This window comes from Bacillus sp. 196mf (assembly GCF_003217275.1).
Lineage (GTDB): Bacteria > Bacillota > Bacilli > Bacillales > Bacillaceae_G > Bacillus_A > Bacillus_A thuringiensis_S.
In genome coordinates this window covers 1-57671 of record NZ_QJTG01000013.1, presented here as the reverse complement: position 1 = coordinate 57671, position 57671 = coordinate 1, and the positions used below count along the sequence as shown (strand labels likewise).

Sequence of the window (57671 nt, the reverse complement as noted above, 5' to 3'; positions counted from 1 at the left end):
CGTAAACTCATTAAGAGTCCAAATTTAGTTGTTAAGTATTTTACACTCGGTGAAGAAATGCACACGAAAGTGGCAATTACTTATATGCAAAATATAGCGAATGACGATTTAGTTATAGAAGTGAAAAGAAGATTAGAAACCATTAAAACGGATGCACTTATGCCACCAGGATACATACAAGAATTTATAGAGGATACGTCTTTCTCCCCATTCCCGCAGCAATTAAATACAGAGCGTCCAGATAGAACTGTTGCTAATTTAATGGAAGGGCGTGTTGCTATTTTATCTGACGGAGATCCAACAGCACTCATCGTACCGGTTACGTTATTCGCTTTTTATCAATCACCAGATGATTATAATAACCGTTGGATTGTCGGTTCTTTCGTCCGAATGATTCGCTTAGTAAGTTTTTTAATTGCCTTTCTCTTACCAGCTTTATATATTGCAACTGTCGCTTTTCATCCTGATGTGTTACCGCTCGAACTTGTGTATACGATTAAAGCTTCATTAGAGAAAGTACCGCTTCCTCCTATTTTTGAAGCTCTCTTAATGGAGTTAATTTTCGAGTTATTACGAGAAGCTGGTATTCGCTTGCCGAGCCGCGTTGGACAAACAATCGGTATTGTAGGTGGTTTAGTAATTGGGGATGCAATTGTAAAAGCTGGACTCGTTTCTTACACAATGATCATCGTTGTAGCTTTAACTGCAATCTCATCTTTTCTCGTTCCATCAAACGATATGAGTTCAGCAGTTCGGATTCTTCGTTTTCCATTAATGCTCCTTGCTGCCATATTCGGATATGTAGGAATATCATTCGGTCTCATTATAACTTTCGTTCACTTATGTCAGCTTCATTCATTTCATACACCATATCTTTCTCCTGTTGCCCCGATGCGGATTAAAGATATGAAAGATTCTTTCATAAGACTACCAATTTGGTCATTTTGGGAAAGACCACATGATCCAAAACCGAAAAAAATGCAGCGCCAACCTGTAACGAGAGAGGATGAGGACGGTGACAAACACGCAAAGTAAAATTTCACTTGTTCAATTTACCTTTTTCGTTATTCAATGCCAAATTGGGGTCGGTATACTATCTCTACCTAACCGGCTTCATCCGATAGCAAAAGGTGGTGGTTGGATTTCTGCGCTCATCGCGGGGCTTGCCATTCAACTTATTATTTTACTTATGTGGCTTTTCTTAAAACGATTTCCTGATGCAGATATGTATAAAAGTGTTTGTATGCTATTTGGTAATAAGTTAGGAAAACTATTGGGCTTTTCTTATGTTTTTTATTTTACCCTTATCGGTATGACGGTTATGTTGAATGCTTGTAACGTCATTAAAGTATGGGTTTTACACGCAACTCCGTGGTCTGCAATTCTCATATTATGTACAGTAGCTTGTTGTTATGTAGCTTATAACACATTTAAAGTCATCGTACGATTTTATGTCATGGCCTCTATTCTCATTATTCCAATGGCCCTTTTAATTGCCCTAGGGCTTTCACGAGCTGATTTCTCTTATATTTTTCCTATTACAGAAGCCGGATGGTGGAATATAATTCAAGCATCCAAGGAAACAATTACAGCCATGTATGGTTTTGAAATTATTCTTATCGCTTTCCCAAAAGTAAATGGGAGTTCTATTGCAAAACTGAAGGCCATTTCTATCGCCAATGGATTTGTAACTCTTTTTTATACTTTTACCGTTTGGATTTGCTTTATCGTATTTAGTCCAAAGCAAATTGAGCTTATTCCAGAGCCAGTTGCTTACTTATTACGCTCCTTGCATATTGGAATTATAGATCGAACGGACCTAATCTTCATCCCAATTTGGATGATAACAGTTGTCGCTTCTATTGCTAGTTATTACTGCGCTGCTTCAATCGGAATTGGACATATATTCAACCTTGCTAATCATAAAAAGGCTGTTCCAATCGTTGGTATTATTGCTTTTAGTGTAGCCTTATTTATAGATACACCTGAAGAATTAAAAGTAATTTCAACTTTCACTGATAAGTTCACCTATATTTTCATAGTTGTCCTTCCTCTTTTATTTCTACTTTATTCTGTGATACGAAATAAGAAAGGAGAACAGTATGTTCAAAAAAAGAGTTAAATTACTTTTAATATTATGTGCTAGTTCCCTCCTTTCTGGCTGTTGGGATCAAGAACCATTAAGGGAGGCAAGTTTAGCTTATAGCGTTGGAGCTGATATTACGGAAGAGAATAAACTCCAGCAAACAATCGAGCTCGTAAAAAGTTCAAGCGGAGAGCAATCTTCATTTGAGAATGAAATATATTCAGCAACCGGGCATAACATAATGGATACAGGCGATGCCCTAAAAAAAAATGTGACTGGGAATATTCGCTATTTTAAATATGGTGTTCAATTACTCGGAACCAAAATTCTAAAAAAGGGTATACTCCCCTATTTAGATGTCAGCTTTCGAGATCCAACAAACCCAACTGCTTTAGTAAAACTTATTGCAGTAGATGGTGAAACATCGGAGATACTCGAAAAAAAGAAAATAGGAAATTTACTAATTGGAGATTTTCTAAAGAAAAAAGTGAAAAGCTTAGAAGATATGAGTGTATTTCCAAAAGAAACTTTAGAAACAGCTGCTACAAAAATGTTAGATCCCGGTAAAGACTTTACCCTTCCTTCTATAAAAATAAAAGGAAAAGAAGTAGTTACAAACGGGTTAGCTTTATTTAACAATGATAAATTAACTGGGCATTTACCTTTGAAACAATCTGTTTTATTCGTGTTATTAACCGGAAAAATGGGAACAAGTGCCCGTATAACCCAAAAACTGACTAGTGATGAATCTGAGAAGACATCTGATTATTTAACAATGGAAATTAGTAATCGAAAATTAAAACGCGACTTAAAAATAACAACAGATAAAAAAGGAAATGTTTATGCTCACATTAAGCTCCAATTAAAAGTTATAGCACTTGAATCTCCAAGAGATAATATGTATACAATGGACGATAGAGAAAAACTAAATAAAGAACTTTCTAAACAACTCACGAAAGAAGCGAAAAAAATAACACGAAAACTACAAAAAGCAAATTGCGATGCTTTCGGTATTGGAAGACATCTTATCGCTTATCATCCTAACTTATGGAAGAAAAAAAATTGGAATAAAGATTATGCAAAAGTAAAATTCAAACCTGAAGTAGAAGTAAGCATTTTGTATAGTGGTGTCTTAAAATAAAAAGGTTGTATGCCGCTCGGGCATACAACCTTTTTATTTCGTATATCGATACACAATTGATTCATATGGTCTTAAGTTAAGTTTTGCAATATCCTTGCTGGCATCTTTATAATTCGAAAGTAGTACTTCTTGTTTCATTCCATCTAACTGAACGTGCGCTGGTACTGAATACGTTATTTCTTCTCCATAGAAGTTATTTATAACAAGTAGTACTTCACTTTCTGTAGTACGAGTATATGCCCAAATTTTAGGATCATTTTTATCCAAAATAGCATATTCTCCTTCTGTAAGAACATCATACGTTTTTCTAAGCTCTATTAACTTTTTATAATGATAAAATACGGACTCTTTATCTTCTAATGCTTTCTCTACGTTTATTTCTTTAAAATTTTCAGCCGCTGAAATCCAAGGTGTACTTGTTGTAAAACCACTGTTCATCTCTTCATTCCACTGCATCGGAGTACGAGAGTTGTCACGAGATTTTTGCTTTAAAATCCCTATAATCTCTTCTTTTGATAGCCCTTCTTTTAGCTTTATATCGTATATATTTAACGATTCTACATCACGATATTGCTCGATGGACTCAAATTTAGGATTCGTCATACCGATTTCTTCCCCTTGATAAATATAAGGCGTTCCTTGCAGCATGTGCATGGCTGTCGCTAACATTTTTGCAGATTCGTTTCGGTACTTTCCATCATCACCAAAGCGTGACACGATGCGAGGCTGATCATGATTACACCAAAATAACGCATTCCATCCTCCGCCCTTTTGCATTTCAATTTGCCAGTTAGACATAATCTCTTTTAATTTAATAAAATCAAACTCTGCTTTCGTCCACTTATCACCATTCGGATAATCTACTTTTAAATGATGGAAACTAAACGTCATGCTTAATTCATTACGCTCAGGATTAGAATATTTAATACAATTATCAATTGTCGTAGATGACATTTCTCCAACTGTAATGACATCTTTTCCTGCAAAAACATTTCGGTTCATCTCTTGTAAATATTCATGAACACGCGGACCATCTGTATAATACTTGCGTCCATCACTTGTCGCAGTACTACCTTCATCGTTTAAGAAGCATTGGTCTTTTGAAATTAAGTTAATGACATCTAATCGGAATCCTGTTACCCCTTTATCCAGCCAAAAACGCATCATATCATATACTTCTTCACGAAGTTTTTCATTTTCCCAATTTAAATCAGCTTGTGTTTCATCAAATAAATGTAAATAATATTGCTCCGTCTTCTCCTCATATTTCCAAGCAGATCCACCAAACTTAGACTGCCAATTATTTTTTTCATCACGCCAAATATAGTAATTACGATATGGACTATTTTTATCTTCCTTCGCTTCTTTAAACCACTTATGTTCAGTCGAACTATGATTTACAACAATATCAAGCATAATCTCAATGTTACGTACTTTCGCTTCTGCTAAAAGTTCTTCAAACTCTTCCATCGTTCCGTAAGATGGATCAATGCTGTAGTAATCACTTACATCATATCCATTATCATTTTGTGGTGATTGGTATATCGGTGTTAACCATATATAATCCACTCCGAGTTCTTTTAAATAATCTAGTTTCTCTGTAACCCCTTTTATATCACCGGTTTCTCTATTGTAATAACTATTAAAGCTCTTCGGATAAATTTGATAGACTACACTTTTATGCCAATCCTTCATGTTTAACTTCCTCCTACTTCTGTTTGACTCTTTTTGCAAATAACCATGTTAAAGTAAATGGGATTACAACTGCAATAATCATTCCTACAATAAACATTGGAATCGATTTCGGAATGATAGAAATAAATGCTGGCAATCCGCCAATTCCGATAGCAGGTGCTAATACACCATTTAATGTAATGAATATCGCTGCCACAGCAGACCCTATAATCGCTGCATAGAACGGGAACTTATTTCGTAAATTCACACCAAACATCGCTGGTTCTGTAATACCGAAGTATGCTGAAATGGCTGATGTTGATGCCATACTTTTATCATTTTGATTTTTAGAAATCCAGAACATCGCAAGTGCCGCACTACCTTGCGCAATGTTAGAAAGAGCGATCATCGGCCAAATAAATGTACCGCCATGTTGTGCAATCAATTGTAAATCAATTGCAATAAACATATGATGCATACCTGTAATTACAAGGGGTGCATATAACGCTCCAAATAATACTGCTCCAACTACTGGTACTGTTTCATATACACCTACTAATCCTACTGTTAATAAATCTCCAATATGACGTGTAACCGGACCGATAATTCCTAGTGCCAACACACCTGTCACAACGATTGTTGTAATTGGTACAACTAATAATTGAATTGCATTTGGTACATGTTTCTTTAAGAAAATTTCCACTTTACTTAATACAAATGCTGCTACTAAAACAGGTAAAATTTGTCCTTGATATCCTACCTTCTCAATTTGGAATAGTCCTAAAATATTGAAGTACTCAATCTTTTGACCCTCTAAACCAGTCGCTGCTTTTCCATAGTCCCAAGCGTTTAATAAGGCCGGGTGCACAAGCATTAATCCCATAACAATCCCTAGTATTGGACTACCACCAAAACGCTTCGTTGCTGACCACCCGACAAGTGCTGGTAAGAATACGAATGCTGTATTGGCCATCATATTAATTAAATCCCAAAGCCCACCTAAGTTCGGATAAACATCTAATAAATTTTTCCCATCAAAAAATAAGTCCTTTGCCCCTAATAGATTGTTAATACCCATTAGTAAACCAGCCGTTACGATCGCTGGTAATATAGGCATAAATACATCCGAAAATATTTTTACAAACTTTTGAGCTGGATTTAACTTCTGATTTCCAGAGTCTTTTACGTCAGCTACAGTCGATTCTTTCATACCTGCAAGCGTTATCAATTCAGCGTAAACACGATCTACATCCCCTGGACCAATTACAACTTGAAATATACCAGCGTTATGAAACGCTCCTTTCACTAATGAAACAGACTGTAATTTATCATTATCTATTTTACTTTCATCTTTTAAAGCGATACGGAGCCTCGTCACACAATGTGCAGCTTGTTCAATATTGTCTTTCCCACCAATATACTGCAACACTTCCTCTGCTGTTTTACGATAGTCTTTCCCCATATTCCCGTCCCTCTTTTCTTTTTTTGATACCGTTTACAATTACATATTAACTCGTATATATAAGTTAGTCAACACTCGTATATACGAGTTCGTGTTTTTTTTATAAAAAAAGAGATGAAACAATATTTTGTTCCACCTCTTTACTTCCTGCGTGCCACATCCGAAAAGTGAAAAATATCTAAACGGTGGCGTGATTCTGTATATTCGAACTGACTTCCATCATACAAATGTGTAAAGTTTTTCACAACGACAACATAGTCTGTTCCATTTAAATCTAAATACTTTCTGTCATCCTCTGTACATGGCTGTACTTCTATTACCCTCTGCGAATAACTAATATGTAGCCCAAGCTCTTTCTCGATGTATTTATAAATCGATGCTGTTGCAATTTCTTTCGTTAATCCTGGAATAAATTCAGATACAAAATGATTTATATCTAAAATTACTTTTTCTCCATCAATATTTCGTACACGTTTAATATGGTCAATCTCTGTTTTTTCTTTTACATTTAATAATTTCGCAATTTCTTTTGTGGCTTTTTCTTTGTCCATTTCCACAACTTCCGTAATACAATGACGTCCTAAACGTTCATTTTCTTCTTGGAAACTTACAATACCGCCAAAATTAAATTCAATATTTTTTCGCTTTAAAACAAAAACACCTTTTCCATGAATTTTTTGCACATATCCACGCTCTTGCAGTAAATCTACAGCTTTTCTTACCGTGCCTCGGCTTGCCTCATACTGCTTCATTAATTCTGTTTCTGATGGAATTTTGCATCCCTCTTTTAATTGTTTATTATCAATAGATTTACTGATTTCTGTATAAATTTGTTCATACTTACTCATCATCTACAATAGCCCCTTGTCACCTTCTAATTCTATATGTATTATAACATGCTTCACTCTTCTGCCAATCTCTCACTTATTTTCCAGTACAAGAAAAATATAGGTAAATATTTAATCTTTAAAACGTATTTTTATAAAAATTTTTATATTTTTCTTTTCATTCAAAAAAACATGTAGTATACTAACTTCAAAATCAGAGGAGAAAGGGAGCAAAGAACTATGCTTACTTATACAACAACTGTAGTTACATTTGCACAAAAACATCATCATCATACGTAACCCTTGAAACCTAGCGGAAAAATTACGCGTAGGTACAAGGGTTATTCCCGTTGTACCTACGTTAGGCAAAGAGCCATGTAGGTATTTTTTATCTACATGGCTCTTTTTTTATTGTCAAAAAGCTAGTAAAAAATGATGTTTAAGCAAAACTTACTACAAAGGAGTTAACAAAAATGGAAACGAAAAAATGGGGATTATGGGTTTTAACAGCATTTGTTATCGGGAATATGGTTGGCGGTGGCGTATTTATGCTTCCAGCAAATTTAGCACAAGTATCAGGTCCGATGGGTTCTACACTCGCATGGAGTATTACAGGCCTTGGCGTATTTATGATTGCACTTGTATTTGGAAATTTAGCGATTCGGAAACCAGAATTAAAGGCTGGACCACAAAGCTATGCTCAAGCTATGTTTCCTTCAAAAAAAGCTGGTAAAGTTGCAGGATATAGTATGGCATGGGGATATTGGGCTGCTAACTGGGCTGCAACAGCATCTGTTATTATTTCCTTTGCTGGATATTTATCAACATTCTTTCCAGTTTTACAAAGTAAGCAAATTCTTTTTTCAATAAATGGATTTTCACTGGAACTCGGAAAAGGATTAACTTTCCTCGTATGTAGCCTTATGCTGTGGGGAATTCAATATATTCTTTCTCAAAATATTGATCGAGCTGGAAACATGAATCTACTTGCTACCATTGCAAAAATTATCGGATTTACAATGTTTATTGTAATTACATTATTCATTTTCAATGCCTCTAATTTCGGAGACGGTCAAACCTTTATGAATGAAGCAGGACAATCCATCTCGTTAGGTGGACAAATCAATTCAGCTGCTATTGCAACACTCTGGGCATTTATCGGTATTGAATCAGCAGTTATGCTTTCTAATCGTGCAAAATCACAGCGCGATGTAAAAAAAGCTACGATTTTCGGATTAATTATCGCTCTTCTTATTTACATGTCAATTACTTTACTTACAATGGGAGCTCTTCCGCAAGATGCTTTAAAAGAGTCTCAAAAACCATTAGTAGACGCATTAAATTTAGCAATTGGAAATAAAGGCGCATATATCATGGCTTTACTCGCTCTTATATCTTTATTTGGATCTACAGTTGGCTGGATTGTTGTTAGTTCAGAAGTACCTTACCAGGCAGCAAAGAATGGACTTTTCCCTAAGTTTTTCGGGAAAACAAATAAAAAAGGTAGTCCTTCAAAATCATTATTGATTACAAATGTAATGACGCAAATCTTCTTATTTTCAACGATTTCTGGTACTGTTTCAGAAGCGTATAGTTTCGCTATCGTCGTAGCAACATTAGCCTATTTAATTCCATACCTTGTTTCTACTCTGTACCAATTCAAACTGGTTATTACAGGAGAAACGTATGATATAATGCCTGGTTCTCGAATAAAGGACGGAATCATCACTACATTAGCATTTATATACTCAATTTGGGTTATCAAAACAGGAACTGCTGACTTAAAAACGTTCTTCTTAGGAATTGGATTGTTCGTATTAGGTCTTATTCTTTATCCTGTACTAATGAAAGACTCACAAAAAACGGATTAAATAAAGAGAAGCTGCTGGCTTCTCTTTTTTATTAAAAATCTGTAATTAACTTTTCTTTTAGCTCTCCTACAGATAAAGGTTTCGCATAATAAAATCCCTGTACATAATCACAGCTCATTGATTGTAACAAACTCTCTTGCTCTACTGTTTCTACCCCTTCAGCAACTACTGCTAAATTTAAACTATGAGCAATTTCAATAACGGATTTTACAATCGTTCGTTCTGGTTGTGCATGATCATAATGAAATTCACGAATAAAATTACGATCAATTTTTACAATATCCAGTGGTAGTTGTTTTAAATAATATAAGGAAGAATAGCCAGTTCCGAAATCATCCAAAGCAATTAAAACACCCATATTTCTTAATTCTTGTAATGTAGCAATAATATAATCAAAATGGCGAACTGCAATGCTTTCCGTTATTTCTAATATTAAACGGTTCGGAGGAAAACCAGTTCTCTTTAAAATGCTACGTACAGACAAAATAAAACGTTTCTGCATTAATTGTTGTATAGATAAATTCACAGATAACTTTAGTCCTTCTTGATAATTTGGCAAAGTTTTAAACAATCGGCATGACTTTTCTAATACCCAGTCTCCTAGCTTTATAATAAGTCCAGACTCTTCAGCAACAGGGATAAATTCGCTTGGTGAAATAGGTCCGTCTTCTGTCATACAACGTACTAGAGCTTCTATACCAGAATATCTCTTCGTTTTCAAATCAATAATAGGCTGCAATGCTACATCTAACTCTTCATCACGAATTGCCTTTTGCAAAGCAAACTCAACTTTCATTCTACGATTTATTTTCGCGCGTAGCTCATCTGTAAAGAAACACGCAGCGTTTCTCCCCTGTTCTTTTGCACTATACATAGCTAAGTCAGAGTTTTTCAATAAAGTTTCCACATCTTGTCCGTCTTGTGGATAAGAACAAAGTCCTAGACTAGCTGAAATGTATACTTCATGGCCTTCCAGCATAAATGGTGCCTGAAAACATGACAACACAGATGTCGCTAACTGACTCATATCATCTTGTCTATGATTTTTTGTTAACAGCACAAATTCGTCGCCACCTAGCCTAGCCAGAACATCTTTCTCTCCTAGTACATAATGCAACCGTGAAGCAACTTCGCTTAAAAGTAAATCCCCTATCATATGACCTAACGTATCATTTACTAATTTAAAACGGTCCAAATCAAAGTAAATCATACCAAATTCTTTTTTATCTGCAATCAATTTATTAACGGTCGTTATTAATTGTAAACGGTTAGGCAAACTCGTTAAAGCATCATGATAGGCAAGTTCCCTATAACGACTTTCACTTAGCCGCAATCTATGTTCCGCTTCTTTTCTACTACTAATATCATTTCGAATTGCGATAAACTGGTATGGCTCTCCTTTTTCATTTAAAAATGGAACAATTGTTGTTTTGACCCAATAATATGTACCATCTTTTGCTCGATTCCGAATCTCACCTGTCCATACTTTCCCATTCAAAATACGTTTCCATAAGTCTTGAAAAAAGGTTTTTGGATGATGTCCTGAATTTAAAATACGGTGATCTTTTCCAATTAATTCTTCTCTTTTGTATTTAGAGATTTCACAAAATTTATCATTTACATATGTAATAAGACCTTTTCGATCTGTAATTGCAACAATTGAAGACTCATCTAATGCTAACTTTAAATCTCGCAATGAAGAGTCATATAATGCATGACCTCTCTGTTCTAGCATGCGCATCTCTCCTTGCTTCTATCTGACTAAAACACAACCTGTTTCTCTTCATAGAAATAGAGATATTTCATTTTCTAACACTAGCCCATTACATAAATTATCTTTTTAAATAGACCGATTAAAATAACATAATATTATTTGTAATAAAAAGCAATATTATACCGTTCCAATTATAACTAGTAGCTTCTCATCTCCCTAATTATTTCGCGCCTTATTATACTGCAATCCCTTTAAGTGGCTCTATGCAAGCCTTGTTTCCAACTAATACCACTCACATCTGATCTCTTTGTTTTTAATAACGAAATAGAAATTAGAACATACTACATAACTATTCACGAATAATAATATAAAACTCTACATCAATGTATATGTTTTTGAATTACAATAACAAAATATTAACATATTTTCACCTTAATTTTGGAAGTATTTTATAAATAAATACCGTATTAAACTAAAAAAGAGGATAGCCTCTTTTTTAGTTTAATACGAATATGGTATTTGCTGATAACCTGGGTATGGCATTGGATACGTTACAGGGTATGGTGATGGATAAGCTACTGGATATGGAGCCGGATAATATCCTCCACTTGTTGCACCTGTTAACGCACCCGCTGTCAGTCCGCCTAACACTCCTCCTGCAAAGCTTCCAGGGAAAAATCCGCCTCCCCATGAACTACCACCACCCCAGCCCCATCCGCCTCCGTGATGATGATGGTGATCATAGTGATTGTGTCCTCCATGGTGATGATGTCCGCCGTTATGATTATGCCCACCATGATTGTGTCCTCCATGATGATTCCGATAGTACAATCCATTATTTTCTATATAATTCATGTTTCTCCGCTCCTTTTCGATTTTTTCATTTTCATATGCGTTAAGAGTGAGATAAAAAATGGGATAGTACACTGTATGTAGGACAAATGCGGAAAGTATAGGTGAAATGTCTATATTTTGTAAAAAAAGCAAACCACCTTATAATAAAGATGTCATATTACATCTTCTATTTAAGAAGTCTATATTGAAAAAAGATTAGGGGAATTATATAGAAATGAAGAAGCCTATCGTTCAATTACTATTAATATTTACAATTGTATCTATCGTTCTGTTCCTATTAAATACATCGTATATCTCGTTATATACATTTGTCGGTGCTCTATGGTCCATCACAATCGTAGGAATTTCATTCGTTATTTTTATAGAAAATAGATCTCCACAAAGTACATTAGCATGGTTTTTAGTATTAGCACTTCTTCCTATTATAGGTGTGCTTTTATACGCTATTTTCGGACGCAGCCGCTGGAGAAGAAAAAAACATCTCCATCGTTCAGAAGAACAAAGAAAATTATTCCGTGAAATATTAGAAGGAAGAAGACTAGAGTTATTACTCACAGTCCCACTAAATGAACGTTCCTTACATTTAACAGAAGTCATACAAAAATTTGGAGGCGGTCCTGCCGCAGATAAAACAACTACAAAACTTTTAACAAACGGAGATCAAACATTTTCAGAAATTTTGCGAGCTATAGAGCAGGCAAAACATCATATACATATTCAATACTACATTTATAAATCTGATGAAATTGGTACAAAAGTTCGAGATGCTTTAATACAAAAAGCAAAAGATGGTGTTATTGTACGCTTCCTTTATGATGGCCTTGGAAGTAATACGTTAAGAAGACGATTTTTACAACCTATGAAAGAAGCTGGGATTGAAATTGTAGAATTTGACCCTATTTTTTCAGCTTGGTTACTTGAAACTGTCAATTATCGTAACCATCGAAAAATTGTTATTGTAGATGGAAAAATTGGTTTTACCGGAGGACTCAATGTCGGCGATGAATATCTTGGCCGTTCAAAGAAATTTCCTGTTTGGCGTGATAGTCATTTAAAAATAGAAGGAAAAGCATTATATAAATTACAAGCAATCTTTCTAGAAGACTGGCTCTATGCCTCTAGTGGTTTAAATACTTATTCCTGGGATCAATTCATGAATAGACAATACTTCCCAGGTAAAGAGATTTCAAATGCAGAAGGTGCTGTTCAAATCGTAGCAAGCGGACCAAGCTCCGATGATAAAAGTATTCGTAATACATTATTAGCTGTTATGGGCTCTGCAAAAAAATCCATTTGGATTGCTACACCCTACTTTATTCCAGATCAAGAAACTTTAACATTATTACGCTTAAGTGCAATTGCCGGAATAGATGTACGGATTTTATATCCAGGTAAAAGTGATAGCATCATTAGTGATCAAGCATCTCAATCCTATTTCACTCCGCTTTTAAAAGCTGGTGCTTCTATTTACAGTTATAAAGATGGTTTTATGCATGCAAAAATTGTACTCGTTGATGATACAATTGCAACTATTGGAACAGCAAACATGGATGTACGTAGCTTTGAATTGAATTACGAAATTATTAGCGTACTTTATGAATCAAAAACAGTTCACGATATTAAACATGATTTTGAAGAAGACTTTAAACATTCAACTGAAATTAAATGGAACTCTTTCCAAAAAAGAAGTATAAAAAAACGCATATTGGAGTCTTTCATGAGGCTCATTTCTCCTTTACTGTAAGCAATCAACTTCATCTTGATTGCTTTTTCTTTTCCCTTTATCCTCCTTCCTTTTCTTTGCATACCATATTAAAACAAGTTATCATAAGATGTATTACTTTATGAAAATAATGTTAGGTGGGAAATACATGTTAGAACAATTTCATATACATTCTGATTTAAAACAACAGCTTTCTACGATTCATGAAAAGAATAAACAAGAAGCTGGTGAAAATGCACATTTAATCGGAACGAAAATATATAAAGCGTCTGATAATAGCATTATTGAAGATGCGATTACAGCACTTCTTCTTGGCAAGAACATTCTATTAAAAGGACCGACTGGTAGTGGTAAAACAGTACTTGCGGAAACTCTTTCTTCTTTATTCCAAAAACCAATGCATAGCATTAACTGCTCTGTCGACTTAGATGTAGAAGGTATTTTAGGATACAACACACTACAAACGAAAGATGGTGCATCTGAAGTTTCATTCGTTAACGGTCCTCTTATGAAAGCAATGAAGAACGGCCACTTCCTATATATTGACGAAATCAATATGGCAAAACCTGAAACTTTACCGCTACTTCACGGCGCATTAGATTACCGTAAAATGATTACAAACCCATTTACACAAGAGGTTGTATACGGTGATGACGAATACCGTGTAATTGCTGCGATTAACGAAGGTTACGTTGGAACAAGTGAACTAAATGAAGCATTAAAAAACCGTTTCGTTATTATTGAAGTTCCTTACATTCAAGGTGACACATTAAAAGAACTATTATTAGCAGAATCAAAATTAAATGATGTTGCAACAATTGAAAAGTTTGTTGCATTTGCAAGCGACCTTATGCCTTTAGCTCGCGATGGACGTGTAAGTGAAGAAGCAGCAAGTATTCGTGGTATTATCGACGCATGTGATTTAGGTGTATATATTCCTGTTATGCGCGCTATTGAACGAAGCATAATTGCAAAACTTAATGATGAAACAGAACAAATGACTGTCCGTGAATTAGCAGAAAGTTATTTCTTTGAGGGATAATTTATGAGACAAATTTTTAGTGACAAAAAAATTGATGCGTCGCTGTTTCTACAAATGGAAAATTTAATGTATGCCCTTCTAAAAGAAGACGATGCCTATCTTGAATATGGCTATAAAGCATACTACGACGAAATTGAAAAGAAAGTTGTCATTAGTCACTTTTGGGATGATCGAAAAGAAGAAGATACAGTAATCGGATTAAAAAGCGAAGTGTTCTTAAAAGCACTTGGTAATAAACATTACTCGGACATGACTTTAATTCGTTCGTATGCGATTGAATTGCAAGAATCGCCCCTAAAAAAGTTTTTAACACAATTATTTGTTCTATTAGAAGATTTACGCGTTGAGGAAATCGTAAAGAACTTACGTCCTGGCACAAAGCATGTTTTTAAACGCCGAAAAGAAATGTACCGCAATTACTTCGGCTCCCAAAATGAAATAAACCGTGTTCGTAATTATCACGCTGATCGTCTATTTTGCCTCTGCTATCTTTCATTAACGAGCGATAAATATGAAATGTTTAATAATGAATATTTCGAGCAAATTGAAGCGATTTTACATGAAACATTCCAAGCACGTAATACAGAAGATATTATGTATATCGTTGAGAAAATTCGCTATCGCTTAGAGGCCCTTCTTGAAAGTGATATGCTTAACAACTATTTCGGACATGCTCCACTTTACTTATCTGTTCTTGCAGACGAAAAGAACTGTCGCGTCGAAGATTTAGCAAATGATGATACGCAGCTTATAGATGACGATGAAAATAAAAACAAAATGGATGAAAGTTTCTCCACATGGCATCGTGAAAATAAAAATAACGAAAACGAGAACTTTTTACGCTTTGAATTAGAAAGCGGAACAAAAACAAACATGATGGGCGATACTGCTCGTGAATCAGAAGATGGCGACCAAGCACTTGGTTCTGTACAAGGTACTTCTCAAAAAAGTACACAATCCAACTTTGATGGCGCTGATACAGAAGAAGCAAGGGCTTCACACGCTTCTAGCCAGCACGACGGTGCATATGGGAAGTATAATGTAGGTGCTTCTCATACATTTAAAGAAGCTCGCAAAGTAAATATTGATGAGAAAAAAGATTACCAAGCTATCAAATCAGTCGTCAATAAAGATGTAAAAGAATTAAAGAAAATTATCGAAAAAACGATTGAAAATAAAACGAATGCGAATAGTGATAAATATTACGGAAGACTTCGTAAGAAATTCCTCCGTATTTATACCGAAAAACAACCGCGGATGTTTTATAAAAAAGGACAAGAGTCACAAGAACTCGATGTTGCATTCCAACTGTTAGTTGACTGTTCTGGTTCTATGTATAACAAAATGGAAGAAACGAAGAAGAGTGTTGTACTATTCCATGAAGCTTTAAAATCTTTAAAAATCCCGCACGCTATTAGCGGATTTTGGGAAGATGCCTCTAGCGCTAAACCTGAAGATAAGCCGAACGTTATCCATGAAGTTGTAAATTATAAAAACTCAACGTTACCAAACGTTGGTCCAGAAATTATGCAACTTCGTGAAGAAGAAGATAACCGCGACGGATATATTATTCGTATCGTTTCTGAAAAGCTTGCCAAAAGACCTGAGAAACATAAATTCTTACTAGTCTTCACAGACGGTGAGCCTTCTGCGCTAGACTATCAACAAGACGGAATTTTAGATACGCATGAAGCTGTTAAACTCGCGCGTAAAAGTGGTATGGAAGTAATCGGTATCTTCATCGAAGAAGGCGAAGCGAAAGAAGCAACTTATCAATTGATGAAAAACATTTATAACCATCACTTCTTAGTTGCAAATCACGCTGAAGATTTACGTCTAAAGATTAAACCACTATTGAAAAAGTTATTACTGAAGACGATTGAATAGAAAATAGGAGCCTTGTGGCTCCTGTTTTTTCGTTCAATTACTTTGTTTCTGGTTGAAACTTGTATGGAATGGCTACTTCTAACAAAGATTCAAATCCTCCGTCATAGTATGGGAAGCGCTCATTCGCAATTGTTCGACCCACCCACTCTATTGCAGAAATTTCACCTTCATCTTCCGCAATAAGTTCACCTTTTACTACATTCACTCGGAATGTAAAAAATAGCGCATGATTCCCTGATTCTTCAAAGAATTTTTCATTAATCGCAACAAGTCCAGCTAACGCAGCAGTTAAACCTGTCTCTTCTTTCACTTCTCTTATTAGTGCTTCCTCTAATATTTCACCTTTTTCTACAGCCCCGCCTGGCAATGACCAAACGTTTTGTTCTACATTATGTACCATTAATATTTTATCTGTTTCTTCGTCATGTATTAGTGCATATACGACATCAACTCTCTGCATAAGGCTTCTCTCCCTCCAAAAATGATGAAGAGCCGATTCCTAAGAATCGACTCTTCCTATTAATTCATCACTAACTCAGCTGTGAGCTTTTTTTTTAACTTAGCCAGCATGTCAGTTGTCATTTTATCTAAATCGTATTCTGCTTTGAAGCCCCACTCTTTCATTGCTGCTGTTGCGTCAATAGAGTTTGGCCAGCTATCAGCGATTGTTTGACGAGCTGGATCTACTGCATAATCCATTGTAAACGTCGGAATGTGTTTACGAATTGACGCTGCAATTTGCTCTGGCTCAAAGCTCATTGCTGTAATGTTAAATGCATTTCTATGCACTAGCTTACTTGGATCAGCTTCCATTAATGAAATGATCGCTTGTAAAGCATCAGGCATATACATCATGTCCATGTACGTTCCTTCAGCAATGTATGAGGTGTATGCACCTTTTTTAATCGCCTCATAATAAATTTCAACTGCATAATCAGTTGTTCCGCCTCCTGGAGGAGCTACGTAAGAAATTAAACCTGGGAAACGGACACCGCGCGTATCTACGCCAAATTTTTGATGATAATAATCACACAGTAATTCTCCCGCTACTTTGTTTACCCCATACATCGTAGTAGGACGTTGAATTGTATCTTGCGGTGTATTATCTTTTGGCGTTGATGGACCGAATGCACCGATAGAACTTGGCGTGAAGAACTTACAGTTTAATTCACGAGCTGCTTCTAGAGCATTTACAAGTCCACCCATATTTAGGTTCCATGCAAATAACGGATTTTTTTCTGCTGTTGCTGAAAGTAAAGCTGCTAAATGAATAATTGTATCTACTTCATTACGCTTTGCGATATCATGTAGTTTTTGTCCATCTGTTACATCTAACGTTTCAAATGGACCAGACGTTACTACTTCACTATCTGTTTCACGAATATCTGTTGCAATAACATTTGATGCGCCGTATACATCACGAAGTTTCATTACTAGTTCAGAACCAATTTGCCCTAAAGAACCGGTTACTAGAATTTTTTTCATTTTCCCCACTCCTCATTTGCAAGCTATTCAAAAGATGTCGTTACTTAAATGATACCCATTTCTTTCCCTACTTTTTCATACTTACAAATTGCTTCATCTAACATTTCTTTCGTATGAGCTGCTGTAGGCATATTACGAACACGACCTGTTCCTTTTGCTACAGTTGGGAACACGATAGATTTTGCGTATACGCCTTCTTCATTTAGACGTTTACTAAATTCTTGTGTTAATACTTCGTCCCCAATAATACAAGGTGTAATTGGCGTTTCACTTTCCCCAATGTTAAAGCCAAGTTCTTTTAACCCTTGTTTTAAATAGCGACCGTTTTCCCATAGACGATCATGTAACTCTGTGCTTTCCATTAAGATTTCAATTGATCTCATGCAAGCTGCCGCATCAGCTGGTGTTAATGCTGTAGAGAATAAGAATGGACGTGAACGAACTTTTAACCAGTCAATTAAGTTTTGTTTCCCTGCTACATATCCACCAATTACCCCAATTGCTTTTGATAATGTACCAATTTGGAAATCAACTTTATCAGAAAGACCGAAGTGCTTTACAGTTCCTGCACCTTTTCCAAGTACACCTGAACCGTGTGCATCATCTACGTATGTCATTAAATCTAACTCTTCTGCAATCTCAACAATTTCTGGTAGTTTTGCAACATCTCCATCCATTGAGAAAACACCGTCTGTAATTACCATTAATTTATTGTAAAGACCTGATTCTTTCGCCGCGATTGCTTTTTGGCGTAAATCTTCCATATCAGAATGTTTATAAACAATAATTTTTGCTTTTGATAGACGACTACCGTCAATAATAGATGCATGATTTAATTCGTCTGAAAGAATCGCATCATTTTTATCCATAACAGCTGAAATCGCTGCCATATTACAGTTAAATCCTGATTGATAAGCAATTGCTGCTTCTGTATGTTTAAACTTTGCAATTGTTTCTTCTAACTTAATATGCAAATCTAAAGTACCGTTAATTGTACGAACAGCCCCTGCTCCAACACCGTACTTATGAATAGCACCAATTGCTGCTTCTTGCAAACGGCTATCTGTTGCTAATCCAAGATAGTTGTTTGAAGATAAGTTAATATATTCTTTTCCGCCAATTGTAATGATTGGTCCATTCGAACTCTCAAGCGGATCAATTACGTTATAAAGCCCCTTTGATTTTAAATCCTCTAAATTTTCTTCTAAAAATTTCGCAAGTGTTTTACTAGACATTGTGAAGCCTCCCATCGTTCATGTAAGCGGATTATTGTCTTAATAGTTCTAATAATCCCTCTACTAGCTTAACACGTTTTCAGAATTTATTATAGAAAAATAGTTTAAAGTAACCGCTTACAATTCTAGATTATATATGATTCATTACAATAAATCTATCATTTACTTTTCATATTTGATAGAATTAAAAAAATATTTAGGGAGGCTTCAAACATGGCATTTACAGAATCTGATGTATACAATAACACAGCATTTTTCGAACAATATATGAAACGAAAATACCGAGAAAATAGCCCAAATGAATCCATTGAAAAACCAGTATTCTTTCAGCTCATTGGTCATGTGCAAGGAAAACAAATTCTCGATTTAGGCTGTGGTGATGCTAAGTTTGGTGCGGAATTATTAGAAAAGGGATGCTACTCTTACACCGGCATTGAAGGCTCCGAGCTTATGTATGGAAAAGCTAAAAAACAACTAGAAAATAAAAATGGATCTGTTCATTTTTTAAACCTCAAAGATTATACCTATCCCTCTTCCACTTTTGATTTAGTAACCTCTAGACTCGCCTTACATTATATTGAACATCTTGATATCATTTTTCAAAATGTGTTTCAAACTTTAAAAACAAATGGCACCTTTATCTTTAGCGTTCAACATCCCGTTATTACTTCTTCATTTGAAAGCTTACAAACAAGTGGTAAAAGAACGAGTTGGCTCGTCGATGATTATTTTAAACTAGGCAAACGGGTTGAACCATGGATTGACCAAGAAGTTATTAAATATCATCGTACAACGGAAGAGTATTTCACATTATTACAGCAAGCTGGATTTACCATTACATCATTAAAAGAAGCTACACCAAATCCAACCTATTTTCAAGATGAAGAAGAGTATAAACGTCGCTTACGTATTCCTCTCTTCCTCTTATTTTCTTGTACCAAATAAAAAAAACGATGACTCACTCATCGTTTTTTTATCTCATTGCCTGAGCAACTTCTTTAACTACACGTCTTCCTCTTCCGTGAGGGATACAAAGCGGTGTTCCAAACAACGGATCCGTACTAATTTGACACTCCATTCGGAATACATCACGTACTAGTTTCTCATCTACCACTTCTTCAGGTTTACCTTGTGCATATATTTGTTTATCTTGAATTGCTACAATGTTATCTGCATAGCGGCATGCTAAATTCAGATCATGTAATACCATAACAATTGTTCTTTGTTCTGTTTCATTTAATTCGAATAATAAATCTAGCACTTCAATTTGGTGAGTCATATCTAAGTATGTAGTTGGCTCATCCAGTAAAATGATATCTGTATCTTGTGCAAGTGTCATTGCGATCCAAGCACGTTGACGCTGCCCACCTGAAAGAGCATGCACATCACGCTCAGCAAATTCTGTCATACCTGTTGCTGCAAGTGCCTTCTGTACCATTTCCTCGTCTTTTTCTGACCATTGCTTCAGCCATGTTTGATATGGATAGCGTCCTTGCTTTACAAGTTGTAATACTGTAAGTCCTTCTGGTGCTTGTGGTCCTTGCGGTAAAATCGCCATTTGACGAGCAATTTGCTTCGTTTGCATACTTTGAATTGCTTGATTATCTAACAAAATATCACCATTTGTTGGCTTTAATAATCTGGCTAGTGAACGTAATAAAGTTGATTTCCCGCAACCGTTAGAACCGATAAAAATTGTAATTTCACCTTTTGGAATTTCTAAGTTCAGCTCATCAATAATAATTGTTTCACCATAAGACAACGTCAAGCGTTTCGTCTCCAATGCTTTTTGCATATTCATCTCCCTTTATGAATTCCGACTTTTATAAAGTAAATAAATGAAATAAGGTGCACCAATTGCTGATGTAAATACCCCTGCTGGAATTTCAAGTGGTGTGAAAATTGTACGCCCTATTAAATCTGCAGCAAGTACTAGAATTGCACCGACAATAGCTGCAACTGGGAGTAATGCACCGTATAAAGAACCAACTAATCTTCGTGAAATATGAGGTGCCATTAAACCGACAAATCCAATCCCTCCGGCAAAAGCTACCGCACCACCAATTAAAGCTGTACTAAGTAATAACATAAATACACGCGACTTCGTTAAAGGAACCCCAAGTCCTACCGCTATATCATCCCCTAGCTCTTGTGCATTTAAATGCCTAGCTGCGATAAATGATATTACTGTTAAAATGAGAACCCAAGGCGCAAGTACCATAACATTTTGCCAAGAAGAGCCGTAAACGGTACCCGTAATCCATACATTCGCTTGGCTCGCTTGATAAATTGGTGCTAGCAACATAAATAATGTTGTCGCCGCCTTCGTTAATGCCCAAAATCCAACACCAATTAAAACGAGACTAATTGGTGATAATCCATCATTTTGCCATGCAAATAAGTATACAAAAACCGCTACAATCGTTGCTCCTGCAAAAGCTGCGAGCGGCATATAATGAATACTTACCGTTAGTGCATTATTTTTATCACTAAATAACGCTAAAAATAATACAACTGCGACACTTGCCCCGCCCGTAATCCCGATGATATCAGGAGAAGCAAGCGGATTTCGAACGAGCCCTTGTAAAATACAGCCCGCTACCGCAAGCGCAATTCCTACGAGGATAGCAATTAAAATACGTGGCATACGAAACTTATTTACAACCATATTTGACATTGCATCGCCATTTCCGGTAATTGCTTGCCATACGTCATAAGGAGCAATTTTCATGTCTCCCATACCTGCGCTCGCAAAGAATAATCCTATTAAAACAACTAGTAAACTTAACAAGACGAGACAAGCTCGTTTATACATTAAAAACGAGAGCTCGCCTTTTCCTATACGAAACGGAATATATTTCTTCATTTGCTAAGCCCTCTCTTACGTGCAATATAAATAAAGAACGGTGCTCCAATAAATGCTGTCATAACTCCTACTGGTACTTCTTGTGGCATAATGACATATCTTGCTGCTATATCAGCCAATATTAGTAGTATTGCACCTAACAATCCGCTATAAGGCACTCTCCATCTGTGGTCAACTCCAACAAGAAATCTAGCAAAATGCGGAGTAATAATTCCAATAAATCCAATTGGACCAGCAACCGCAACTGAACCACCAGACAACAGTACAATAATAAGTAACACGAATGATTTCATTAAAATTGTTCGTTGTCCAAGTCCTTTCGCGACGTCTTCTCCCATCATCAATGTATTTACTTTCCCTGCCATCATAAGAGATGCAATCCATCCTATTAATAAATATGGGAATACAGATTGTAAAATTTCTAACTTTCTCCCTTGCACAGATCCAGCAAGCCAAAATAATACCTCTTCAAGTGCTTTTTCATTTAACACAAGTAATCCTTGTGTTAATGATGAAAATAACGCACTAATTGCGACCCCTGCTAACGTTAACTTAAGAGGAGTAGTCCCTTCTTTTCCTAAAGAACTAGAAGCAAATACAAGTACAGCTGCAACCGCAGCTCCTAAAAAGGCAATCCATGTGAAAGCTGATAATGATGTTACTGAAAAGATTACAATTGCTACAACTATGAAGAACGCAGCACCTGAATTTAATCCAATAAAATCTGGAGAAGCAAGTGGATTCTTAGTTAAAGTTTGCATAAGACAGCCCGCGATGGCTAAACTAGCACCAACACTTGCTGCTATAAGTGCCCTTGGAAGGCGCACATTTTGAATAATAATATGTTCATTAGAACCATTAAAATGGAAAAAAGCATCTAGCGCTAATTTCCAGCTCGTATTTGTATATCCGAAAATAATACTTCCCCAAATACAAATAACGACTGCAATGATTCCAACAAATAATCCAATCCATTTTGCTTGATTTGTTTTTAATAACATGCAGCGTTTCCCCTTCAATGTATAATGATACGTTGTAAGTGTATTTCAACTTAATTCTTATTGTCAACGGAAATGAGAATTATTTTCAACCATATGTATTGACAATCAAAAGATAAAGGCTTAATATCATGCTTGCTATTGAAAAATATTCTCAACATGTAGGGGGTACATAATGAATTTCATGCGGAAAAAATCGTTTACAGTATTTGTATTTTTACTAGCATTTTCAATGCTTTTAAGTGCTTGTGGAAAATCAAATAACAAAGAAGAATCTACAAAAGAAGATAATAAAAAAGAAGTGGTTACTGTAGAACATGCAATGGGTAAAACAGAGGTTCCTGCTAATCCAAAACGTGTAGTTATCTTAACAAATGAAGGAACTGAAGCTTTACTTGAATTAGGTGTGAAACCAGTTGGTGCTGTAAAGTCTTGGACGGGTGACCCATGGTATCCACATATTAAGGATAAAATGAAAGATGTAAAAGTTGTTGGTGATGAAGGACAAGTTAACGTTGAAACAATTGCTTCTTTAAAACCAGACTTAATTATCGGTAACAAAATGCGTCACGAAAAAGTGTACGAACAACTAAAAGCAATTGCACCTACTGTGTTCTCAGAAACATTACGTGGGGAATGGAAAGATAACTTCAAATTTTATGCAAAAGCATTAAATAAAGAAAAAGAAGGTCAAAAAGTTGTAGCTGATTACGAATCACGTATGAAAGATTTAAAAGGCAAACTTGGCGATAAAGTAAATCAAGAAATCTCTATGGTTCGTTTCATGCCTGGTGATGTTCGTATTTATCATGGCGATACATTCTCTGGTGTTATTTTAAAAGAACTTGGATTTAAACGTCCTGGAGATCAAAATAAAGACGACTTTGCAGAGCGTAACGTATCTAAAGAACGTATTTCTGCAATGGATGGCGACGTATTATTCTACTTCACATTCGATAAAGGAAATGAGAAAAAAGGCTCTGAATTAGAAAAAGAATATATCAATGATCCGCTATTTAAAAATTTAAATGCAGTGAAAAATGGTAAAGCATACAAAGTTGATGACGTTATTTGGAATACAGCTGGTGGTGTAATGGCTGCTAACCTACTATTAGATGATATCGAAAAACGCTTTGTTAAATAATTTTATTCTAACCAGCTCTCTCTTTGATGGAGCTGGTTTTTTCATTTCACTGAAGTGTCACATTATTTCATTTTGTATTTTTATTCCCAATATGTTATATTATAAAAGTAAATAGAATATATTTTCTTTATATCAAAATAGATTTTTTAATCTAAATTTTCTGATTAATCACTATTTTATTTTCTTTTAGAATTCAATTATTACATTTGAAAACGCTTATCATCTCGTTTTCAGGGCAAAATACAGTAACGGTTGAAGAAAAATAGAACTTTTTTAGAAATTTTCTTTCTATTTCCATATAATTCTATTGACTTCTAAATATTTTGTAAATTAAAATGATTACATAAATATCCGTTATACAGGATTAGGGGGAAACAAAAATGGATGCAGCTTTAAAATTAGACAAAGCTGGAGAGCAACAATCACCAAAAAAACATCCACCAGGGTTGTATTTGTTGTTCTTAACAGAAATGTGGGAAAGATTTAGTTATTATGGAATGCGTGGCCTTTTAGTTCTTTATTTAACAACTGCTGCTGTTAGTGGTGGGTTAGGATTTGATAAGGCAGTCGCAGTGCAATTATATGGTACTTTTACAGCGGCAGTATATTTCATGCCAATTATAGGCGGATGGCTAACGGATCATTATATCACAAGACGTCATGCCATTACTCTCGGCGGAATTATTATGGCAATCGGCAACTTTGTACTATTCTCAATGAATACAAAAACAGGACTATTTCTAGGATTAATACTATTAGTTATTGGTAATGGGTTCTTCAAACCAAATATTTCTACACTGTTAGGTGAATTATATGGTGAAAATGATTCACGTCGTGACAGTGCATTTACTATCTTCTATATGGGTATTAACGTAGGTGCTTTCTTCGCTCCACTTATTTGTGGATTTTTAGCAGAAGATTTCTTTAAAACAAGCGTTGATGGCGTTATGGTTATGGGATATAAATACGGATTCTTAGCAGCTTGTATCGGTATGATTATTGGACAAATTGTTTTCAACTTATTAGCTCCTCGCTACCTTGGTACAGCAGGAACAACAATTGTTGGTAAAAAAACAAAAAATCAACCTGCAATCGAAAAGAAACCTTTAACAAAACAAGAAAAAAATCGCACTTGGGCAATTGTAATTTTAACTTGTTTCGTAGTATTCTTCTGGGCAGGCTTTGAACAAGCTGGTAGTTCTTTAACACTCTATACAGATAAATTTGTTGATCGTACAATTTTTGGATGGGAAGTTCCAACATCTTGGTTCCAATCCGTTAATCCAGCGTTCATCGTACTCCTTGCACCATTCGTATCTATGCTATGGTTAAAACTTTCTAAATCAAAGCGTGGCGATTTAAAAATACCAACAAAAATGGCATTTGGTATGATTTTACTAGGTATAGGTTACCTGGTTTTAACATTAGCGGTTCTAAAAACTGGAAGTAGTGAAGCTGATATAACTGTTAAAGCAAACTTATTATTCATCGTTATCACTTATATGTTCCATACAATTGGAGAACTATTCTTATCACCAATCGGTCTATCAATGGTAAGTGCAATTGCACCTGTTAAATTAGCATCATTACTAATGGGTGTATGGTTAGCTGGTTCAGGTATGGCTAACTGGTTAGCTGGTAAACTTGCTTCCTTTACACAATCATTAGGATACCTTGAAGTATTTGCAAGTATTGGTATTATCGTTATCGTCTTAGGACTTGTACTCCTTCTCTTCTCTAAAAAAGTTGCGAGTATGATGGAATAATACAAAAAAAGACGCTTCTAAAATTAGAAGCGTCTTTTTTATTATTTCTCCTCTAAAGCTGTCACGTCCACATGAACGCTCTCACCAGGATTAGATACATCATACACTTGAGCACTCCCCTTCTGCTCATCACAGCTCTCAATCCATACTGGTACGCCCTCATATGTAACGTCAATTCTACTTGAAGAAGATAAGATTTGTTTCACACGTTTCACATCCATACTAATATCCCTCCTTTTGCTTACTGCACTCCTTTCTATTTTTTCTTTTCCTTTTAGAATATATTCCGTAAAGCAGCATGTTGATTGATAGTCATTTCTTCCTCACATGCTAATATTTACTCTCTCGCTACCTTTCCGACAAATAAAAAAAGACGTATATTCTACACGTCTTTTTCCATAATATTCAAATTTTAAGAAAATAATGTTTTTACTACCGCACTTACTTTATCATTATGGATTTGGTAATACACTTCTAATCCTCGTCTTTCAAAGCGCACTACTTTATTTTGCTTTAACTTCGTTAAATGTTGTGAAACCGTTGATTGCGGAATTTCTAATACTTCCTGTAGTTGTGTTACATTACATGTTCCTCTTTGCATAAGTTCCATTACTAGACGTAGACGAAGTGGGTGAGCTAACGCTCTTAACATTTGTACATCTTCTTCTGAAATACGACATTCGAATTGATTTTGGCTCATAAAGTTCCCCTCATTTTCGTTTTTATTTGCGTTTTTATGTTCTTTTTATTTATTTATATATCTGTTCTTATATTTCCTGTTACGACATAACTTTATCAACCTATAAAGCCGAAAAATTTTTCCATTTTCATCAACAAAAATTCAGGAAAAAATCCTTGTTGATTTTGAATATTATACTATATGATATAACGAAAAAGCAAAATAATGGCCTACGAATACTTTGCTTGCAAACGTTGTTTTATCAGGCTTTTTGTTATATTTTCACCTCATTGAAATGCACAGTAACGGTATTGTAAAATACCGTCTATAATTGATAACCTATCGTAATGTAGCTGAACTATACTTAACCTCTTTGTTACGCTAAAAGGAATTTTCAGTAAAAAGAGATGATGTGGTATTAAAAAATTGTTTCTAATTTTTTATTCGTATTGCAAGCGGTTGGACTGTTGTGCAAAACTTCCTATTAAATCCACTCACCATTCCTCCCTCACTAGATCAAACAGGACAGATCAGTTCATATATCAAACTTTATACTCGATATAAAAGATGGCATCTAATATACGCCTATAAGGAACATGCCATCTGAATAAGCAAAATAATATGTAAATAACTTATACAGCACACTTAAATTCATTTGAGTGTGTTTTTTGTCTACTTTATGAACAAAGCTTTTCTTTTAACACTATTATGGAATAATTATACTTTTTTACGTTGACAATAGTGTTGAAGGAGAATATACTAAGCATGTAAGTTGATTGTGAATAGTTTCACAAATAATGTGAATTTCTTCACATATAATAGATAGGAGTTGTCATTATTATGAGTACTTGGACACAAATTTATGACCCATTAAACAATATTTGGCTATCTGCACTAATCGCAGCACTTCCAATCTTTTGTTTCATCATTTGTTTAATGGGATTCAAAATGAAAAGTTACATGGCTGGTCTTTATAGTGTGATTGTCGCTATTATCCTTGCAATATTTGTTTATAAAATGCCAGCAACAGTAGCTGTAGCATCTGCCGGATTCGGTGTTTTATCTGGATTTTATCCAATTTGTACTATCGTTATCGCCGCAATTTTCCTTTACAAATTAACTGTTAAAACAGAGCAATTCAATATTATTCGCGATAGTATTTCAAGCATTACAAATGATCAACGTTTACAAGTATTATTAATCGCTTATTCTTTCGGTGCTTTCTTAGAAGGCGCAGCTGGTCTAGGGGTTCCAGTTGCTATTACAGCTGCACTACTTGTAGGTATGGGATTTAACCCATTAAAAGCAGCAGGTATTTGTTTAGTAGCTAATATCGCTGGTGGTGCTATGGGTGCTATGGGTATTCCAGTTACAGTACCAGCACAATTAACTGAACTTGACGCATTAACTATCGGTCGTCAAACTGTTCTTATTTTACCTTTCATTAGTATCATCTTACCTTTCTTACTTGTTTCAATGGTCGATGGAATTAAAGGTATTAAAGAAACTTGGCAAGGTATTCTTGTAAGTGGTGTTTCTTTCGCAATTACTCAATTCGCTGTAACTTACTTCTTAGGTGCAGAACTTACTAATATTTTCGCAGCCGTTGTAAGTATGATTGCTCTTGCATTATTCTTACGTGTTTGGCAACCAAAATCTTCTACTAAAGAAGAAAAACAAGAAACTAAAGTATCACATACATTCAATCAAATTTTATATGCTTGGTCTCCATTCGTATTCTTAACTGCATTTGTAACAATCTTTAACTTAAAACCGATTAAAGCTTTATTTGCTCCAGATGGTGCGTTAGCAAACTTAGTATTTAACATTCAGTTCCCTGGTCTTCATAATGCTGTTATGAAAACTACACCAATTACAAAAGCTGATACACCTTTCGCAGCTGTTTTCAAATTCGATGTATTCTCTTCTACAACTACTGCGATTGTACTAGCAATTATCGTTTCACTTATCGTTTACCGCGTAAAAGGTAAAATGGTTAAAGAATTAATGATTGAAACAATGAAAGAATTAAAAGCTCCAGTATATACAATTTGTAGCGTTATCGCTTTAGCTTACGTAGAGAACTACTCTGGTATGTCATCTACACTTGGACTTGCATTCTCTTCTACTGGTAATGCATTCCCAGTTCTTTCTCCAATCTTAGGATGGATTGGCGTATTCATTACAGGTTCAGTAGTTTCAAGTGGTTCTTTATTCGCACCACTTCAAGCAGTAACAGCAGACCAGTTAAACATCGTTCCTTCTACACTCGTTGCCTTAAACGTAGTAGGTGGTACAATGGCAAAAATGGTTTCACCACAATCTGTAGCAGTTGCTTGTGCCGCAGTTGGACTAGTTGGGAAAGAATCTGCTCTATTTAAAACAGCAATGAAATACAGTTTAATCTTCTTAGCTGTTATTAGCTTACTTCAATTAAACGCTGTATTTAATATCTTTTAAAAATAAAACACCGATCCAAATGGATCGGTGTTTTTCACATTACATTTTTTTATTTTTTAATAAAGAAGCTCCAGCAATTTCAGGGTGAGTCATTTCGAATGGATCTAAAATAATATCCAATTCCTCTTCTGTCAGTACACCATGTTCTAAACATAACTCCCTAACAGATTTTCCTGTTTCAATTGCTTCACGTGCAATACGAGATGCTGCTTCATAACCAATATGAGGATTAACTGCTGTAATAATTCCAACACTTTTCTCAACATATTGCTTCAGCAATTCTTCATTTGCTGTAATTCCTTCAATACAATATTCACGGAATACACGGAATCCATTATTCATAATACTTATAGATTGAATTAAATTAAATACAAGCACAGGCTCCATTACGTTTAACTCTAATTGTCCTGCTTCTGATGCTAAGCAAATTGTATGATCGTTTCCGATTACTTGGAATGCGACTTGGTTAATCACTTCTGCCATAACTGGATTTACTTTACCTGGCATAATCGATGAACCCGGCTGACGTGCTGGCAATTGAATTTCAGCTAACCCAACACGTGGACCAGACGCCATAATACGAAGATCGTTTGCAATTTTAGACATGTTCATCATACATACTTTAAGTGCTGCAGATACTTCTGTGTATGCATCTGTATTTTGCGTTGCATCAACTAAATGCTCTGCACCAACAAGTGGGAATCCACTAAACGTTCTTAAATGTTTTACCACTTGTTCAATATACGTAGGATTTGCATTTAATCCTGTACCAACAGCTGTCGCCCCCATATTCACTTCATATAAATGTTGACGAGACTGTTTAATTCTTTTTATATCACGCGCAAGCACTCGGCTATACGCTTCAAATTCTTGTCCAAGGCGAATTGGAACTGCATCTTGTAAATGTGTGCGTCCCATTTTAATAACGTGATCAAACTCTTTTGCTTTTTTACGAAAAGCAGAATGAAGTGCTTCCATTGTAATAAGAAGCTCTTCTAACATCATAAGAGTTGCAATATGAATCCCTGTTGGAAACGCATCGTTCGTTGATTGGGCCATGTTCACATGAGTGTTTGGACTAATTTTTGCATACGCCCCTTTTTCATACCCCATACGTTCTAACGCTCTATTCGCAATTACTTCATTTGTATTCATATTAATAGAAGTTCCGGCTCCGCCTTGAATAGGATCCACGATAAATTGATCATGAAACTTTCCATCAACAATTTCTTGCGCTGCTTCTGCAATTTCATGTCCAATGTCTTTAGCTAAGTAACCAGTATCTATATTCGCAAGTGCCGCCGCTTTTTTCACAATTGCCATTGCTGTAATGAGTGATGGATGAATGCGATATCCTGTAATTGGGAAGTTTTCTACGGCACGTAATGTTTGTACACCATAATAAGCTGCACTTGGTACTTCTTTTTCACCTAAAAAATCTTTTTCTATACGTATATCCTTCGTTGCTATCATTTTTATCACCTATACTTTTTCATTCTAAATCCTTATCCAAAAAATCCGCCCTCTAAAAACACGAGTATCATTCAGAAGAATTTTTCAGTATCCACCTTCACTATATAGCACCTTTTTTGAAAGCGCAAACATTTATTTTTCTGTATATCCTTTTTATTAAAGTTTATAGAAAATCATTCTTCTACTTTCCTTATTTCCACTCGTTTAATTTGATGCATATCCTTTTCAAGGACTTTAAAATAAAAACCGTGTTTCTCAATAACATCTCCTTCAGCAACGATTTGTTTTTGTACCATAATCCAGCCACCAATTGTATCTACATCATCAGCAATTAAATGTATGCCAAGCAAATCATTTACTTCACTAATAAGCACTTTTCCCTCTACGATTTTATACCCTTCACTTACATGCTCTATAGGCGGATTCTCATCTTCATCGTATTCATCTCGAATTTCTCCAACAATTTCTTCTAAAATATCTTCTAGTGTAACAATCCCTGCTGTACCACCATATTCATCATACAATACAGCTAATGGAATGTGTTTTCTTTGCATTTGTAATAGCAAATCATGAATTGGAATATTTTCTAGCACTTCAATAACTGGCCTTGTATATGGCATAATCGAGCACTCCTCGTCCCGATTCCCATCCATATAACGAATAAATAAATCTTTTACATTAACCATCCCAATAATTTCATCTTTATCTTCACCAAATACAGGATATCTCGTGTACTTTTCTTGTGCGATTACTTTAATATGTGTTTCAAATGGTTCGTCCTCATATAAGCCTACAACTTCCGTACGAGGTACCATAATTTCTTTTGCTACTCTATTATCAAATTCAAAAATATTATTTACATATTTAAATTCCCTTTGGTTAATCTCTCCGCTCTCATAGCTCTCAGATAAGATTAACCTTAATTCTTCTTCTGAATGAGCTACTTCATGTTCAGAAGCTGGATGTAATCCGAATAAACCAGTAACAACCCTCGCTGAACCATTCAAAGCCCAAATAAACGGATACATAACTCGGTAAAAATAAATAAGTGGTTTCGATAACAATAAGCTAACTTGTTCTGCTTTTTGTATAGCAAATGTCTTTGGAGCAAGTTCCCCAATGACAACATGTAAAAATGTAATTACTGCAAAGGCAATAATAAATGAAACTGTACTGGAAATTGCAGGTGAGAATTGTAATTTTAAAAACAACGGCTCGAGTAAATGTTTAATAGTTGGTTCCCCTAACCACCCGAGCCCTAAAGCAGTAATTGTAATACCTAGCTGACAGGCCGATAAATATTCATCTAAATTTGAAGTTACCTTTTTAGCTGCCAGTGCACCTCGTCTTTTTTCGCTAACGAGTTGATCAATACGACTGCTACGTACCTTAATAATTGCAAACTCAACAGCCACAAAAAATGCTGTTAACCCAATAAGAATGACTACCATAAATAATTTTAAAATATCCACATATGTCCTTTAGCTTTCTTAGCTAAAGTTACACCTCCTTTTAAAAAGAAGTTTCACTTTAGTTTCTTCAATTATTGGAAAGCAACTCTGTATAAAATCCACCAATTTTCAAACCTCATACAATTCTAAAGGTAAACCATCGGGATCTTGGAAAAAGACGAATTTCTTCTCCGTTATTTCATCGATACGGATCGATTCTGTCTCAACACCACATTGATTTAAATGCTTCGCAGCTTCTTCTATATTTGTAACAGCAAATGCTAAATGTCTAAGACCTGCTGCTTCTGGAAAACTTTTGCGCTCAGGTGGATTTGGAAATGAAAATAATTCGATTTGATACTCTTCTCCTACACATAAATCTAATTTATAAGAATCTCGTTCCTTTCTATATACTTCATTAAGTTCTTTAAATCCTAATATTCTAGTATAAAAATACTTTGACGTCTCATAATTCGAACAAATAATTGCAACGTGATGCACTCTACATATATTCATACTCTCTCTATTCCTTTCTTTACCAAAGATGCATATTCTCTCTTGAAATGAAAAACATATATAGCAGAATATCTCTTTTAGGGGGCTTATCATGAAATTCATTACTTTTTTCGTCGGACTAATTGTTGTTTTCTTGCTCGCTTATATTGCTAGCAATAATAAGAAGCATATTAAATTTAAACCAATTTTTATCATGCTTATTATACAGTTAATTTTAACCTATTTACTACTAAATACAGAAGTCGGCCTCATACTAATTAGAATCATTTCCAGTTTGTTTACCAAGCTACTCGAGTATGCTGCTGATGGAATAAATTTCGTATTTGGTGGTCTTGCAAATAAAGGTGAAATGCCATTTTTCCTTAATGTATTATTACCAATCGTCTTTATTTCTGTTTTAATTGGCATATTACAACATTTCAAAATACTACCATTTTTTATTCATTGGATCGGGTACTTTCTTAGTAAAATAAATGGTCTTGGGAAATTAGAATCTTACAACGCTATTGCCTCTGCCATTGTCGGCCAATCAGAAGTTTTTATTACAGTGAAAAAGCAATTAGCTCAAATTCCAAAACACCGTCTTTATACACTTTGTGCCTCTGCTATGTCAACCGTATCTATGTCTATCGTAGGTGCCTATATGACAATGATTGAACCTAAATATGTAGTAACTGCACTCGTTCTCAATTTATTTAGCGGTTTTATTATCGTACTCATCATTAACCCTTACGACGTTAAAGATGACGAAGATATTTTAGAAATCAAAGGTGAAAAACAGAGCTTTTTTGAAATGCTTGGAGAATACATTCTTGATGGTTTTCGTGTAGCCATTGTTGTCGGCGCTATGCTCATCGGATTCGTCGCATTAATTAGTTGTATTAATGACCTGTTCCTCATTATATTCGGTATTACGTTCCAACAATTAATCGGCTATATATTTGCACCTATCGCATTCCTTATCGGTGTACCAAGTTCTGAAATTGTCGCAGCTGGCAGCATTATGGCAACGAAGCTTGTAACGAATGAATTTGTTGCAATGATGGACCTCAGTAAAATTTCTAATAGCCTTTCTCCCCGTACAGTTGGTATTATTTCTGTTTTCCTTGTGTCTTTTGCCAATTTCTCTTCCATTGGTATTATTTCAGGTGCGGTAAAAGGACTAAACGAGGAACAAGGAAACGTTGTTGCAAGGTTTGGCCTTAAATTACTATATGGAGCTACTCTCGTTAGTATTTTATCTGCAATTATCGTAAGCATTATGTTGTAATTAGGTAAAATTTTATCATTTTCTTATCCCTATCTTTTGTATACAATAACGAATAGGTGTCTTATAAATAATCAAGACATCTATTTTTTATACATGTACAATCGCTTTTATTTAGCGTAAAATATTTTTTATGTGTTTGAATACACTTCTAAATGTATACACTTTGATAGTTTTAAAGGAGAAAAAATGATGAAATCCGACACGAACAACAATACGCGAGCCAAAAAAGGACGCTCAAAGAAAAAACGCCTACTTTGGTTCCTTCTTATTCCATTACTAATTGTAGCACTTGGAGCAGGAGGCTACTCCTTCCATATATACAGTAAAGCAAAGTCCGTCTTAAATAATGCTTATGCTGAACTAGGTCGAGGAGATAAGTCCAGCAAACGTGAAAAAGCTGTTAAACCTATGACCGACAACATTTCCGTACTTATTATGGGTGTTGATGAAAGTGAAATTAGGGAAAAAGGTTATGGAAAAGCGACTCGAACAGATGCGTTATTACTTGCAACAATTAATAAAAACGATAAATCCGTTAAACTTGTAAGCATTCCACGTGACTCACGCGTCTACATTAAATCACGTGATAAATACGATAAAATTACACATGCGCACGTATTCGGTGGTGTAGACAGCACAATTGATACGGTAGAGAACTTTTTAGATGTTCCAGTTGATTACTATGTAAAATTCAACTTTAAATCCTTTATTAAAATTGTTGATTCTCTTGGTGGTATTACTGTAGACGTTCCAGTTGAGTTCACAGAGCAAAATAGTAAAGATGAAGCAGATGCAATTCATCTTAAAAAAGGACGTCAACATTTAAATGGAGAAGAAGCATTGGCGCTAGCTAGAACTCGTCATATCGATAGTGATTATATGCGTGGCCAACGACAACAGCTTGTATTAGAGGCCATTGCTGAAAAGGCACTATCTCTTAATTCCATTAATAAAATCGGTGGCCTACTAGACGCTGTCGATAAGGATTTAAAAACCAATTTAACGTTTGATGATATGATGACAATTACAAAAAATTCAATGGATTCAAATTTAAAGATGGAAAAAATGCAAGTAGAAGGTACAGATAAATATATAGGTGGTATTTATTATTACGTTCCAAATGAAAAAAGCGTCGACACTATTTCAACTACCCTTCAAAAACATCTCGGTGTTACGAATAAAAATGAACATAAAAAATTATAATAAAAAGGCTGCTAGATCTTTCTAGACAGCCTTTTTATTATATTTTTCAACATATTTTTCATACACATTGTGACAAGAAGTGACAATTATTACAACGATGTAACATTTTTTATGAAAACATTACACACACAGTGAAAATAATAGTATACTAGTACGTACATAATGTTATTTTCATCATTTTTATACAAAAAATGTAATACATATATTTATACATAAATTTCTGGGGGGAAATAAATGAAGCTAAGTAAAATACTGATTGGTTCTGCAATTGCTGGGGGCATATTACTTTGTGTAGGCGGTGTTGGGGGATATCAATATGTATCCAAATTAAATAATCAATTAAATACTACTGCATTACCAAATACTACATTTGAAGGTATTTCTCTCGAAGGAAAAAATAGGAAAGATATTCAAGCAATTATTAATCAAAAGGTAACTGAGTTAGATCAAAAATCCCTTACCTACATATTCCAAAACGATAAACAAACTTACACATGGAAAGATTTAGGGATAAATTATAAAGAGAAAGATATTATTGACAAAATCTTCAAAGAACAAGAAGGAAACGTAATGAATCGTTACAAAATGCGTAAGCAAGCTGAAAACGGTGAATTAAAACGTGACTATAAATTAACACCACAATTAAATGCAACAGCTTATGAAACCTTTATAAAAGATAAATATAATGAAACATTAAAAAATCCTGTTAATGCAGAATTGAGTATTGAAGGCTCAACAGTAAATGTTAGTCAAAGCCAAAACGGAGAAAAAATTGATAAAGGGAAACTAAACGATTTAACAAACGAAGCTATTACTACTGGTAAATCAGATGTTACATTGCCAGTTACATTTATAAAACCAGAACGTTCTACAGAAGACATACAGAAAATGGGTATTAAAGAAGTCATCGCTGAATATTCTACTCCAATGGCCGGCCGTAACGGAAATCAATCATTTAACGTAAATAAGTCAGCCAATACTTTAAGTGGGGTTATTGTCGCACCTGATGAAACATTTAGTTTTAATGGCCGCGTTGGCGTAACTGATGCTGCACATGGTTATAAATCTGCAGCAGTATATTCACAAGGTAAAGTAATACAAAGTGCAGGCGGAGGAGTTTGCCAAGTCAGTAGTACTTTATACAGCGCAGCTTTAAGGGCAGATTTAGGCATTGTTTCTCGAAGCAATCATTCTATGCCGGTAAATTATTTACCACTTGGGCAAGATGCAGCAGTAGCAGATTATGGTCCAGATTTAAAATTTAAAAATAATACGGGCAATCATATTTATATTCAAGCATTTTCAAATGGAGGTAGTATTACTACACGCATTTTCGGTACAAATACTGGTAAAAATGTTGAAGTTTCTTCTCAAGTAATTAGTAGGACTAGTGATAAAATCACAGCGGTTACGTATAAAAAAGTAACACAAAACGGGGCAGTAATATCAAATGGACAAATTTCAAAAAGCGTATATAAAAGCGCTCCAAAAGAATAGATAATATCAACCGAATAGCATAAAGAAAAAGGCGTGATTTAATCACGCCTTTTTCTTTTGCAGTAATAGTAAAAAAGTTTCAAGATGGTCTTTCGTTTCTTCTAAAGACCACATACGATTCCCTTCCTTCGCAGCTAATACACACGCCTCTTCCCACACGTTCTTTTTCTTCATATTTATTAATTCATCACGTAATTTCAAAACGATTTCTTCGTCTTCTTGTTCAATAAACTCTTCCATCACGCTTACTATTTCATCCTCATGAATACTTAACGTACAGTACGATTTAAGAAAGTATTGTAATGTCGTATACATAATGTACTCCCCCTTCTTATTTATCAGATGGATAAGAAGTAATAATCTTAAACCCTAATTCTCCTGACTTATCTCTTGCTAAAACAGTAACAGTTTTTACCAACTTGTCTTTTACACTCATATTTTTCTTTATTACCGTTTTTCCAACCGGGAATGAATGTGTTGTATTTAATACGAGACGAGCCTCTTTAGAATTTTTTAACCAGTCTTGAATTTCCTTATCATGCTGCTTCAAACTATCTTTTACAGCTTTCGTTGCTGTTTCCTTGTCATAGTATGTACTTGCTGCTGATACTTTATCTGTCTTCAAGCGATTCTTCAAATCTTCTTCTGATTTGCCTACATGTCTTTCAATCGTATGACCATTTTTAGGTGGCCCTTCCATTTCATCTAAAATATTATCACTAATTTTTTCTACTGATGTCGATTGATTCCCTGTTTGTTTCTCTGTTTTTTGTTCTTTTCCTGCACATCCACTTAAGATCAGCATTAGTGCCAATAAACCACTCAAGAAAAGACTACTTATTCGTTTCATCATATCACCTCTTTCATGATTATTATCGCAACTTCACTAAAAGTCAATTTCACAACGAAAAAATCTATCAGTTTTCATTTTTTTCATCTATTTTTCCATATTTACCCGCGCAATTTCATCAATCCTCTATTTTTCGACTTTTATAATATATACCCCCTATATTTTATGATTATTTCCCATATAAAAACAATGATAACATAACTATAAAACTCTTTCATACAAAGGTTTTTATAGTGTTTTTCAAAATATTTTAAAATACCCCTATTTTCATATACCCAATACCCATATAAGGTATAAAGCCCCCTTCTTATCAACGTTTTTCTACATTATGTAAATTTACCCTTGCCTATACAAACGAAATATGGTGTAATGCAAAAAAAGATAAAGGATTTTAAACAATGGCTGAAACGATTCAAAATTTCTTAACAGAATACTATTCAATCGCAATTCCACTTAGTATCTTAATTAACATCATCATTAGTCTTTTAGGCGTTATTCCTAGCATCTTTTTAACCGCCATTAATATACAGCTCTTCGGTGTAACAAATGGCACAATCATTTCGATCGTAGGTGAGGCCTTAGGGGCTATTATCTCGTTTTATATTTACCGCATAGGCCTTCAAAAGTTCACTCACGATAAAGTAAATAAGCACCCAAAGGTAGAGCGTCTTCTTTATGTACAAGGTAGAGAGGCCTTTCTACTCGTTCTATCGTTTCGATTGATACCTTTCATCCCATCAAGTATCGTGACTTTATTTGCAGCTCTAGGGAAAATGTCATTACTCTCCTTCAGTATTGCCAGTACAATAGGTAAAATACCGGCATTATTGATTGAAGTATATTCGGCATACCAAGTCATGAACGGAACAAATGAAGCGAAGTGGATTGTGACAATCGCAGGTTGTATCGGATTATATTATTTGTGGAAAAAATGGAGAAAAAAATAAAGAAGGAGCCTATGCTCCTTCTTTATTTTTGAGGTATTTTATTAATAGCTATCCTTTAAATCCTTAGTTAATACCAACAGCACTAAACGATTGCTTAACTGCCGCTACTTCCGCAGAAGTCGCACCATATAAATCAGCTGCAGCTTGTACTGCACCAGCACGAGCTTGGCTAAATGTAGTAGATTGCGTGAAATATTGTGTATTTGCACGGTAGTAAATCGCACCTAACTTATCTTTACCAATGCCCGTTACAGTTACACCCGAATGCGTACCACCATTTGCTAATAAATAAGCTTGTTTGTTAATGATACCACTGTTTGTATGAACCCCACCGTTATCACTAGTACCAGTGTAACGCTTAGAATAATGGTCTGGGTCACCATATTTCGCTGGATCACTCATAGAGCGAAGCGCATCTCCCGCTTTACCAGGCGTGTAAATATCTTCACCAATCTCCCAATCTGGGTTACGGTTATCATAGAATTCTACTAAAGTACCAAAGATATCAGAAATCGCTTCATTTAACGCTCCTGATTCATTTTGATAAATTAAGTCCGAGCTATTTTCCGTAACAGCATGCGTTAATTCGTGACCAATTACGTCAATTCCACCAGATAATGAAGTGAATGTTACACCATCTCCATCTCCGTATACCATTTGTGAGCCGTTCCAGAATGCATTATTATACTTACTTCCGTAATGAACTGTTGATTTTAAAGGTGCCCCTGCATCATTAATAGAGTTTCTATTAAATGTAGCTTTATAATAATCATATGTTTTACCTGCATAGTAATGAGCATCTACTGCCGCTGCATCATACGCTGCATTGAAAACATTATCTGCATCTACCCATAAAGTTCCTGGCAATGTAGTACGATTTTTCGCATCATATGTGAAAATCGTTGCTCCGCGCGTATTATCTTGTAAGTAGTAAGATGAGCCAGATAATGTTGTATTGAGTGATTTCGTATCTCCTAATACACCTTTACCAGTTCCTACTTTATTTGTTCCTGTTACAGGTTTTACTACTGCTTTCGCATCCTGTTTAGGAGCCTCTTGCTTAATTGGTGATTTATCTTCATTTGCTACATGATCCAATTTATTATATTTATTTAATACTTTACCGCTGTCTGCTTCAATGAAATAGTAGTAGTTTCCTGGACTTGGATCTAAGAAATTTAGATTTACAACATATGCATATGTTGTTTCTTCACCATTTTGATATACATATAAGTCCGCTTTTGGTTCTACCTCATATTTCGGTGTTACCCCTAAATCTTGCTGCGCGATTTCAATTGCTTTTGCGCCTTCAATCTTATTTTTATTTTTTAACTTTTCCTTTTTGTCTAAATCAGGTGCAACTGTTCCAGACAATACTTTTAAAGAACCGTCTTTACTTACGTGAGCTACTTGAGTAGAACCCCATACAGGTACTCCTTCGTAAACTTGTTGCATACGTACTACTGTTGAATCAGTTACAGCATCTTTCTTCACTTGTTTCACTTTGAAAGAATCTTGCGCACTCTTTTCCCCTAGCTTGTAATCACCTTTTGCTGCGTTTAAGTAATCAAACACAACAGATTCTGCTTTCTTACCAGTCGCTCCAGTTAGATCACCAGAAATAAACTCAGGTGACTGTACTGTCTCATTGTACTTCTTCGTAGAGAGTACATTTTTAGAATCCGCAAATGCAGAGCCTGTCCCTCCAAACGTTGTAACTGCCATTCCTGTCGCTAACACTAACGCTAAACTTTTCTTTTTCATGAACCTTCCCCCTAATAAAAAATTTTTTTGAAAAAGAGTAGTTTCATATTAGCATTATGTTTCCACTATTAATATACTAAAAATTCAAATAATTATTTTCTCAAGTTTTGTAGAATTTTGAGGAACAAATATTGAAAAACCCCTTTCCGATTGGAAAGGGGTTTCTGTTAAGAATTTATTAATTCTACTACTTTTTCTCCTTGACCATAAATATCCGATGTCCAAGCATATTGCGGTTCCAATACCACTAATACAGCTACCAAAGCCAAAGCACCAATAATTATTTTTTTCATATTATTTTCCTCCCTTTTCTTCTAATAAATTAATTGCTAATTTATAGTAGTTATTACTTTCCTTAAATTCTAGTAATTCCTCGTGATATCCTGCTAGTTCTAAATACACCATTTTTAATTCCTTTTTATTTTCTTCGCCTCTAAAAAATGGGATTGCCTCAACTTCTAAAAATCTTTTATAAACATCTTTCGTTTCAAAGTATTTATTCTTAAGCATTGAAAGTATATATAGCATACTTTTATACTTTTCATCCCTCTTGGCAACATCTATTCCTTTATTAATCCAATCTTTCGCTTCTTCAAATTCTTTTAATTCAATACACTGCAAAGCGATCTCATACACTGCATCAATATAATTTAAATCCTCTTCCTTTTTGTACTTTAGGCATTGTAAATAATAATCTTTTGCTTTTGAATAATCTTTTAAGTTATAGTACAAGAAGCCTAAATTATTTAAAGCAATAGCTGTTATACTTTCTTTATCAGCAAAAGAATTTGCTTCCCTCAAAATATTATTATAAATAGATAGTGCTTCATTATATTGTTTTTTTTGTATATAACTCAACGCAATAAGTAACTGGCAATTTATCACATAACGGAATTTATATTCATTCTTAAATCCTTCCATTGCTACATTAGCAAAATGTAAAGTCATATGTTCAACTTCTAATTCATTATAAACAAGAGCCAAATTGAAATATATTCCATTCTCATGATAACCTTGTTCCTTTGCCATTACTTCTGTTCGAGTCAAATACTCCAATGCCTTCTTATATCTATGTTGTAAAAAATAATATAACCCTTTGCTATACGTATATAATAATTTTTGGAATGGTGAATACTTTTTGTACATCTTCTTTAAGCTCTCTAACTCTTTTTCGACAGCAGGAAAATCCCTTTTCATAATTAAATAACGTGTATACAGCAGTTTATAATAATTTATAATTTCAAAATCCAACACATGCTTCATTTCACCTTGCAACTCTTCATATATACGTTCTACTTGTTGCTTGTCTAAATGAACTAGTGCATTTAACCATTCATCCAGCTTCCCCTTCACATCTTCTTCTACATCTCTCAAATCCGTCACGGCAATTTCTAGTCTTGTGCAGAGCAATTGTAGAATTTCTTCTGATGCTTCGATCTTTCCATTTTCAATCTTACTTAAGTATGAGACAGAACAAATGCCCTGACATAATTCTTCTTGTGTCATTTTTTGCTGAAGCCGTTTGTAAAAGACTTGTTTGCCTATTTTTTCTAATGTTTGTTGCATTGTCCTCCTCCATTCTCATTACCCCATTACTCTAATAATACATAAAATCTGGAGAAATATAAATTGAGAAATATAAATTTTCTAAAAAATATGCATAATTTCATTTTTTTCTCTCTTGACTTCACTTCAATATCTCTTCTTTGCTACGAATGGTGAAAAATTGGTATACTATAACCAAATTATGGAGGTGTTCTCGCGATGACTCATTATAAAGACGATAGTTATGCCTTACATACAGACCTATATCAAATCAACATGGCTTATACATATTGGAAAGATGGTATTCATAATCGCCGTTCTGTTTTTGATTTATATTTTCGAAAGCTTCCATTTGAGAACGGCTACGCTGTTTTTGCTGGCCTTGAGAAAATTGTAGAGTACATAGAAAATTTCAGTTTTACTGAAAGCGATATCGCTTATTTAGCAGAATTAAAATTTGAAGAAGAATTCCTTCATTATTTACAAAATATGAAATTCACTGGGACGATTCGCAGTATGCAAGAAGGTGAAGTTGTATTTAATAACGAGCCTTTATTACGTGTTGATGCACCACTGGGTGAAGCACAAATTATTGAAACCGCCCTCTTAAATATTGTGAATTACCAAACATTAATTGCAACAAAAGCTGCTCGTATGAAACATGCTGCAAGTAATGATGAGCTTTTAGAGTTCGGCACAAGACGTGCCCATGAGTTCGATGCCGCCCTTTGGGGGACACGCGCTGCCTTTATTGGTGGTTTCTCCTCTACAAGCAACGTTCGTGCTGGGAAACGCTTCGGGATCCCTGTAGCTGGCACACACGCTCACTCTTTCGTTCAAGCATATCGCGATGAATACGTTGCGTTTAAGAAATACGCTGAAACTCATAAGAAGTGCGTCTTTCTCGTTGATACATATGACACATTGAAATCTGGTGTTCCAAATGCAATTCGTGTTGCAAAAGAATTTGGGGATCGTATTGATTTCTATGGTATACGTCTTGATAGTGGTGATATGGCTTATTTATCGAAAAAGGCACGAAAACTACTAGATGAATCAGGGTTTACAAATACAAAAATTATCGCTTCTAGCGATTTAGATGAATACACAATTATGCACCTTAAATCTCAAGGGGCAAAAATTGACGTATGGGGTGTTGGGACAAAATTAATTACGTCCTTTGAGCAACCTGCATTAGGGGCTGTTTACAAACTAGTTGCAATTGAAGATACTGACGGAAAATTAAATGATACGATTAAAATTTCATCTAATCCTGAAAAAATTACCACTCCAGGACTGAAACGAATTTATCGTATTATCAATCGGATTAACGATCATGCAGAAGGCGATTATATTGCGTTAGATTCTGAAGAACCTGGAAAAGAAGAGCGCTTAAAAATGTTCCATCCAGTTCACACATATATAAGTAAATTCGTAACAAACTTTGAAGCCCGTGAACTCCATAAAGACATTTTCGTTAACGGTGAAAGAACATATGAACTACCAAGTATATTAGATATTCAACAATATAATGAACAGAGTCTCGCTCTATTTTGGGAAGAATACATGCGAACTTTAAATCCCGAAGAGTATCCTGTCGATTTAAGCCAAGAATGTTGGGATCATAAAATGAATTACATTCAAACTGTTCGAGAACAAGTTGAAAAAAACATACAAAAGTAAACAGAGAAGTTTCTCCTTCTCTGTTTTTTTCAATACTATATGGATATTTGTAAAAAATATATTAAAATAATACGACGAATGTTTTTTATTTGTAAATTTTAATATTATATTATTTGAAAGTAAAATAATATTTGATATTATTTTATTAAATCAATTTCAACAAAATAACCAATAAAAAAGAGGACGCAGGTTGCGTCCTCTTTTTTATAAATCTTTCACTCGTAATACACGCATTGCATTTAACACTGCAAGTAGTGTCACACCAACATCTGAGAAAACAGCTTCCCACATTGTTGCAATACCAAAGGCACCAAGTAATAGAACGATCCCTTTTACACCTAAAGCAAAGATGATATTTTGCCACACTATACTTCTTGTGCGTTTTGCAATTTTTACAGCTGTCGCAATTTTTGAAGGCTCATCAGTCATAATAACGATGTCTGCCGCTTCAATTGCTGCATCTGATCCTAAACCACCCATCGCAATACCAACGTCTGCACGGGCTAATACTGGTGTATCGTTAATACCGTCACCAACGAAGGCAATTTTTTCTTTTCCATGCTTCGCTGCATCAATTTTTTCAATCTCTTCTACTTTTTGTTGCGGTAGTAATTCCGCATGAACTTCATCTAAGCCTAATTCTTTACCGACAGCTTCACCAACTGTTTTTGCATCACCAGTTAACATTACTGTCTTTTTAATACCTAGTTCTTTTAACTTTTGAATCGCTTGTTTCGAATCCTCTTTTACCTCATCAGAAATAACAATATAACCTGCATATTTTCCATCTACAGCAACGTGAACTAATGTACCTACTGTTTCTGGTTGTTTAAATTCAATATTTTCTTTTCTCATTAATTTTGCATTACCTGCAAAAATTTCTTTTCCTTGTACTTTTACGACTGTACCGTGACCAGAAATTTCGTTATAATCATCGATTATTTTTTCATCAATTGATTTTCCATATGCCTTTCGAATAGATTGGGCAATTGGATGGTTAGAATACACTTCAGCAAATGCCGCATACTCTAATAACTCTTCGCTTGTAGTACCTTCGCTCGGTTCCATTTTTGTAACTTTGAAAACACCTTTTGTTAATGTTCCTGTTTTGTCAAAAACAATATATTTTACATCATTTAAAGCTTCTAAATAGTTACTACCTTTTACTAACACACCACTTTTAGATGCACCACCGATACCTCCAAAGAATCCAAGAGGAATGGATACAACTAACGCACATGGACAAGAGATTACTAAGAACACTAAAGCTCTATAAATCCACTCAGAGAATGTAGCCCCTTCTAAAATAAGCGGTGGAATAAACGCCATGATCGCCGCTGTAATAACTACAACTGGAGTGTAGTAACGCGCAAACTTCGTAATAAAGTTTTCTGTTGGTGCTTTTTTACTGCTTGCATTTTGAACTAAATCTAAAATTTTCGATACAGTTGATTCACCAAACTCTTTTGTAACTTCAATTGTTAATACACCGTTTTGGTTCACAAAGCCACTTAATACATCATTTCCAACTTCAACTTCACGTGGTACAGATTCACCAGTTAATGCTGAAGTATCTACCATTGATGTTCCTTCAATTACTTTTCCGTCTAATGGTACTTTCTCACCTGGCTTAACGATAATATAATCGCCAATTTGTACATCTTCTGGTGATACTTGTTTCGTTTCATTCCCAATCTTTACATTCGCATAATCAGGACGAATATCCATTAATGAAGTAATTGATTTTCGAGAGCGGTTTACCGCAATGCTTTGGAATAGTTCTCCTACTTGATAAAATAGCATTACTGCTACGGCTTCTGAATATTGCTGAATTGCAAAGGCTCCTACAGTTGCAATTGCCATTAAGAAGTTTTCATCAAATACTTGGCCGCGAGTTATGTTTCTTACCGCTCTCCAAACGATATCTCCACCTATTAATAAATAAGCAAGGACGAATAACGGAATTGTTACCATTTGTGGTAAGCTCGCTAATGCAGCAATTGCTGTCAAAATTCCGCCGACCACTAATCTCCCTACCATCTTTTTCACGTTTGCTTCACCATGATCGTGACTATGTCCGTGGTCATGACCGTTCTTCTCTTCACGAACAACTTTCACATCTGGCTCTAACTTTTGAACGACATTTGTTATATTTGCTACAGTTGCTTCTAGTTCTCTTTTATTCGCAACTTCTACTCGTAGTTTCTTCGATACGAAATCAACAGTTGCTTCTGAGACAGCTGGCATTTCCTTCACTTTATTTTCAATTTTCATTGCACAGTTCGCGCAATCTAAACCTTCTAATATAAATACTTCTTTAGCAATTTTATTTTTTTGCTCTTCTTGCACTTTAATATGCGGTTCTAATTTTGTAACGAGTTGTTTTGCTTCCGTAACAACTTCGTTTTCTTTATTTTGTGCTGTTTCTAAGATCATTGTCTTTGTTGCGAAGTTTACAGAGCAAGAATTTACTCCTTCTATATTCCCAACACCTTTTTCAATTTTCATTGCACAATTCGCACAATCTAAACCTTCTAACATCAGTTTCTTTTTCACTAACGCTTCAGCCATCGTTCTCCCTCCTCGCGTTCTTTTTATTCTTCTTCGTTTACGTGTTCAAACGCTTGCTCGAAGATATGAATTACGTGCTGGTCAGCTAACGAATAATAAACAACCTTTCCTTCTTTACGATTCTTCACAAGTTTCGCTTGCTTTAACACACGAAGCTGATGCGAAATAGATGATTGTGTCATTCCTAATAAATAAGCTAAATCACAAACGCACATTTCAGCTTCAAATAGCGCATGTAATATTCTCGTACGTGTACGGTCACCTAATACTTTAAATAGTTCTGCTACTTTACTTAAACTTTCATCAGTTGGAATTGTTTGTTTTACTTGCTCTACAACTTCTTCATGAATTATCGTTTGAGAACATGTCTCTTGTGGTGTTTCTACTTTATTTCCAGCCATAATAGCTCACCTCTTTAATTGAACATATGAACAATCATTCATATATCTTATACTCTTATTATATGAGCGCCTACTCATATGTGTCAATGAAATCTGAATTTTTTTTATGAACATTCCGTTCACATTTTAGTAAGGCATATACATATTTTCCGCATCCTCTATATTCTCATACAAAAAAGGATGTACAATTCGCACACCCCTTTTTACTTACTTTTCATTTTTCACCGCATCCACAATTAAAGAAACAAATCCTAACTGATTATCCCGATTTCTATGGTCAAAACGTTTCGAACGATAAATAAATCCATCTTTCTCATTCCAATCATTATAGTGAAACTTACCATTCTCATCACAGTATTCTAAGAGCCTCACTTGAAAACCTGCTGATTCAAACATGGACGTGATTGTTTTATAGTTATGAACAATTTTATGGCTTGCTGCAGGATGATCTAATGGACCAGGTCCCCCCACTTGTACCCCTTGCTGATATTCTTCATCTGGAAAAAATGCATCTGGTACTGCACAACGAATATATCCATTCTCCATTAAAAACTCATAACAAATTTTTGCAGCTTCAATTCCTTCTTCATATGATAAATGCTCCCATACATGCTCTGCCAAAATGACTGATAAAGAATTAGATTGAAACTTATCAAGCCAAGTTTCTCTCCGTAATAAATTTAATTCTTCTTCATTCGTATGTAACCAACCAGGGTTATTATTATAATCCTCTGCTCCAACAACAACTTTTATTTCTTCCATTTTTCTCCCACCCTTTTTTCATATTCCGACATAAAAATTCAACAAAGTACTATACGTTCCCTTTATTTCAACAAAAGAAAAAGCCTTGCGCGCTCCCTAGACGCACAAGGCTTACTGTGTTTATATCCCTTTAATTAGCTTGATCTAAATTATCCTGCGAACTTCCATCGTCTTTTAAATGACTATGCTTTTTCGAATAAACAAAGTATACAACTACTCCAATCGCTAACCAAATACCAAAGTATATCCATGTTGTTAACGGTAAATTTACCATTAAGAATAGACAACATGCAATTGAAATAATCGGTAAGATCGGTACAAGTGGTACCATAAATCCACGTTGTAATTTCGGATGCGTTTTACGAAGAATGATAACAGTTACACCAACCATGGCGAATGTTAATAACGCTCCAATATTCGCTAAATTCGACAATTCTTTTAAATCGATAAATCCAGCAATTAAAGCACTACCAATTCCTGTTAACCAAACTGAAAATGTTGGCGCTTCAGTCTTCTTGTTAATTTTCGCAAAAGATTTTGGTAATAAACCGTCACGACTCATTGCGAAGAATACACGTGTTGTCGCATAAATGTAAGCGAAAATTACAGCCATAATACCGATTACAGCTCCAATAGCAATTACACCAGCCACTTTATCTTGTCCTACAACCTCTAACACATATGCCATCGCTTCCGGTACATCTAGCTCTTTATAAGAAACCATACCCGTCATAACGAGACAAACTACAACATAAATGATTGTACAAATAACTAACGAAGCAATAATACCAATTGGTAGATCACGTTGCGGATTTTTTACTTCTTCAGCAGAAGTTGCTAATGCATCAAATCCTAAGAAAGCAAAGAATACTGCTGCTCCCCCTGCGAACACTCCACTTAAACCGTAAGGTGCAAATGGTATCCAGTTTTCTGGTTTCACGTAGAATACACCAACTGCAATGAATAAAACAACAATACCAATTTTAATTAATACCATTATGTTATTCACACGCTTACTTTCTTTCGTACCTCGTGATAATAACCAAGTTATCACTAACGTAACGATAACTGCTGGTAAGTTTACCATACCACCTTGCGCTGGAATTGTTAGCAACGCTTTCGGAATTTCAAGTCCCAGTCCACTCACTAAATTATTGAAATAACCCGTCCATCCGCCAGCTACTGCGGCAGTCGTTACGACATATACGGATAACAATGTCCATCCCATTAAATGAGCAACAAACTCACCAATTGTTGCATACGAATATGTGTACACACTACCTGAAACAGGAAGTGTAGATGCAACTTCTGCATAACATAATGCTGCAAATCCACAAACAATTGCTGCAATCATAAATGAAAAAATAACTGCTGGACCAGCATCTCTTGCTGCTACTAATCCAGTTAATACTAGAACTCCTGTACCAATTATCGCACCAATCCCTAGCATTGTTAGGTCAAATGCCCCTAGCGTTTTCGTCAAAGTTTTACTTTTACTTTCCCCTAACAATTGCGTAACGGATTTCTTTTTAAATAGGTTGGCCACGATGTATGCCCCCTTTTACTAAGAAGAGCTAAGAGGTATTATCTCTTAGCTCTTATCATGTTGTATTATATATTGTTCGATTTTGTTTTGTATAATGCTTCTATTAGCAAGATACTGTTTCTGCTTCTAATAATTCTTTAGCACCTTTGTACTCTACACCGTGAGCTTCTGCAACTGCTTCAAATGTTACATAGCCATCTAATGTGTTAATACCTTTTAGTAATGCAGAGTTGCCTAGGCAAGCTTCTTTGTAGCCTTTGTTAGCAATTTGTACTGCATATGGTACTGTTACGTTTGTTAATGCAAGAGTTGATGTACGTGGAACCGCACCTGGCATGTTTGCAACTGCATAATGAACAACGCCGTGTTTTTCGTAAGTTGGGTTATCATGAGTTGTAATACGGTCAGTTGTTTCGAAAATACCACCTTGGTCAATCGCGATATCTACAACAACAGAACCTGGTTCCATTGATTTAATCATTTCTTCTGTTACAAGTTTTGGCGCTTTTGCACCTGGGATTAATACTGCACCGATTACAAGATCAGACTCTTTTACAGCTTCTGCAATATTGTAAGGATTAGACATTAAAGTTTTTACTTGGTTTCCGAAAATGTCATCTAATTGACGAAGACGTTCTGCACTTAAGTCGATGATTGTTACATCCGCACCTAGTCCAACTGCAATTTTAGCAGCATTTGTACCAGCTTGTCCACCACCGATGATTGTTACTTTACCACGTTTAACTCCTGGAACACCTGCAAGTAAGATACCTTTACCGCCTTTGTTTTTCTCAAGGAATTGCGCACCAATTTGTGCAGCCATACGACCAGCTACTTCACTCATAGGTGCAAGTAATGGTAGAGAACGGTTTTCTAATTGTACTGTTTCGTATGCAATCGCAACAACTTTCTTCTCAATTAACGCTTTTGTTAATTCTGGCTCTGGAGCTAAGTGTAAGTATGTGAATAAGATTAAGCCTTCACTGAAGTGTTTGTATTCGTTTTCAATTGGTTCTTTAACTTTCATAACCATTTCCATGTTCCAAGCTTCTTCAGCTGTATCAACAATTTTTGCTCCCGCTTCAACATACTGAGCGTCTGTGAAACCAGATCCTAAACCTGCACCCTTTTGAATGAATACTTCGTGATTGTTACGAATTAAATGTACAACACCTGCTGGTGTCATTGCCACACGGTTTTCGTTGTTTTTAATTTCTGCTGGTACCCCAATACGCATAATGAAATGCCCCCTTATAATTAACAGAAAAAAGAGATTCTTTTTTCTTTTTGTAATAATTAATAACTTATGTCCTTATTCTAGCATAACTTAAAAGTTATGAAAACGCTAACATATCATTTTTATAAAGTTTATATATTTAGAATAGTGTAAATATATAAAACATTGATTCTATTAGGGGTTTCGTGACATTCCATTATCTTTCACTCAATTTTTATTATACTTCTTCAAAATAAACAGTAATCATTTATTATTTGACAATAATGTAACAATGTAAAAAACTAAGCGATAACGTATACATATACAGTTATTACTTTACTTAATACTTTAGAAATATATTCTTTTCACAAAAAAACAGCTGCTAGCATTTAGCTAGCAGCTGGGTAACTTATAAATAATTTTAAAAACAAATCATCTGTCGTTTCAGTAATTTTATCAAACAGATCACTTTCTTCCGCTTCTTGCTCTTTTAACATCTTAATTGTTTCACGTGCATCTTCAGGGTAATCAGTTATGATACCATCTACGTTTAACTTATAATATGCCTTTAAATTTTCCATATCATTTACTGTCCATACGTAAATTGGTTTGTTTAACTTCCTTGCTTCTTTTACTAATTTCTTATTTAACATATATTCTTCTGCTACGTAAAAGTCAGCCTTCACATTCTTTAAGTTAGCTCTACTTGCATACAATATATACCCTACTTTTATATCTGGATTTGCACGCTTAAACTCTTTAATAAGCGGATAGTGTAACGTTTGAATTACACATTGCTTCTCAAATTCATTATCTTTAATCGTTTTTAAGACTTTGTTTACAAAGTCTTTTTCGCCCCCATGAAGCTTCACTTCTATATTAAGTTTGATTTTGCCATTTGCTAGCTTAATGATTTCATCAAGTGTACTTATTTGTCCTGAAAGTCCATCTTGACTAAGGGTAAGCTGCCTTAACTCAGCCATCGTTAAATCTGACACATGCACATTTGCATTTGCGAGACGTTTCAGCTTCAAATCATGTATAACCGCTAGTTCACCGTCTTTCGTTTGTAATACATCTATTTCAGCGTAGTCTGCTTTTGCATCAATAGCACCTTGCACAGCTTCTTTCGTATTTTCTACGCCTTTTGATATATACCCGCGGTGCGCCATAATAATCGGTTCTTTATACGAATTTGAAATAAACGTTACAATGAAGGCAACGACCATTCCCGCAGTAATAATCCCTACAATGTATACGCCAATGAATTTCCAACGATGTTTTTGGAAGAAACATTTATCTGCTTTCGTTTTCGAATAATCTAATCCTTCTTCTAATAAAACATCTTCAACCGGTACCTTTTGTAAGTATAATCGCGTAATCGCCATAATATAAAATGGCGTCACGATAAAGCTGAATAAATACAATGTGCTCGTTAAAAATACAGAAATCGTTGATTCAGCTAATAATGCAAATGTTCCTTTCGGGTTTGTAAATTCATAAACACCCCATAGGCACAATAAATATATTCCCAAAAATACGACATATACAATTCCAATTGAAATAAAAAATCCTACTAAAAAGAGTAGTACTTTAAAAAAGCTTTCCTTTACTAAATTTGCACTTTTACGTGCTGCCACGCGAAATGATTTTTGCTCTAAAACAACAATAGGTAGAACGAAAATCCATCGAAGATTCAAATACGCGACTACAGCAAAGAACGTGTAATAACCAACTTGCCCCATCGTCGTCTTAAACAGTTCTCCTGTAATAAAGTTAGGAATTTGAATTTGCGGGATTAATGCCGTTTCATATCCCATATTTAAAAGAGGCAACAATACGACAGCATATAAAATAAATCCTGGTAAGCAATATGTGAAAAGAGTAGGTAAATACGTTACCGTTTTATATAAAATCGGACGTAATTTCACCTTCTGTCTTTTATGAGCGAAATACGAAATAATAATAAGCACCGCAAATTCCGTAAAGATAAGAAACAGTGCTAACAATGATAAAATTACGATTGCTAAGATGCCATAAGGCGTCTTTAAAAACGCTAATAATTCATCATTTGTCGCATTTGCATAACCACCAAAATACAATAACTTATTAAAAATAATTCCAAATAGCGGAACAAACACAATCGCTGCTAATAATTTATAAGCAAGTTGAAAAGTTAATACATTCCAAAAAGAAAATTTAACTGTTTGAAAGGAATGTCTCATTACTCCTGGTATAGATAGTTTTTTACGGTGTTGCATATATTCCTCCAAATTCTAAAACGGTATTTGAGATGGATTCCATATTCCCAGTTCTAATCCATCTTTTTAATAATAATATATTCCGCTTAACATGAACACTCTTATACATATAATGAAAAAAGTGATGGCTACTTCCCATCACTTTTTCATTTATTCTATTTTTTCTCTAGCCCTTGTCCAAATGCTTTCAAGAAGCTAAAACCGAATGTAATAGCTCTATTGATATCTGGATCTTTTAATACTTTAAAGAAATCCATCACTTTTGTTTTTTTGCCACTATTTAATTCATCTGTTGCAAATTGCAATCCTGTAACTAAACTTGACGTAATTTGCTTCGTTATTTCTGGGTCAACTGAAGATAACGCTTCTCCTGCCCCCATCATATTATTTAACGCATTTTTAACGGGTTCACGATTTAATTGCTCCACAGCGATTTTTGAAACATCTTCCTTCGCAGCAAGTAAACTAATTGCCGCATCTAATATACCAGCCTTCTGCAACTGTGCTAAAAGCTGCATCGTTTCTTCTACTGCTTCACGATTATTAGATAGCTCATTTAGAAGTTCATCTGCTACTTGCTGTTTCTGTTCTTCCTCTGTTACAAATTTCTTTTTAATTACAGTAATTTCTTTCGCCACAATCTCCGCCCCCTAGTCCACAAGTGATACGTATTGTTTTCTTTGCCATTTTTGCTGGATTTCAACACCGTTTTGCGGATTACGCTTTTTATCTCTCGGGTTTGAAGATGGTAACGGACGATTCCCTTTTTCACGTAGTACACGCATCTTTACCATCGTTTGTTTGTACGCTGGTGTACACGTATAAAGATCTGTCGCCGTTCCAGTTAAAATATTGATTGCCTCTTCATTTACCGTTGCATGCATCGGTAAATATAGCTCTTTCCCCGTTACACGATCTGTAACAAGTGCCTGTACTTTAATTTTCCCAAATGGTGATGCTAATTCTACAAGACCACCATCTTTCACATTGCGCTCTAGGGCAAGTTCAGGCGAGATTTCAACGAACACTTCAGATACTTTAGATAAAATACCAGCCGATTTATTCGTCATATTCCCTTCATGGAAATGTTCTAACATACGACCATTATTTAAAAGTAAATCATACTCATCTGGCGCTACAACTGGTGGTACCCATTCATCTAATGATAGACGAGCTAGTTTATCTGGGAAGTTAAATCCGTCCACATATAATAGTGGTGTATCGCTGCCATCATGGCTACCCCAACATAAACTATTCCATCCTTCTAAACGATCGTATGTTGCCTGAGAATATAAAGGTGCAAGCGATGCAATTTCATCCATGATTTCACTTGGATTTTCATAATTCCAGTCCCCGCCAAGTGCACGAGCTACTTTTTGTAAAATCCACCAGTCTGGCTTTGAATCACCAAGCGGCTTCAATACTTCATATAATCTTTGAATACGGCGCTCTGTATTCGTAAATGTTCCCTCTTTTTCTAAGCTTGGTGCTGCCGGTAAAATAACATCAGCAAAACGAGCTGTTTTCGATAAGAACATATCTTGAACAACAAGGAAATCTAAATTCGCTAAAATATGTTGTACATGGTTGGCATTCGAATCTACTAAAGCCATTTCTTCACCCATAACATACATACCACGCAGTTTTCCTTCATCTGCCGCAAGTAACATTGCAATATTATTTAAGCCTGGTGCTTTCGGAATTGTAGTACCGTATGCTTTTTCAAATTTCGCACGGAGCGCATCATCTGAAACTGCTTGGTAACCTGGAAGCCAGTTTGGTAATGTTGCCATATCACAAGCGCCTTGTACGTTATTATGTCCGCGTAATGGATATGCTCCTGCACCAGGACGACGATAATTACCCGTAACAAGCAATAGATTTGAAATTGCTGCTGAAGTTGTACTTCCTCCAGTATTTTGCGTTACACCCATTCCCCAAAGTACACAAGTACCATCTGCTTCATATACCATACGAGCCATTTCTTTCAAATTTTCTTTCGAAATCCCCGTAATTTCTTCTGTATAATCAAGCGTATACTTTTCTACCATTTTGCTATATTCATCAAAATTCTTCACATTTTCAGCTATGAACTTTTTATCGTGCCAATCTTGATCAATAATATATTTCGTAATACCAGCGAGCCATACGTAATCAGTTCCTTGGCGCGGATGAATGAATAAATCCGCACGCTCTGCCATTTCATGTTTACGAAGGTCCGCCACAATTAATTTTTGGTCATGTAATTTATGAGCACGTTTTACACGCGTTGCAAGTACAGGATGTCCTTCTGTTGGATTTGCTCCAACGATAATGACAAGGCCAGCTTCCGCAATATCTTTCACTGTTCCAGCGTCCCCGCCCATACCGACAGTTTTAAATAAACCGTCTGTTGCTGGAGATTGACAATAACGGGAACAGTTGTCTACATTATTCGTTCCATATATTTGACGGGCTAGTTTTTGCATAAGATAATTTTCTTCATTCGTTACTTTTGAAGAAGAAATAAATCCAAATGCATCACTTCCATATTCTGATTTAATATGCTGCATATTGGATGCAACAACTTCAAGAGCCTCTTCCCATGAAGCTTCAACAAACATATCTCCTTGGCGAATTAATGGCTTTGTAATTCGATCTTCACTGTTTACAAAATCCCATCCAAATTTGCCTTTTACGCATGTGGAAATACCGTTAACCGGCGCATCTGAAACAGGCTGTACTTTCAAAATGTGGCGGTCTTTCGTCCATACTTCAAATGAACAACCTACACCACAAAATGTACAAACTGTTTTTGTTTTATTCACTTTCGTCTTACGCATCGCAGCCTCTACTTCTGAAACTGCTAAAATACTACTATATCCAGGCTCTACATCCTTTACAAAATCAATCATTGGATCTAACACATCCGGTTTCAATCCAGTCATGAATCCGGCTTCACCCAGCATTGTTTTTTCCATTAACGCATTACATGGACATACTGTTACACACTGTCCACAACTTACACAAGATGAGTCATTTATACTTACACCATTGTCCCATATAACACGTGGACGGTCTAAGCTCCAATCAATCGATATAGTTTCATTCACTTGTAAGTTTTGACATACTTCTACACACTGCCCACAAGCAATACATTGATTTGGATCATATCGATAAAATGGATGTGACATATCCACTTCACACGCACTTACTTTCGGCTCATACGGATATTTCTGTTCCTCAATTCCCAGCATATGTACTGTATTATGGACTTTACAGTTACCATTATTGTTATCACAAACGGTACAATACAGTAGATGATTCTCTAATATTCGATCCATTGCCTCAGTCTGTGCCTCTTTTGCACGCTGGGACTGTCTTTCGATATGCATACCGTTCTCTAATTTCGTTGAACAAGCACGCAATAACTTTCCATTTACTTCTACAATACACGTATCACAAGTTTGAATTGGATCTACTTCTGGTACATGACAAATTTGAGGATGTTCCAAATTACTCTCGTTAAATAATTGTAGTATCGTCTTTTCACCTGATGCAGAAAATTCTTTACCATCGACGGTTACACGGACTGTCTGTTCTGCCATAGTTTCCCCTCTCCTTACAACCAACTGTACAACACAATTATGAATCCGTTTTCAAAACCGCATTACTGTACATATTTTTGAAACGCTCTACCCAAATACTTTCTTATGAAGTCGATTCTAGATGTTATAAGGTATAACTACGAAAGCTTGAAAATATCACTATTCTACAGTTCTATTATATCGTACATATACAATAATAACCAAAATAATCTGTGATCTTCTTGTTAATAGGTGTTTTTATTTTTTCCATTGTTTTATGATAAATGTGGGAGAGAAATACATATAAAAGGGGAATTAAATATGGGGCCTACGCAAGAGACTTATACAATTGTACGTTATCAATCTGGTACATTTTCAAAACAACTTGACGAGATTGTTACAGAATCTCCTATTACTATTAAATTGAATGGTGAAGAATATGTAACAGTCGTATGCACACCAAATTATATTGAAGATATGGTAATTGGTTTTTTAATTTCTGAGGGGATTATTTCTTCCTATAACGATGTTGAAGAACTATGGGTTCAAAAAGATAACGGAATTGTCCATGTAAAATCATCAAAAGTGAATCCGCTCTATCAAACTTTATATAATAAACGATACATCACTTCTTGCTGCGGAAAAGGTAGACAAGGTTTTATTTTCATAAACGATGCGGCAAAAGCAAAAGACTTACATGATATACATGTAAAAATTACTCCTGAAGAATGTTTTTACTTAATGAATACTTTACAACAATCTTCCACTACCTTTCGCCAAACTGGTGGTGTTCACAATACCGCGCTATGTGATCGAAATAATATCCTTCTATCAAGAATGGATATCGGAAGACATAATGCATTAGACAAAATATACGGTCATTGTTTACGCAATGATATATCTGTTAAAGGAAAAATTATCGCATTTAGCGGACGTATTTCATCCGAAATTTTACTCAAAGTTTCAAAAATCGGATGTGAAATTGTTCTATCTAAATCTGCCCCAACAAAACTAGCATTACAACTCGCTCACGATTTAGGCATTACAGTCGTAGGATTTATCAGAAATGAATCCTGCAATATTTACACACATCCACATCGAATTGATGGTTATCAATCGAATAACTAAAATAACTCCTCAATTGAGGAGTTATTTTAGTTATGAAAATGTAATATATTAAAGACTTGAATAGTTAATAAAGTTAATATATAATTTCATTACATATTAAAAAACAAAACATTGTAGCATATATCTTTTCATTCTTTTACAAATTAAAAGAGACTGCTAACAAAACACATACACAATCTTATAAAAGTAATGGATTTATTTTATTTGAAATCGACCAAGGAGGTTACAACTATGGAAATTCGCTTATTAACGACAGAGGACGCAGAAATATATTTAAAAGTTTGTATGGAAGGTTTAACGAAGAACCCGGAAGCTTTTAGCTCTTCCTATGAAGATGTTTTGAAACATGAGGATCCTGTAGCTGCTATGGCAAAACGATTAAGCAATCCGGATAAGTATACTCTAGGGGTCTTCAAAGATGATGATTTAATCGGCATTGCTACTTTAGAAACAAAGCCTTTTATTAAACAAGAACATAAAGCAAAAATCGGTTCCGTTTTCGTTTCCCCAAAAGCGCGTGGCCTTGGAGCAGGACGAGCTCTTATTAAAGCAATTATTGAAAATGCCGATAAATTACATGTAGAACAACTTATGCTCGATGTTGTAGTTGGTAACGCCGGTGCCAAAAAATTATATGAATCATTAGGTTTCCAAACTTACGGCGTACAAGAGCGTTCATTAAAACATAACGGTCAATATTGGGACGAGGAACATATGGTTCTGTTCTTAAATGATTAATACTTCAATATATATAAGTTGAATTAAAAGGTTACAGCTACTATTTGTCGAAATATATACGTAACACTTATCGACAAATGGAGCGGAGCCAAATGACAAATGCACATCAAAACGAAAAAGAGAACCTACTTGTAGCAATGAAAACGACTAAAAATAAACGCATGTATGAACGTTATCAAACGATCTATTTCTATGTACAAGGCTATTCTATAAAAGAAATTATGAACATGATCGGTCGTTCTGAAAAAACGATTTATAATTATGTGAATGCTTATAAAGAAAAAGGATTAGATGGCTTAATCATGGGACAATCAACAGGAGCACCACGTAAATTATCCCCTGAACAAGAACAGGAGTTAGTTCAAGTT

General features: G+C 35.1%; 48 protein-coding genes (1 of these 48 running past the window's edge). 19 read left to right on the top strand and 29 right to left on the bottom strand.

Annotation, left to right across the window (positions count from 1 at the left end; translation table 11 throughout):
- The 3 genes in view from gerKA to ATL10_RS18245 are tightly spaced (each overlapping or abutting the next) and all read left to right on the top strand, a layout consistent with a single transcriptional unit that may run on beyond the window.
- Positions 1 to 1035, top strand: the 3' portion of a protein-coding gene (gerKA, locus tag ATL10_RS18255) for a spore germination protein GerKA (protein WP_098390132.1). Its footprint begins 468 nt before the window's first position; 1035 of the gene's 1503 nt are visible here — the last part of the coding sequence; its start codon lies off the left edge, out of view; the stop codon is at positions 1033 to 1035.
- Entirely contained in the window at positions 1016 to 2122 is a 1107-nt protein-coding gene (locus ATL10_RS18250) for a GerAB/ArcD/ProY family transporter (protein ID WP_000185797.1), read from the top strand. Before gerKA ends, ATL10_RS18250 begins: the two co-directional genes overlap by 20 nt.
- The gene (locus ATL10_RS18245; RefSeq protein WP_000474045.1) at positions 2103 to 3227 is read left to right on the top strand and encodes a Ger(x)C family spore germination protein; all 1125 of its coding nucleotides are present in this window, start codon (positions 2103 to 2105) and stop codon (positions 3225 to 3227) included. The genes ATL10_RS18250 and ATL10_RS18245 overlap by 20 nt, the downstream gene beginning before the upstream one ends.
- 33 nt (positions 3228 to 3260) lie before the next feature.
- Here ATL10_RS18245 and treC read toward each other — a convergent pair whose 3' ends face one another.
- From treC to treR, 3 genes are all read right to left on the bottom strand, one after another.
- Positions 3261 to 4922, bottom strand: a complete 1662-nt coding sequence (gene treC / locus ATL10_RS18240; RefSeq protein ID WP_110497295.1) for an alpha,alpha-phosphotrehalase — start codon at positions 4920 to 4922, stop codon at positions 3261 to 3263.
- Between the two features lie 13 nt (positions 4923 to 4935).
- Positions 4936 to 6363, bottom strand: a complete 1428-nt coding sequence (treP, locus tag ATL10_RS18235) for a PTS system trehalose-specific EIIBC component (protein WP_000513942.1) — start codon at positions 6361 to 6363, stop codon at positions 4936 to 4938.
- Positions 6364 to 6503: 140 nt separating this feature from the next.
- A complete protein-coding gene (gene treR / locus ATL10_RS18230) occupies positions 6504 to 7214 on the bottom strand; it encodes a trehalose operon repressor (protein ID WP_000987242.1) in 711 nt (236 codons plus the stop codon).
- 449 nt (positions 7215 to 7663) lie between these two features.
- Here treR and ATL10_RS18225 point away from each other — a divergent pair, with 449 nt between their 5' ends.
- Positions 7664 to 9061 carry an amino acid permease gene (locus tag ATL10_RS18225; RefSeq protein ID WP_000448445.1) on the top strand — a complete coding sequence of 466 codons (1398 nt, stop codon included), beginning with the start codon at positions 7664 to 7666 and terminating at the stop codon, positions 9059 to 9061.
- Positions 9062 to 9092: 31 nt separating this feature from the next.
- On the opposite strand, the gene ATL10_RS18220 is transcribed toward ATL10_RS18225, so the two are convergent.
- Positions 9093 to 10796: a putative bifunctional diguanylate cyclase/phosphodiesterase gene (locus tag ATL10_RS18220; RefSeq protein ID WP_000893346.1), complete on the bottom strand. Its 1704-nt coding sequence runs from the start codon at positions 10794 to 10796 to the stop codon at positions 9093 to 9095.
- Positions 10797 to 11276: 480 nt separating this feature from the next.
- Positions 11277 to 11630, bottom strand: coding sequence for a hypothetical protein (locus tag ATL10_RS18215; protein ID WP_001106379.1), 354 nt, complete (start codon positions 11628 to 11630; stop codon positions 11277 to 11279).
- Between the two features lie 214 nt (positions 11631 to 11844).
- On the opposite strand from ATL10_RS18215, the gene ATL10_RS18210 reads away from it, so the two are divergent.
- From ATL10_RS18210 to ATL10_RS18200, 3 genes are all read left to right on the top strand, one after another.
- Positions 11845 to 13374, top strand: a complete 1530-nt coding sequence (locus ATL10_RS18210) for a cardiolipin synthase (RefSeq protein ID WP_110497293.1) — start codon at positions 11845 to 11847, stop codon at positions 13372 to 13374.
- Positions 13375 to 13501: 127 nt separating this feature from the next.
- Positions 13502 to 14395, top strand: a complete 894-nt coding sequence (locus ATL10_RS18205; RefSeq protein WP_000892988.1) for an ATP-binding protein — start codon at positions 13502 to 13504, stop codon at positions 14393 to 14395.
- Between the two features lie 3 nt (positions 14396 to 14398).
- Entirely contained in the window at positions 14399 to 16282 is a 1884-nt protein-coding gene (locus tag ATL10_RS18200) for a vWA domain-containing protein (protein WP_001248848.1), read from the top strand.
- Positions 16283 to 16319: 37 nt separating this feature from the next.
- Here the strand turns inward: ATL10_RS18200 and ATL10_RS18195 are convergent, their stop codons facing one another.
- From ATL10_RS18195 to ATL10_RS18185, 3 genes are read right to left on the bottom strand one after another with little or no spacing between them, the layout of a single operon-like run.
- Positions 16320 to 16742: an NUDIX hydrolase gene (locus ATL10_RS18195; RefSeq protein WP_090978382.1), complete on the bottom strand. Its 423-nt coding sequence runs from the start codon at positions 16740 to 16742 to the stop codon at positions 16320 to 16322.
- 59 nt (positions 16743 to 16801) lie between these two features.
- Complete coding sequence (locus tag ATL10_RS18190) at positions 16802 to 17767, bottom strand: L-threonine 3-dehydrogenase (RefSeq protein WP_000723125.1); 966 nt, start codon at positions 17765 to 17767, stop codon at positions 16802 to 16804.
- A 44-nt stretch (positions 17768 to 17811) separates the two neighbouring features.
- Positions 17812 to 19002 carry a glycine C-acetyltransferase gene (locus ATL10_RS18185; RefSeq protein ID WP_000095904.1) on the bottom strand — a complete coding sequence of 397 codons (1191 nt, stop codon included), beginning with the start codon at positions 19000 to 19002 and terminating at the stop codon, positions 17812 to 17814.
- A gap of 213 nt (positions 19003 to 19215) precedes the next feature.
- On the opposite strand from ATL10_RS18185, the gene ATL10_RS18180 reads away from it, so the two are divergent.
- Positions 19216 to 19947, top strand: a complete 732-nt coding sequence (locus tag ATL10_RS18180) for a class I SAM-dependent DNA methyltransferase (RefSeq protein ID WP_000885964.1) — start codon at positions 19216 to 19218, stop codon at positions 19945 to 19947.
- Positions 19948 to 19975: 28 nt separating this feature from the next.
- Here ATL10_RS18180 and ATL10_RS18175 read toward each other — a convergent pair whose 3' ends face one another.
- Genes ATL10_RS18175 through ATL10_RS18165 form a run of 3 tightly spaced genes read right to left on the bottom strand, consistent with a single transcriptional unit; the run spans position 19976 to position 22869 of the window.
- Entirely contained in the window at positions 19976 to 20797 is an 822-nt protein-coding gene (locus ATL10_RS18175; RefSeq protein WP_001167953.1) for an ABC transporter ATP-binding protein, read from the bottom strand.
- A gap of 12 nt (positions 20798 to 20809) precedes the next feature.
- Positions 20810 to 21868: a FecCD family ABC transporter permease gene (locus tag ATL10_RS18170; protein WP_000760059.1), complete on the bottom strand. Its 1059-nt coding sequence runs from the start codon at positions 21866 to 21868 to the stop codon at positions 20810 to 20812.
- Positions 21865 to 22869 carry a FecCD family ABC transporter permease gene (locus tag ATL10_RS18165; RefSeq protein ID WP_000925211.1) on the bottom strand — a complete coding sequence of 335 codons (1005 nt, stop codon included), beginning with the start codon at positions 22867 to 22869 and terminating at the stop codon, positions 21865 to 21867. Before ATL10_RS18165 ends, ATL10_RS18170 begins: the two co-directional genes overlap by 4 nt.
- Before the next feature lie 172 nt (positions 22870 to 23041).
- Between ATL10_RS18165 and ATL10_RS18160 the strand changes: the two genes are divergently transcribed.
- Both ATL10_RS18160 and ATL10_RS18155 read left to right on the top strand, forming a co-directional pair.
- A complete protein-coding gene (locus ATL10_RS18160; protein ID WP_001010277.1) occupies positions 23042 to 24010 on the top strand; it encodes an ABC transporter substrate-binding protein in 969 nt (322 codons plus the stop codon).
- A gap of 380 nt (positions 24011 to 24390) precedes the next feature.
- Positions 24391 to 25776, top strand: a complete 1386-nt coding sequence (locus ATL10_RS18155; protein ID WP_069354950.1) for a peptide MFS transporter — start codon at positions 24391 to 24393, stop codon at positions 25774 to 25776.
- Between the two features lie 41 nt (positions 25777 to 25817).
- Here ATL10_RS18155 and ATL10_RS18150 read toward each other — a convergent pair whose 3' ends face one another.
- Positions 25818 to 25997 (bottom strand): acid-soluble spore protein H, encoded by a 180-nt coding sequence (locus tag ATL10_RS18150; protein WP_000382679.1) that lies wholly within the window; start codon positions 25995 to 25997, stop codon positions 25818 to 25820.
- Between the two features lie 191 nt (positions 25998 to 26188).
- Positions 26189 to 26476: an ArsR/SmtB family transcription factor gene (locus tag ATL10_RS18145; protein WP_000081428.1), complete on the bottom strand. Its 288-nt coding sequence runs from the start codon at positions 26474 to 26476 to the stop codon at positions 26189 to 26191.
- 819 nt (positions 26477 to 27295) lie between these two features.
- Between ATL10_RS18145 and ATL10_RS18140 the strand changes: the two genes are divergently transcribed.
- Positions 27296 to 28915 carry an L-lactate permease gene (locus ATL10_RS18140; RefSeq protein WP_000109093.1) on the top strand — a complete coding sequence of 540 codons (1620 nt, stop codon included), beginning with the start codon at positions 27296 to 27298 and terminating at the stop codon, positions 28913 to 28915.
- A 39-nt stretch (positions 28916 to 28954) separates the two neighbouring features.
- On the opposite strand, the gene aspA is transcribed toward ATL10_RS18140, so the two are convergent.
- The 3 genes from aspA to gloA2 form a co-directional block, all read right to left on the bottom strand.
- Positions 28955 to 30388, bottom strand: a complete 1434-nt coding sequence (gene aspA / locus ATL10_RS18135) for an aspartate ammonia-lyase (RefSeq protein WP_110497291.1) — start codon at positions 30386 to 30388, stop codon at positions 28955 to 28957.
- 173 nt (positions 30389 to 30561) lie between these two features.
- The gene (locus tag ATL10_RS18130) at positions 30562 to 31860 is read right to left on the bottom strand and encodes a hemolysin family protein (protein WP_098235151.1); all 1299 of its coding nucleotides are present in this window, start codon (positions 31858 to 31860) and stop codon (positions 30562 to 30564) included.
- Between the two features lie 108 nt (positions 31861 to 31968).
- Positions 31969 to 32355 (bottom strand): SMU1112c/YaeR family gloxylase I-like metalloprotein, encoded by a 387-nt coding sequence (gene gloA2, locus ATL10_RS18125; protein WP_098235152.1) that lies wholly within the window; start codon positions 32353 to 32355, stop codon positions 31969 to 31971.
- 91 nt (positions 32356 to 32446) lie between these two features.
- Between gloA2 and ATL10_RS18120 the strand changes: the two genes are divergently transcribed.
- The 3 genes from ATL10_RS18120 to ATL10_RS18110 all read left to right on the top strand — a co-directional run bounded on the left by ATL10_RS18120 (position 32447) and on the right by ATL10_RS18110 (position 36325).
- A complete protein-coding gene (locus tag ATL10_RS18120; protein ID WP_090978378.1) occupies positions 32447 to 33625 on the top strand; it encodes a NupC/NupG family nucleoside CNT transporter in 1179 nt (392 codons plus the stop codon).
- A gap of 186 nt (positions 33626 to 33811) precedes the next feature.
- Positions 33812 to 34828, top strand: a complete 1017-nt coding sequence (locus ATL10_RS18115; protein WP_002153524.1) for an LCP family protein — start codon at positions 33812 to 33814, stop codon at positions 34826 to 34828.
- Between the two features lie 234 nt (positions 34829 to 35062).
- A complete protein-coding gene (locus tag ATL10_RS18110) occupies positions 35063 to 36325 on the top strand; it encodes a VanW family protein (protein ID WP_000777371.1) in 1263 nt (420 codons plus the stop codon).
- 42 nt (positions 36326 to 36367) lie between these two features.
- On the opposite strand, the gene ATL10_RS18105 is transcribed toward ATL10_RS18110, so the two are convergent.
- Together ATL10_RS18105 and ATL10_RS18100 are read right to left on the bottom strand one after the other, a co-directional pair.
- Positions 36368 to 36640 carry a hypothetical protein gene (locus ATL10_RS18105; protein WP_000288806.1) on the bottom strand — a complete coding sequence of 91 codons (273 nt, stop codon included), beginning with the start codon at positions 36638 to 36640 and terminating at the stop codon, positions 36368 to 36370.
- 16 nt (positions 36641 to 36656) lie between these two features.
- Positions 36657 to 37175, bottom strand: a complete 519-nt coding sequence (locus ATL10_RS18100) for an RNase A-like domain-containing lipoprotein (RefSeq protein ID WP_000822706.1) — start codon at positions 37173 to 37175, stop codon at positions 36657 to 36659.
- A 398-nt stretch (positions 37176 to 37573) separates the two neighbouring features.
- On the opposite strand from ATL10_RS18100, the gene ATL10_RS18095 reads away from it, so the two are divergent.
- The gene (locus tag ATL10_RS18095; protein ID WP_061661012.1) at positions 37574 to 38122 is read left to right on the top strand and encodes a TVP38/TMEM64 family protein; all 549 of its coding nucleotides are present in this window, start codon (positions 37574 to 37576) and stop codon (positions 38120 to 38122) included.
- 63 nt (positions 38123 to 38185) lie between these two features.
- Here the strand turns inward: ATL10_RS18095 and ATL10_RS18090 are convergent, their stop codons facing one another.
- The 3 genes from ATL10_RS18090 to ATL10_RS18085 form a co-directional block, all read right to left on the bottom strand.
- On the bottom strand, positions 38186 to 39886 hold the full coding sequence (locus ATL10_RS18090; protein WP_000730376.1) for a M4 family metallopeptidase: 1701 nt from the start codon (positions 39884 to 39886) through the stop codon (positions 38186 to 38188).
- A gap of 167 nt (positions 39887 to 40053) precedes the next feature.
- On the bottom strand, positions 40054 to 40179 hold the full coding sequence (locus ATL10_RS30970; RefSeq protein WP_000720172.1) for an NprX family peptide pheromone: 126 nt from the start codon (positions 40177 to 40179) through the stop codon (positions 40054 to 40056).
- Position 40180: 1 nt separating this feature from the next.
- Positions 40181 to 41452, bottom strand: a complete 1272-nt coding sequence (locus ATL10_RS18085) for a helix-turn-helix domain-containing protein (RefSeq protein ID WP_053565271.1) — start codon at positions 41450 to 41452, stop codon at positions 40181 to 40183.
- 198 nt (positions 41453 to 41650) lie between these two features.
- Here ATL10_RS18085 and ATL10_RS18080 point away from each other — a divergent pair, with 198 nt between their 5' ends.
- A complete protein-coding gene (locus tag ATL10_RS18080) occupies positions 41651 to 43114 on the top strand; it encodes a nicotinate phosphoribosyltransferase (protein WP_110497289.1) in 1464 nt (487 codons plus the stop codon).
- Between the two features lie 204 nt (positions 43115 to 43318).
- On the opposite strand, the gene ATL10_RS18075 is transcribed toward ATL10_RS18080, so the two are convergent.
- The 8 genes from ATL10_RS18075 to fdhF form a co-directional block, all read right to left on the bottom strand.
- Positions 43319 to 45685, bottom strand: a complete 2367-nt coding sequence (locus ATL10_RS18075; protein ID WP_000796571.1) for a heavy metal translocating P-type ATPase — start codon at positions 45683 to 45685, stop codon at positions 43319 to 43321.
- A gap of 23 nt (positions 45686 to 45708) precedes the next feature.
- Positions 45709 to 46086: an ArsR/SmtB family transcription factor gene (locus ATL10_RS18070; RefSeq protein WP_000918378.1), complete on the bottom strand. Its 378-nt coding sequence runs from the start codon at positions 46084 to 46086 to the stop codon at positions 45709 to 45711.
- 207 nt (positions 46087 to 46293) lie between these two features.
- On the bottom strand, positions 46294 to 46848 hold the full coding sequence (locus tag ATL10_RS18060; protein WP_061661010.1) for a class I SAM-dependent methyltransferase: 555 nt from the start codon (positions 46846 to 46848) through the stop codon (positions 46294 to 46296).
- Positions 46849 to 46978: 130 nt separating this feature from the next.
- Entirely contained in the window at positions 46979 to 48394 is a 1416-nt protein-coding gene (locus ATL10_RS18055) for an amino acid permease (RefSeq protein WP_001284896.1), read from the bottom strand.
- A 103-nt stretch (positions 48395 to 48497) separates the two neighbouring features.
- A complete protein-coding gene (ald, locus tag ATL10_RS18050; RefSeq protein ID WP_110497287.1) occupies positions 48498 to 49631 on the bottom strand; it encodes an alanine dehydrogenase in 1134 nt (377 codons plus the stop codon).
- 368 nt (positions 49632 to 49999) lie between these two features.
- Positions 50000 to 51871 (bottom strand): glycerophosphodiester phosphodiesterase, encoded by a 1872-nt coding sequence (locus ATL10_RS18045; protein ID WP_016513621.1) that lies wholly within the window; start codon positions 51869 to 51871, stop codon positions 50000 to 50002.
- A gap of 155 nt (positions 51872 to 52026) precedes the next feature.
- Positions 52027 to 52509, bottom strand: a complete 483-nt coding sequence (locus tag ATL10_RS18040) for a helical membrane plugin domain-containing protein (protein WP_110497285.1) — start codon at positions 52507 to 52509, stop codon at positions 52027 to 52029.
- Positions 52510 to 52521: 12 nt separating this feature from the next.
- The gene (gene fdhF / locus ATL10_RS18035) at positions 52522 to 55458 is read right to left on the bottom strand and encodes a formate dehydrogenase subunit alpha (RefSeq protein ID WP_090978372.1); all 2937 of its coding nucleotides are present in this window, start codon (positions 55456 to 55458) and stop codon (positions 52522 to 52524) included.
- 300 nt (positions 55459 to 55758) lie between these two features.
- On the opposite strand from fdhF, the gene fdhD reads away from it, so the two are divergent.
- The 3 genes from fdhD to ATL10_RS18020 form a co-directional block, all read left to right on the top strand.
- Positions 55759 to 56565, top strand: a complete 807-nt coding sequence (fdhD, locus tag ATL10_RS18030) for a formate dehydrogenase accessory sulfurtransferase FdhD (RefSeq protein WP_053565276.1) — start codon at positions 55759 to 55761, stop codon at positions 56563 to 56565.
- 231 nt (positions 56566 to 56796) lie between these two features.
- On the top strand, positions 56797 to 57303 hold the full coding sequence (locus ATL10_RS18025; protein ID WP_000405868.1) for a GNAT family N-acetyltransferase: 507 nt from the start codon (positions 56797 to 56799) through the stop codon (positions 57301 to 57303).
- A gap of 92 nt (positions 57304 to 57395) precedes the next feature.
- The coding region (locus ATL10_RS18020; protein ID WP_181419322.1) for a helix-turn-helix domain-containing protein at positions 57396 to 57671 on the top strand (276 nt) is incomplete at its 3' end.

What these genes read in the sequence shown, in the direction of transcription:
- ATL10_RS18245 (WP_000474045.1), top strand. Translation starts at nt 2,103, where the DNA reads ATGTTCAAAAAAAGAGTTAAATTACTTTTAATATTATGTGCTAGTTCC.
- treC (WP_110497295.1), bottom strand. Translation starts at nt 4,922, where the DNA reads ATGAAGGATTGGCATAAAAGTGTAGTCTATCAAATTTATCCGAAGAGC.
- treP (WP_000513942.1), bottom strand. Translation starts at nt 6,363, where the DNA reads ATGGGGAAAGACTATCGTAAAACAGCAGAGGAAGTGTTGCAGTATATT.
- treR (WP_000987242.1), bottom strand. Translation starts at nt 7,214, where the DNA reads ATGATGAGTAAGTATGAACAAATTTATACAGAAATCAGTAAATCTATT.
- ATL10_RS18225 (WP_000448445.1), top strand. Translation starts at nt 7,664, where the DNA reads ATGGAAACGAAAAAATGGGGATTATGGGTTTTAACAGCATTTGTTATC.
- ATL10_RS18220 (WP_000893346.1), bottom strand. Translation starts at nt 10,796, where the DNA reads ATGCTAGAACAGAGAGGTCATGCATTATATGACTCTTCATTGCGAGAT.
- ATL10_RS18215 (WP_001106379.1), bottom strand. Translation starts at nt 11,630, where the DNA reads ATGAATTATATAGAAAATAATGGATTGTACTATCGGAATCATCATGGA.
- ATL10_RS18210 (WP_110497293.1), top strand. Translation starts at nt 11,845, where the DNA reads ATGAAGAAGCCTATCGTTCAATTACTATTAATATTTACAATTGTATCT.
- ATL10_RS18205 (WP_000892988.1), top strand. Translation starts at nt 13,502, where the DNA reads ATGTTAGAACAATTTCATATACATTCTGATTTAAAACAACAGCTTTCT.
- ATL10_RS18200 (WP_001248848.1), top strand. Translation starts at nt 14,399, where the DNA reads ATGAGACAAATTTTTAGTGACAAAAAAATTGATGCGTCGCTGTTTCTA.
- ATL10_RS18195 (WP_090978382.1), bottom strand. Translation starts at nt 16,742, where the DNA reads ATGCAGAGAGTTGATGTCGTATATGCACTAATACATGACGAAGAAACA.
- ATL10_RS18190 (WP_000723125.1), bottom strand. Translation starts at nt 17,767, where the DNA reads ATGAAAAAAATTCTAGTAACCGGTTCTTTAGGGCAAATTGGTTCTGAA.
- ATL10_RS18185 (WP_000095904.1), bottom strand. Translation starts at nt 19,002, where the DNA reads ATGTCTAGTAAAACACTTGCGAAATTTTTAGAAGAAAATTTAGAGGAT.
- ATL10_RS18180 (WP_000885964.1), top strand. Translation starts at nt 19,216, where the DNA reads ATGGCATTTACAGAATCTGATGTATACAATAACACAGCATTTTTCGAA.
- ATL10_RS18175 (WP_001167953.1), bottom strand. Translation starts at nt 20,797, where the DNA reads ATGCAAAAAGCATTGGAGACGAAACGCTTGACGTTGTCTTATGGTGAA.
- ATL10_RS18170 (WP_000760059.1), bottom strand. Translation starts at nt 21,868, where the DNA reads ATGAAGAAATATATTCCGTTTCGTATAGGAAAAGGCGAGCTCTCGTTT.
- ATL10_RS18165 (WP_000925211.1), bottom strand. Translation starts at nt 22,869, where the DNA reads ATGTTATTAAAAACAAATCAAGCAAAATGGATTGGATTATTTGTTGGA.
- ATL10_RS18160 (WP_001010277.1), top strand. Translation starts at nt 23,042, where the DNA reads ATGAATTTCATGCGGAAAAAATCGTTTACAGTATTTGTATTTTTACTA.
- ATL10_RS18155 (WP_069354950.1), top strand. Translation starts at nt 24,391, where the DNA reads ATGGATGCAGCTTTAAAATTAGACAAAGCTGGAGAGCAACAATCACCA.
- ATL10_RS18150 (WP_000382679.1), bottom strand. Translation starts at nt 25,997, where the DNA reads ATGGATGTGAAACGTGTGAAACAAATCTTATCTTCTTCAAGTAGAATT.
- ATL10_RS18145 (WP_000081428.1), bottom strand. Translation starts at nt 26,476, where the DNA reads ATGAGCCAAAATCAATTCGAATGTCGTATTTCAGAAGAAGATGTACAA.
- ATL10_RS18140 (WP_000109093.1), top strand. Translation starts at nt 27,296, where the DNA reads ATGAGTACTTGGACACAAATTTATGACCCATTAAACAATATTTGGCTA.
- aspA (WP_110497291.1), bottom strand. Translation starts at nt 30,388, where the DNA reads ATGATAGCAACGAAGGATATACGTATAGAAAAAGATTTTTTAGGTGAA.
- gloA2 (WP_098235152.1), bottom strand. Translation starts at nt 32,355, where the DNA reads ATGAATATATGTAGAGTGCATCACGTTGCAATTATTTGTTCGAATTAT.
- ATL10_RS18120 (WP_090978378.1), top strand. Translation starts at nt 32,447, where the DNA reads ATGAAATTCATTACTTTTTTCGTCGGACTAATTGTTGTTTTCTTGCTC.
- ATL10_RS18115 (WP_002153524.1), top strand. Translation starts at nt 33,812, where the DNA reads ATGATGAAATCCGACACGAACAACAATACGCGAGCCAAAAAAGGACGC.
- ATL10_RS18110 (WP_000777371.1), top strand. Translation starts at nt 35,063, where the DNA reads ATGAAGCTAAGTAAAATACTGATTGGTTCTGCAATTGCTGGGGGCATA.
- ATL10_RS18105 (WP_000288806.1), bottom strand. Translation starts at nt 36,640, where the DNA reads ATGTATACGACATTACAATACTTTCTTAAATCGTACTGTACGTTAAGT.
- ATL10_RS18100 (WP_000822706.1), bottom strand. Translation starts at nt 37,175, where the DNA reads ATGAAACGAATAAGTAGTCTTTTCTTGAGTGGTTTATTGGCACTAATG.
- ATL10_RS18095 (WP_061661012.1), top strand. Translation starts at nt 37,574, where the DNA reads ATGGCTGAAACGATTCAAAATTTCTTAACAGAATACTATTCAATCGCA.
- ATL10_RS18090 (WP_000730376.1), bottom strand. Translation starts at nt 39,886, where the DNA reads ATGAAAAAGAAAAGTTTAGCGTTAGTGTTAGCGACAGGAATGGCAGTT.
- ATL10_RS30970 (WP_000720172.1), bottom strand. Translation starts at nt 40,179, where the DNA reads ATGAAAAAAATAATTATTGGTGCTTTGGCTTTGGTAGCTGTATTAGTG.
- ATL10_RS18085 (WP_053565271.1), bottom strand. Translation starts at nt 41,452, where the DNA reads ATGCAACAAACATTAGAAAAAATAGGCAAACAAGTCTTTTACAAACGG.
- ATL10_RS18080 (WP_110497289.1), top strand. Translation starts at nt 41,651, where the DNA reads ATGACTCATTATAAAGACGATAGTTATGCCTTACATACAGACCTATAT.
- ATL10_RS18075 (WP_000796571.1), bottom strand. Translation starts at nt 45,685, where the DNA reads ATGGCTGAAGCGTTAGTGAAAAAGAAACTGATGTTAGAAGGTTTAGAT.
- ATL10_RS18070 (WP_000918378.1), bottom strand. Translation starts at nt 46,086, where the DNA reads ATGGCTGGAAATAAAGTAGAAACACCACAAGAGACATGTTCTCAAACG.
- ATL10_RS18060 (WP_061661010.1), bottom strand. Translation starts at nt 46,848, where the DNA reads ATGGAAGAAATAAAAGTTGTTGTTGGAGCAGAGGATTATAATAATAAC.
- ald (WP_110497287.1), bottom strand. Translation starts at nt 49,631, where the DNA reads ATGCGTATTGGGGTACCAGCAGAAATTAAAAACAACGAAAACCGTGTG.
- ATL10_RS18045 (WP_016513621.1), bottom strand. Translation starts at nt 51,871, where the DNA reads ATGCAACACCGTAAAAAACTATCTATACCAGGAGTAATGAGACATTCC.
- fdhF (WP_090978372.1), bottom strand. Translation starts at nt 55,458, where the DNA reads ATGGCAGAACAGACAGTCCGTGTAACCGTCGATGGTAAAGAATTTTCT.
- fdhD (WP_053565276.1), top strand. Translation starts at nt 55,759, where the DNA reads ATGGGGCCTACGCAAGAGACTTATACAATTGTACGTTATCAATCTGGT.
- ATL10_RS18025 (WP_000405868.1), top strand. Translation starts at nt 56,797, where the DNA reads ATGGAAATTCGCTTATTAACGACAGAGGACGCAGAAATATATTTAAAA.